We start from the raw sequence: 57,087 nt of genomic DNA, 5'->3' as shown, positions 1-57,087 counted from the left end.
GGAAATACACAAAATCAGTCTATCATCCAGCTTCCATCCGCGGCCACGGGCGGCCACCGTTGCGTATTCGGCTATACAGCCCCGAAAAGCGGCTTAACAACGCCCCAAACCCACCGCGCCGCGGGCGCCGATTGCATTAGCGGCAATCGGCGCCCGCGGCGCGGTGGGTTTCCAGTGAGGGGCCGCTATTGCCAGCGGCTGAAGCGGCGCTCCGGCCGCCGGTTAGTTGCTGAACAGGCCGCCTTTGCGCGGCTCGGCTTTGGTTTTCTGCTTGCTTTTGCGGCGTTCCTTGTCCTGGTCGCCGCCGAACAGGCCGCCCATGAAGGGCTTTTTCTTTTCCTTGATCAGCACGTAGCGCACCGACACGGCCGTCGGAAAGCGAAACCAGTCCTCGTTGTTCAGCTCCACGCTGGGCTTGAAGTCGACACTGAGCTGCAGCGGCACAATGGGCAGCTTCCACTCGGCGCCCACCATGGCGTCGAAGCCGCCGACGGTGCCGTAGTTTTTGTGGCCGCCGGCGTGGGCCCCGGCACCGAAGTAGTAGTTGAGGGCCGGGCCGAGAATGTGGAAGTGCCGCTCGATGAGCAGGGTGCCCATCACCTCCTGGCTGCGAAAGGTAGCCAGACCTTCTAGGGTGGTTTTTTCGAAGATGCGCTGCTGGGCCGTGAAGCCGTAGTTGCCGCTGCCCAGGCGCAGGCCCACGGCCGTGCGGTATTTCTGGGCCGGGGCGGCGTGGGCGAGCAGGCTGGCGGCAGTGAAGAGTAGCAGCGGACGGAGGCGGAAAGCGGGCATGCGGCGGAAAGGGTGAAGCACGACTCTAACGAGCCAGCCGCTGGCAAAGTACGGGCCAGCTTGGCGGAGTCGCGGCCTTGCCGGTACGGGCCGGGGCCGCCCGCCGTTACTCCACCCGCACGAAGGGCACCGCCCCGTGGGCGCTGCCGTCGTCCCAGCGCAGCACGTACCAGCCGGCCCGCAGCGGGGGCAGGCCGATGCTCAGCGCATTGACGCCGGCCTGCGGCACCACCAGGCGCTGCCCGCCGTAGTAGCGCCCCACGGCGTCGAAGATGCGCACTTCCAGCGCGTTGGAGGGCGCCGGGGCGTTGTACTCCAGGCTCAGCAGCGGGCCGGTGGCGGGGTTGGGGTACAGCAGCAGCGGGGGGCCGCTTTCGCGCACGCCCACCGGCGCGGCGGGCAGGCGCAGGCCGTTGGCCAGCTGCACCTGCAGGCGGTAAAAGCTGGTGCCGCCGAGCGGCTGGCCATCGGTGTAGGCGTAGGTGGCGGCGCCGGCGGCCGGCACCTGCCCGAGGCGCGTCCAGGTGCGCGCATCGGGACTGCGCTCCACGTCGAAGCTCATGCCGCCGCACTCGTTGCGGGCGCCCCAGCTCAGCAGCACCCGGCCGCCCTGCACCTGCGCGCCCAGCGGCGCCGTGAGCGGGGCAGGCTGCTCGGCGGCGGGGCCGCAGGCGCCCGGCGCGAGGCTGCGCAGCTGCGCGGCGTAGCCCCCCAGCACGTCGCGGCCGAAGTTGAGCTGGCGCGTCTGCTGGCCGCGGCCGATGGCATAGTGCATCACCAGCTGCGGCACACCCCCAATCAGGGGCGCAATGACGTGGTTGAGCTGCTGCCCGTGGCCCAGTTCGTGGAGCACCACGGTTTCGAAATCAAACTGCGCGCTGCTGGGTGCGCCGGGCCCGAACTGCCAGCTCACCCCGTCGTCGAACTGCATGTCGATTTCCTTGGCCCAGAAGCGGATGGTGCCGTTGGCCTCGCGGCAGCCCGCGTAGGTGCTGGTGGTGCGCCCCAGCACGGCTGTCGGCAGCTCGGCGCCTTGGTCGAATTCCAGGGCGTTGACGCCGTCGTTGCCGATGCCGCGGGCGGTGCGGGCGCCGCCCAGGTCCCAGTTGATGGCCGTCTGGCAGCGCCAGCTGCTCAAGGCCCGGCCGAAAGCGGCCAGCGCCGCCGCGTTCGAAGCCAGGGCCGGATCGGGCTGGAAGGTGTAGCCGCCGGCGCCATTCTGGTTGATATGGCCGGGGCGGTAGGTTACGCCCGAGGTGGTTTCCTGCACGTTGGTCAGCGCGTAGCGCACTGTGAAAGGCAGCAGCGGCGGGCTGCCGGCCGCCTGCTGATCGGCCGTTACCACCCGGAAGGGGCCGCTGCCGGCCGGGTCGGCGGTGCTGCTGTAGGAAGGCACGCGCACCTGAATGCGCGCATCGGACCAGCTCAGCACGTCGCGGGCGCTGACGCGGGTAAAGGAAACGCCCCCGTCGTCGGCGTTGCGAAACTCCACGCTGCCGGTGGCCGCCCCGAAGCCGGCTCCGCTGATGGTCAGCACCGAATCGGCCCCGGCCACGAGGGCGCGCGGGCTGAAATCGGTGATGAGCGGCGCGTTGATGCCACGGGCTTCGGCCGGGTGCTGGCGGCGGCGCAGCGCGGCCGCCAGCGCGGGATTGGGGACCAGCTCGCGCAGGGCCTGACCGGTCAGGGCCGTCTGGGCGCGGTAGAAGTTTTCGTCGAGCAGCGGGTACTGCCGAAACGGCTCGTGGGCCGTGGCCGTCACCACGTCGTAGCGCACGAAGCCCTGCCGGCTGGCGTAGGCGGTCCAGGCCCCGGCCGGCGCCGCGCCGGCAAAGCCGGCGGGCGTCAGAAACAGCAGGCCCTGCTGGCCGGGGCTGAGGCGCAGCGTGTTGGTCAGCGTCTGGAGCGTGTCGCCCACGGCGCCGCCTTCGGTCACGACGGTGAGCGGCGCGGCGGCGGGCCACTGGCCTTTCAGCAGCTTGTACACGCGCAGGGTGTTGGCCGTGTAAATGCGGCGGTGCGCGTTGTCCCAGTAGCTGCGTTGGCTCAGCACTTCGGCCTCCACCACTAGCGCGGCGGCCTGGGCGCGCCGGGCCGGGTCGAGGGGCAGCAGCAGGCAGCGGGTTTCATCGGCGGGGCCGATAGCCTGAGCCGAGGCGGGCAGCTGGCTCAGGCTGAACAGGCAAGCAAGCGCGCTGACGAGCAGCCGCGGGAATACAGGTGCGGGCATAGGAGCGGAACGACGAAGGCCGGAGCAACATACGAGATTTGGCGCGCCGCCGGCTGGCCCGGGCGTGGTTTGCCGCGGCCCTCACATGATCGGGTGAGCGGTGCAACACCGGCGGCAGGCGGCGCACTCTTAGCCACAACTCCCCTTTTGTATGGCTACTCTTGCTCGCTTCTGCGGCAGTGCGCTGCTCCCGACGTTGCTCGGCGCCGCCTCTTCTCCTTCGTTGTACGCCCAAACCGCCCCGCTCGGCAGCAGTGAGCTGCTGCGCGGCCTGCCCCCGGCCTCGCTCGCCCCGGCGGCGGCTCCCGCCGCCTGCCCTTTGCGGCCCGCGCGGGTGGGCGTGCTCAAGGTGGGGCTGGCCGCCAGCCAGGCCTGGACGCGGCCAACCGGCCTGACGCTGCCCGTGAGCCTGGGCTACGAGCGGCGGCTATTTTTCGGCCTGAGCGTGCTGGCCACTTTCACCTCCGTCTACGACCCGGTGCGCCCGCCGCAGCCGGGCCAGCCCGAGGTGCCCGGCCTCGCGCAGTTCGACGTCACCTCGGGCCTGCGCTACTACCTGCCCATCCGGAGCCTGCGCGACGAAACCCGCGAAGAGTTCAGCGGCCCTTACGTCAGCCTGCTGGCCAGCCGCACCTTCCAGCACACCCTGCAGCCCGAAGCCGCGGGCGGTGCGGCCTACAGCTACCAGCTCCGGCGGGCCAACCAGCTGGTGGCCGGCTACCAGCTGCCGCTGGGCCAGCGCGGCTTCCTCGACGCCTCGGCGGGCCTGAAAGTAGCGCGCGGCGGCCCGGCCGGGCGCAAGCTGGCACCGGCGGCCGGGCTCACCGTGGGACTGTTTTTTTAAATCACTACCCCAACAACGATTTAGGCTGTGTGGCCAGCAAGCAACAAGAACGTCCTGCGGAGCCCCGCGAACCGCAGGCCGGCGCTGCGCCCGGCATGACCGCTCAACGGGCTAACGGCTTACCCAAGCTGCTACTGTCCACAGACCCTAGAACAGCCGGCCCTGCACCGGCTGCACCACCAGCTGCGGCTGGGGCAGCTCGCGCCCGGTGAGCTTGCCGAGGCGCTGCAGGAAGTACCGGGCCCAGGTGGGAGCGTCGTTCACGTCGCGCTGGTGGATGAAGAAGTAGGCCTCGTGCAGACCGGTGGCCAGCCAGTCGGCCAGGCGCTCGGCCCAGGCGTCGGCGCGCAGGTAGTCGCTGCGGTGCAGGGCGTGGCCGTTGAAGCGGATAAAGGCCCGGGGCGTGGTCAGGCGCTGGTGCAGCACGTCGCGGCGGCCGGCCACGTCGCTGATGACCCAGGTTTTGCCCAGGGCTTCGAGCAGGGCGCCGGTTTCGGCCAGCACGCCCGGGTCGTGGTACCAGGCGGGGTGGCGCAGCTCCACGGCCAGCGGCAGGTGGGCGGGCCAGTCGAGCAGGTAGCGCTCCAGGCGCGGCAGCTGGGGCGGGGCGAAGTTGGGCCCCATTTGCAAAAAGGCCATGCCGAGCTGCTCACCCAGGTTTTCGAGGGCCCGGCAGAAGCTGTTGGTCAGGTCGTCGGCGCGGTACAGCTCCCGGTCGTGGCTGATGCTCTGGGGCACTTTGGGGCAGAAGCGGAAGTGCGCAGGCACGGCGGCCCGCCAGCGGCGCACCATCTCGGCATCGGGAATGCGGTAGTGCGTCACGTTGACTTCCAGCGAGTTGAACTGCCGGCCGTAGTATGCCAGCTGCTGGTCGTCGCGCAGGCCCAGTGGGTACCAGGTGCCCAGCCAGGCTTTGTTGGTCCAGGTAGGGCAGCCGACCCAGAGGGGCGCCGGCTCGGCCGGTGGGGCGAGGCGGGCCAGCAGGGCGGCGGTGTCGGGGTGGTCGGGCGGCAGGCGAAAGTCGATGCCGCGCACGTCCGGAAGTCGGCCAAAATCCATGGGTAAACTTACGACAAGGCGCCGGCGGGGCTACTAGTTCCTTAAGCATTATTTTTTACTTCTGCAACCAGCACTTGGACAAAAGACGGAGGCCGGCGGGCATTTTTTTTCAGCGGCGGATAATCTTATTTCTGCCGGTCACCCGGCTTCGTCTATATAGAATCCAAACCTACCCTTCAGGAAACACAATCAGGGATTTTGCATCCCTGGCCGAGTTAGGGCTAATGCAAATTTTACAGGAAAAGGACAATTTTTAATCTATATTGACCGCGAGCTGGGCTTTCGGTTTGGATTGTATTTCGGATAGGCTAATAGATTTGGCCTGTTCACCATAGCAGAGAATGAATGAAGTTTAAACAACGACAGAACCTCTCGGGCTTGCTGATGACGTGGCTAACGGCCCTGCTGCTGGTAGTCACCTCGCTGTCCTCCTTCGCCGACGATACGCCCAATGCCACGGCCAGTAAAAGCGCCGTGCTCCGGGGCCGCGCCTCCTGGTACGGCCGCGAGCATCAGGGCCACCGCACCAGCAACGGCACGCGCTTCGACCGCAACAAGTACACCTGCGCGCACAAGACCCTGCCCTTCGGCACCAAGCTGCGCGTGACCAACCCCGAGAGCGGCAAAGCCGTGGTGGTGCAGGTCACCGACCGCGGCCCGTACCGCCACCAGCGCATCCTGGATCTGTCGGAAATTGCCGCCCGCCCGCTCGACATCGTGCGCATGGGCGCCTTGGGCGTCGTGGCCGAAATCGTGCCCGACGATACGCCCCTCGGCCCGGTGGCCGGGACCGTGAAGGTGCCCGAGCCCGAAGCCACCGACGTGGCCGTGACCGACACCACGCCCGAGCCCGAAGCCACCTACGTGGTGCAGGCCGGCACGTTCGGTGAGCTGCGCAACGCCGAGGCCCTGATGGCCCAGATCAAGTCGCTCGACGCGCAGCTGCCCGTGGCCGTGCGCCAGGACAACGTAAACGGCCGCCCGCTCAACCGCGTCATCGTGGGCCAGCGCATGCCCCGCAGCGTGGCCGACGACCTGTGGCAGCGCCTGCAGAACCGCGGCATCAGCGGGCTGGTGCGCCAGGCGGAGAACTTATAGCGCCGCCCGACCGGCGCCTTATTCCTGACCGCCCCGGCTGCTCGGCAGCCGGGGCGGTTTTCGTTGCAACCTATATTTTCGTGGCCGGCTCTATGCAATAGCGGCGGCCTCCCGGCAGTTATGGAGCTGCTTTTTCTATCCTTTTTCTCATCCGGTATGCAAAAACCATTATTAGCGCTGGCTGCCTGCGGCCTGTTACTACCTGCTGCCCAGGCTCAGACCGAGCGCGGGGCCAAGCTGCTGGGCGTCTCAGTGGGCAACTTGAGCTACAGTCGAACCAAATACTCCGGTTCGGCCTTTTCGGCGGCGCTGCATCCCACGGCGGCTTATTTTCTGGCCGATAACCTGGCGCTGGGGGCTGGCCTGAACCTGAGCTACGGCCGGCAGCGCTCAAACGGGGCTCAATACTACCGTGAGTTTGGCTACGGCCTGGCGCCTTTTGTCCGTTACTACCTGCCGGGCAGCAGCCGGCACCGCGTGTTCGGGGAGGTCGGCGCTGACGTGGGCCGCACTCACTACCGGGGCTTGGATTACCGCCCGGTCATCGGGCCGGGGACGTGGGATTATTATACGCGCAGCGCGGGCACCTTCGGCTACCACGGCACCCTGGGCTACAACTTCTTCCTGACGCCCAACGCGGCGCTGGAGGCCTCGGCAGGCTACTACCGCGTGGCGCACGACCCGATTTTCAATCCGCGCCACGTGGTCGATGTGCGCCTTGGCTTCAGCGTACTCTTGCCCGCGAGCGGCAGCAATTAACCCTTGTATTTCAGCACGATGCACAAATACCTTTTGTTGCTGGCCGCAGCGGCCCTGGCGCTGCCGGCCCAGGCCCAGACCGAGCGCGGCGCCAAGCTGCTGGGCGTGTCGGTGGGCAACCTGACCTACACCCGCTACGCCGATACAGACAACTCGTTCACGGCCGCCGTGTACCCCAGCGTCGGCTGGTTCGTGGTTGACCGGCTGGCGGTGGGCACCGGCCTCCCGTTCAGCTACAGCCGCGCCCGAACCACCTACTCGGGGGCCGACGGCCCGGTTGTCAGCATCGCACGCAGCTGGAGCTACGGTCTGGCGCCCTTTGCGCGCTATTACTTCGTCGATGCCAGCAAGCACAAACTGTTTGCTCACCTCAGCGGGGAAATAACGCGCTACAACAACAGCGGCGCGCGGCGCGAAAACGGCCGCACCATCAATGAAACCCGCTACAACGAAACCATCAAAGGCTGGTTTGCCGGGGCTGGCTACAACTACTTTCTAACGCCCAGCGTGGCGCTGGAAGCCACGCTGGGCTACCGGCGCAACAACCAATTCTCCTACCTCAGTAACCACAGCCGGGGCTCGGTGGACGTGCGCCTGGGCCTGAGCGTGTTCCTGCCGTCGGGTGTCACCGGTACGCCATAAAGCACGCCTGGCCAGCCTATGCGCCGCGCTACCCCTGCTAAACCGGGGTAGCGCGGCGTTTTTTGGTATCAGGGCCCGGCTGACACCAAGTGCCCGACCGGGCCCCGAACCACCAGTTTTCGGGCATCACGGTGCGGGCTTGCAACTGTAGCCGCCCCTTATGCCTCCGGTATACAGCGGCGCAGCCGTTGCTACTTCCCTCCCTTTCTTATGACTAAGCACTTGTTACTCCTGGCTGGCCTGATTGGGCTGGCCGGCGGCTCGGCGCATGCCCAAACCGAGCGTGGCACCACCCTCATCGGCCTCTCGGCCGGCAACCTGAGCTACGGCCGCGCCACCGACGGCTTTCGGCAGCTCTCGGGCACGCTCACGCCCACGGTGGGCCGCTTCGTGGCCGATAACCTGCTGGTGGGCGTGGGCGTGCAGCTCGGCCACAGCCGCTCCGAATCCACCTACACCGGCTACTACTATGAGCCCTGGACGTCGACGAGCGGGTACGGCACCATCGGGTATTCGCGCCGCAACTGGTCGGCGGGCCTGACGCCGTTTGCCCGCTATTATTTCCTGGGCCGGGGCCGGCACCGCCTGTTTGCCGAAGCCAGCGTGCATGCCCAGCACAACTGGACGCTGGAGCGGTACGAAACCGAGCAGGGCCGCCTCAGCAACCCGCAACGCTTCGTTTCGCTCGGGGCCCGGGCGGCGGTGGGCTACAGCTACTTTATCAGCCCGCGCACGGCCCTGGAGGTCAGCGCGGGGTACCAGCGCACCTACGCGCCGAGTGGTGCTACGGGCAAGCTCGACGGCCGCATCGGCATCAACTTCCTGCTGCCCGCGGGCAAGCGCTAACGCGGCGCCCCGGCCGGGACGCGGCGCGCAAACCCCGGCCGGGGTTTGCGCGCCGCGTTTTTTTGTCGGATGTTGTAGCGGCTGATTTCCCTCCGTTCTATGCTGCGTTACGTCCGGGCCGTGCTGGCTCTGCTCACCACCGGGGCCCTGGTGTGGGTGCTCGATACCAACCACGGCGAAATTCCGGCCTTCGGGCGCTTTCTGAGCCCGTTTCAGGGCTTCTGGCGCAACGGCGAGGCCCCCGGCTACTTCGCCCGCGAGCAGACGCTCACGCTGCCCGGCCTGCAGCAGCCCGTGCAGGTGCGCTTCGACGACCACCGCGTGCCGCACATCTTCGCCCAAAACGACCACGACCTGTACTACGCCCAGGGCTACCTCACGGCGCGGGACCGGCTCTGGCAGATGGAGTTTCAGACCCACGTGGCCGCCGGGCGCATTTCCGAAATCGTAGGGGCGCGGGCCCTGGAGTACGACCGGTTTCAGCGCCGCATGGGCTTGCCGCACGGGGCCGAAAAGTCCTTGGCCGTGATGATGGCCGACCCAACCACGCGCACCGTGCTGACGGCGTACTCGGCCGGCGTCAATGCCTACATCGGCGCGCTCAGTCCGCGCGACTACCCGCTGGAGTACAAGCTGCTGAACTACGCCCCCGAGCCGTGGAAGCCGCTGAAGTGCGCCCTGCTGCTGCAGCTCATGGCCTGGGACCTGAGCGGCCGCTCCGACGATTTGCGCCTCTCCAACGCCCTGGGCAAGTACGGCCCGGCGGTGGTGCGCGACCTGTTTCCGGACTACCCCACCCGCGAGGATCCGATAGTGCCCGCGGGCACCCAGCTGGATTACGCGCCGCTAAAAGTGCCGCCGGTACCCACGGTGTTTGCCGCCGCGGCCTCGGACCAGGTGCCGCAGAACGAGCCCGCCGCGGACCTGGGTTCCAACAACTTCGCCCTGAGCGGCAGCCGCACGGCCTCGGGCCTGCCCATCCTGGCCAACGACCCGCACCTGCAGCTGAACTTGCCCAGCATCTGGTACCAGGTGCAGCTGGTGGCGCCGGGCGTGAACGTGTACGGCGTGACCATCCCCGGGGCGCCCACCATCATCATCGGCTTCAACCAGGAGGTGGCCTGGGGCGTGACCAACGTGGGCGGCGACGTGCTCGACTGGTACCAGCTGAAATTCAAGGACAACCGCCGGCAGCAGTACTGGCACGACGGGCAGTGGAAGCCGGTGCGCCGGGTGGTGGAGCGCATCCGGGTGCGCGGGCAGGCCGAGCGCCTCGATACGGTGCTCTACACCCACCACGGCCCGGTGGTGTACGACCACGACGAGAAGCCCTTCAACGCCCAGACGCCGGTGCGCCACGCCATGCGCTGGACGGCCCACGAGGGCGGCAACGAGGTGCTGACCTTCTACCGCCTCAACCGCGCCCACCACTACCAGGACTACGCCGCCGCGCTGAGCACCTACGCCGCCCCGGCCCAGAACTTCATCTTCGCCTCCCGGCACAACGACGTGGCCATCTGGCCCAACGGCAAGTTCCCCTTGAAGTGGCCGGCCCAGGGCAAGTTCATCCTCGACGGCTCCGACCCGCGGCACGACTGGCAGGGCTGGATTCCGCAGGCGCAGAACCCGCACGTGCGGAACCCCGCGCGCGGCTTCGTGTCGTCGGCCAACCAGTTTCCGGCCGGGCCCGACTACCCGTATTACCTGGGCTGGAATTTCGCCAGCTACGAGCGGGGCCACCGCATCAACCAGCGCCTCGCGCAGATGACGCGCGCCACCCCCGACTCCCTGCGCCTGCTGCAGACCGACAACCTGAACCTGAACGCCCAGCTGATGCTGCCGCGCCTGCTGCAACTGGTGCGCTCCGAGCAGCTCACGCCCGCCCAGCGCCCGGCCTACGAGGAGCTGCGCCGCTGGAACTACTTCCACGACGCCGCCGCCGTGGGGGCCAGCATCTTCGACCTGTGGTACGGGCAGCTGGTCGAGGCCATCTGGCAGGACGACTTCGGCCCGAAAGCCACCGGCCTGGAAATGCGCTACCCGCCCCGCGACCGGACCAACAACCTGATTCTGCGGGAAGACACCTCGCGCTGGATCGACGACCACCGCACCCCGGCCCGCGAGACGCTGCCGCAGCTGGCGCTGAAAACCCTGCAGCTCACCACCGACTCGCTGACCCGCAAATTCGGGCCGCTGGGGCCGAAGTGGGCCTGGAGCAACCAGAAGAGCACCGACATCCTGCACCTGGCGCGCTTGCCCGGCTTCGGCCACCTGGACGTGGACTGCGGCGGCGGGGCGGCCATCGTGAATGCCACCACCGAGCGCAACGGGCCCTCCTGGCGCATGGTGGTGGCGCTGGGCCCCGCGCCCAAGGCCTACGGCGTGTTTCCCGGCGGGCAGAGCGGCAACCCCGGCTCCCAGTACTACGACGACCTGCTGGAAACCTGGCGCGTGGGCCAGCTCAACGAGTTGATTTACCTGACTTCGCCCACGCAGCCGCACCCGCGGGTGGCGGCCGCGTGGCAGCTTAAGCCCTGATCCGCCATGCCTCCGCTCCCCCCACGCCGCAACGGCCTCTCGACGCGCCAGTTCGCCTGGATTTTCGGCGGACTGCTCGCGCTGCTGACCCTTTTTCAACTGGCCCAGCACCGCCCCCAGCGCTTCGAGCCGCCGCCCAGCGGCACCGTTGCTGAAATCGGGGGCGATGAGACAACAGCGCATGGCCAAGCACGCAGGCAAGACCGTTCGTTTGCGCCTGAGCCCGATTCCAACGTCCCGGCATCAGTGGCCGACACGTCGGCGGCCAAGGTCTATGCCTACGTGGATCAGATGCCCCAGCCGCCCGGCGGCATGGATGGCCTGCTGCAATACATTGGCAAGAATGTTCACTACCCGGCCGAAGCCCTGGACAGCCATGTTGAGGGCAAAGTCTATGTCAACTTTACTGTTGGGCCCGATGGGCGGGTGCGCGACGTACGGGTAGCGAAAGGCATCGGGGCAGGCTGCGACGAAGAAGCGGCCCGGGTTATTCGCCAGATGCCGCGCTGGCAGCCAGGCCGGCACAACGGACAGCTGGTCAGCGTTTCCTATACTATCCCCGTGACATTCACTATCACCACCCCTTCATTCCTGCGCTTCCTTGACAAGTTTTTTCATGCGTAGCTCCTCCTGGCTTCTATTTCTGCTGATTTTCGGGCTGGCCGCCGCGGCCCAATGGCTACTGCCCTGGTGGAGCGCCGCCGTGGTGGCCCTGCTGCTGGCCTTTCTATTGCCCCAACGCGGCGGCCGGACCTTCCTGGCGGGCTTCGGCGGCGTGGGCCTGGGCTGGCTGCTGCTGGCCGCGTGGCTGCATGTGCAGGCCGACGGCCGCCTGAGCCACCGCGTGGCCGAGCTGCTGCCGCTGGGCGGCCGCGGCTGGCTGCTGGTGCTGGTAACGGCCGTGCTCGGCGGCCTGGTGGGCGGGCTGGCGGCCCTCAGCGGGGCCTGGCTGCGGCAGGCCTTCGGCTCAACGGAGCCGGCCCCGCAGCGGGCCTAAACAAACCGACCGAACCTTGCGGTCCGGTCGGCGGGCATGCGGTAATCGAGAAGAGCGGCGGGAGCCTCATGCTTTGCGGGGCTCAGCCTGCTGGGCTTTTTCTGCCGCTCCCAGCTGCTTAGTTGTACTGCGAGATGAACGCAAAGGCTTGCAGCGTATAGGTAGGAGCCGCGGTGAAGTGGTTGCCCCCTTGAATCGGGCGCAGCTCCACCTGGGTGGCGCCGCGGGCGCGCATGGCGTTGTAGGCGTCCTGCGAGTTGAAGAAGGGCACGTAGTCGTCGGCAGTGCCGTGGAAGAGAGCCAGCGGGGCGCGGGGCTTCCAGTCGTGGATGTCGTTGGCTACGAAGGTGCGGGTCAGCGGCTGATCAGTGCCGGCCAGCACGGCCGCGCGCAGGGCCGGCGTGAAGAGGGTGGCCGGCAGCGCGGGCACCGGACTGAGCGGATTGCTCGCCAGCTGGGTGGCGTAGGGCTCGTTGTAATAAAAGGAGGCGGGGCGGTTCAGGCCGTAGATGCGGTTATAGGTATCGAGCACCCACACGTAGCTGCTCAGGAAGTTCAGCGGCTGCGTCGCATTCATAATATAGGTGGCAAAGGCCGACTTGTGGTAGGCCCCGGCGCCCGGGGCGCTGGCCGTCACCGTAAACTCGCCGGTGGCCTCGGCCTCCATCAGCCGGTGCAGGGCCAGGGTGGCAAAACCGCCTTCGGAGTAGCCCAGCAGAAAGGTTTTGGCGTTGAGGCCCGCCTGCTGCTGCTGGCAGAATTCCTTGGCTGCCCGCAGCATGTCCAGCGAGGTCAGGGCCAGCGACTCGGCGTGCTCGTAGGGGTGCGGCTGGGTTTTGGAAGCGCCGTAGCCGATGTAGTCGGGCGCCGACACGACGTAGCCGGTGGAAGCCAGCACCGACACGGCCGAATAGATTTCGCTGCCGGAGCTGTAGTAGGACGGCGCCTTGCCCTCGTCCAAGGGGCTGATGGTGCCGTGCTGGTAGCTGAGCAACGGCAGCTGCTGGCCGGCCGGCACGGTGGGTACCAGCAGGGCGCCCGAGGCCGTCACCGGCTGCCCGGCGGGCGTCTTGGTGGCGTAGGTGAGCCGGTACACGCGAATGGGGTAGCGGATGAGGGCGGCGGCAAACGGGATGCTGCTCACGTGCGTGGCCAGCTGCTGCGGGGTGTACTCGCCCACGAGCGTGCTGCCCAGCAGGCGGGTGGTGGCGGTGGTGCCGGGCTCCTCGGTGGCGGGCGCGGCGGCCGGGCCGGCCACGTCCTTCTGGCAGCCCAGGCCGGGGCCCACCAGCAGAATGGTACTAAAAAGCCAGGTCAGGCGCGCCAGGCGCGCGGAAAGTTTATTGAATAGCACGATGGTCAGGAAGTTAAGGCTGGAATCTGCTTAACACCGGCCGGCGCAAAAGATTTCGTCTGGCCAGGTAAAATCCGGCGGTGCGCTCCGCTGCCCCGCTCCCAGGTCCGGAATTTCCCAATCCTCGGCGCCAAGCGTCCAACCTTCGGCCACGGTCAGGAAATGCCCCGTTCCGAGTCGCCACTGCCTGGCCTGGTCGTCCAAAGCCCGGACGCCATCAGCCAACGCCAAGATTCGAGCCGCCAACCCTTCGCCGCAACCGGCCAATGCCAAGACGCAACCTGCCAAAGCTTAGCTCCGGTCGTCCAAAGCCCGGGTTCGATGACCCAACGCCCGGATCCAGTCGTCCAGCGGTTAATCGTAGTCATTCAGCGCCCGGCAACGCATCCGGAGTCCCTACCCTTATTCAGTTATGTAGGCTACCTGATTCAGTAAAAAGAAGTTCTTAGTTGTATAACTAATAATTTAGTTATACGTTTAACCAGCAAACAATCAGCTATGCAGCAACTCCCCGAACTCACCCGCGCCGAAGAACAGGTGATGCAGGTGCTCTGGCGCCGCGGGCCGTCCTTCGTGAAGGACATGCTCCCGGACATGCCCGCGCCCCCGCCCGCCTACAACACCGTGTCGACCATCGTGCGCATTCTGGAGCAGAAGGGCTACGTGGGCCACGAGGCCTTCGGGCGCACCCACCGCTACCACGCCCTGGTGGCCCAGGATGAGTACCGCCGCTTTTCGCTCGGCAAGCTGCTCGGCGGCTACTTCGGTGGCTCCTTCACGCGCCTGGTGTCCTTTTTCGCGAAGGAAGAAAACCTCGACGCCCGGCAGCTCGACGAGCTGCTGCGCCACGCGCAGCAAAACCTGGACAAGCCGACCGATGACGACGCCGACCCTGCTTAGCTGGATGTGGCAGAGCACTTTGTGCCTGGCCGTGAGCTGGTTGTTTTACCAGCTGCTGCTCCGGCGCGAAGCCTGCTTCGGCTACAACCGCGCCTTCCTGCTGCTGGCCCCGGTGCTGGCGGCCGTGGCCCCGCTGCTGCCCTGGGCGCAGTGGTGGCCGGTGGCCGCCGCGGTGCGCGTGGTGGGCGTGCCGCACGTGGTGCTGCCGGTGCTGCACGTGGGCGCCGAAGCCCCCACGGCCACCACGCAGCACTGGCTGCCGGCCCTGTACGCGGCCGGCGTAGTGCTGAGCGTGGCGGGGCTGCTGTGGCGGCTCGGGCGGCTGGCGCGGCTGGCCCGCCGCCTGCCGGGCACCCGGCACCCGGGCTACACCCTGCGCCCCACCGGCGGACAGCTGCCCACCAGCTCTTTCGGCCGCACCGTGTTTTGGGACGACACCCAGGCCCTGGCCCCCGCCGAAGCCGCGCAGGTGCTGGCCCACGAGCTGGCCCACGTGCGCCAGGGCCACTCGGCCGATCAGCTGTGGCTGCGTCTCTGGTGCGCCGCGCTGTGGTTCAACCCGCTGGCGTACCTGCTGCTGCGCGAGCTGGCCCTGACGCACGAGTACCTCGCCGACGCCGACGCCCTGCGCCACTCGGCCACCACTTCGGCCGCGCAGTATGCCCGCCTGCTGGCCCGCCAGGCCACCCAGGCCTGGCAGACCCCGGCCCTGACGCACGCTTTTACCACTTCCCAAACCCTTAACCGCATTGCCATGCTTCACCGCCTGCCCCTTACCCGCGCCTGGCGCAAATGGGCCGCGCTGCCCGTCGCCACGCTGCTGCTCGGCCTGGTGGCCTGCGAGCAGCTGGAGTCGTTCGGCCCGCCGCCTCCCCCGCCGCCGCCGCCCGCTCCGGTAGCCCCGCCCCCGCCGCCGCCCCTCGCCCCGCCCGCCGCCCCGGGCCGCGTACTCGAGGTGGCCGACGAAATGCCCGAATACCAGGGCGGCATGGACCAGCTGATGCAGGACCTCGGGGCCCTGGTGCAGTACCCGGACGCCGCCCGCGAAGCCCAGCTGGAGGGCAAGGCCTTTATCGGCTTCGTGGTGGACACCGACGGCAGCATCCGCGACGTGAAGCTGCAGCGGGCCATCAGCACCAGCCCCGCCAAGCAGGCCCTGGCCGACGAGCTGAACGACGCGGCGCTGCGCGCCGTGCGGGCCCTGCCCGGCCGCTGGACGCCGGGCCGGCAGGCTGGGCAGCCGGTGGCCGTGGCCTACACCATTCCCATCACCTTCGCGCTGAAGTAGCACCCGCCGGCGGTGAACCATCCGCCCGAATCGTAGTTTATAGACAGACCACCGGCCCCGCGTCGGTGGTCTTTTTTGTGGGCTGCCGCGGCCCGCGCGTATTTCATACCATCACTGACCACCCTATTATGCCGCATTGCCGCCAGCGGCTGGGGCGCCTCAGGGCGCTGGAGTTGCCATTTCTTTTGCTGCCAACGCTGCTCGTCGGGGCCTGCCAGGGGCGCCGCGAAAACCACTTGGCGACCCTGCCCGCCCGCCAGGAGCTGCTGCGTCAGGATTCCCTGCTGGTCGACTCGGTGGCGCGCACCGGCGGGCAGCTGCCGGGCGCCATTCTGCCTGAGCAGCGCATCGTGGCCTTTTATGGCAGCGCCACCCACAAGACCATGGGCGTGCTCGGCCAGTATCCCAAGGACGAGATGCTGCGCCGCCTCGACCGGCAGGTGCAGGCCTGGCGCCGCGCCGACCCGGCCCAGCCCATCCGGCCGGCGCTGCACATGGTGGCCGTCATTGCCCAGCGCGACGCCGGGCCCGACGGCAAGTACCGCGAGCTGCAGCCCGACAGCGTCATTCGCCGCGTGATTCGCTGGGGCCACGCCCACGGCTGCCTGGTGTTTCTCGACGTGCAGGTGGGCCTGAGCACCCTGCCGGCCGAGCTGCCCCGCCTGGCCCCCTACCTGCGCGACTCCATCGTGCACCTGGGCATCGACCCGGAATTCTCGATGAAGAACGGCCGGCGCCCGGGCACCGAAGTCGGGGAGTTCGACGCGGCCGACATCAACTACGCCCGGCAGTTTCTGGCCCGCCTCGTGTCGGCCAACCGGCTGCCGCCCAAGGTGCTGGTGGTTCACCGCTTCCGCCAGGACATGGTTACCAACTACCAGCGCATCCGGCTCGACCCGCGCGTGCAGATCGTGATGCACATGGACGGCTGGGGCACGCCCGGTATCAAGCGCAGTTCCTACCGCAAGTTTATCCGGGCCGAGCCGGTGCAGTACGCGGGCTTCAAGATCTTCTTCCGGCAGGACCGCAAGATGGACAACTCCCGCCTGATGACACCCCAGGAAGTGGCTGCCCTGCGCCCTGATCCGCTTTATATCCAGTACCAGTAACGGCCCGAACCGGTGGCCATGCCGGGCACGGCGCAGAACCTGGCCAGGTCCGGGCGGGTCGTGGTCCGGCAGCCGTGGGGAGGTTCTGCGTGGCGCTCCGGACGGTGGCCGACGGACCCGCCTCTTTGCCATCGGCTGGAAAACAAGTAGAACTACGCGGGCGCCGCGGGTGGGAAATCGGCAGCTTTGCCCGCTACTACCGATGCGCTTTTTCCCGTTCAAGCCCGCGTTATGTCCCACCACGAACAACTGTTTTTTAATGCCCCGGCGTCACGGCTGATTGCCCCGCCGCCCCAGGCCGCCCGCCGCCTGCTGAAAAGCGCGCCCGCCGATAAGCCCGGCACCGAGCGCCTCATCGTGGTCGGGCAGGGCGTGCTGGCCGTGACGCTGAACCGGCAGGCTGCCTTCAGCCTTACCCTGCAGGACCCCGAGCGCCGCCACGGCTTCCGCCTCGAAGTGACCGAGAAGCAGGCCCGCTTCGCGCATCTGCACGACGGCCAGTGGCGGACCTACGAGCCCCAGCCGGCCACCGCCGGCCACCCGCAGGCCCTGCCCTACGGCGACCAGCAGCCCACCTTCTTTTACAAGGAAGGCGGCGGCCTGGACAAGTCCGACCAGTGCCCCTACTGGCTCAGCCTCGACTCCAACAACGGCCTGCTGCGCTACGGCAAAGGCGAAGTGCGGCGCAACACGCTGCTGGCCGAGCTGAGCTTCCCCATTCAGCCGCCCGTGCCCGAAAAGCAGGCTGCCGACCCCTACGCCTGGGTGCGCACCGTGGCCACCGTCAGCTTCGAGGCGGAGGTGGTGCAGCCCTTCAAAGTGTACCGCGACCCGGTTATCGTGGACCCGGCCATGGTGGTGGTCGACCGCAACCAGCTGACGATGGACGACATTGCCCGCAACCGCGCCACCGTGGCGGCCAACCTCACCCCCACCTGCCAGCTGCTCTACGACAACGTGTCGGGGGCGCAGTTCACGCTGAACACGCCCGACTTCCCGGACTTCGCCCAGGCCATCGAAGCCAGCATTGCCAGCCCCGACGGCTGGTGCTACCAGACCCTGCTGGAAAAGGCCGGGGAGTTTGGCGGCTCCAACCCCGACGAAACCTACCTGCGCATCACCTTGGGCCTGAACCAGGGCGACTCGCCCGGCATTCCATACGTGATGGAAATCTGGCCGCCCGGCCACTACTCGCCCCTGCACAACCACGGCGGGGCCAACGCCGTCATCCGGGTGCTGCACGGCGAAATCACGGTGAGCTTGTTTCCGATGCTCTCGGAGTATCACCAGCAGCCCTTCATGATTGCCAAGTTCGGCCCCGGCGACGTGACCTGGATCAGCCCGGAGCTGAACCAGAACCACCAGCTGCACAATACCAACGTGACCGGCCCGACCTGCATCACCATTCAGTGCTACCTCTACGGCGAGGGCAACACCACGCACTACAAGTACTTCGATTACCTCAACGAGCACGGGCAGATCAAGCAGTTCACGCCCAACTCCGACATGAGCTTCCTGGAATTCAAGGCCCTGATGAAGCGCGAGTGGCTGAGCCGCTACCGCCCGGGCTAACGGGATGTAGCGTGAGCTTTTAGTTCGCGTTTGTCAGGACGTTATCGTGCAGAGCTACGCGAACTAACAGTTCGCGCTACCCGCAGAACAACCCCAGCAGCCGCTCACAGCTGCCCCCGAAGCCGGCCCCGCGCAGCGGGTGGCCGGCTTTTTTTCGTCGGCCCCCGGCCGGCACAAATGCCGGTGGTGGTCGGGCGAAAAGGCGTACCTTCGCGGCGTTTCCGACCTCACTGCCCCCTTTTTCTAGTGCCTCATTTTCAGCCCCTCACCCGCCTGACGGCGCCCGCCCTGGCCGCTCTGGGCCTCGCTCTCACCCTGACCACGCTGCCCGGCTGCGGCAGCCGCTCCGACAACGAAGCTTCCGGCACCGATACCGCCACGGCTGATTCGGCCCGCCCCGCCGTCGTCGACACGGTGAAGCTGAAGCTGGAAGCCATGCGCCGCGACTCGCTCAAGGCCGACTCCATTGCCAAGAAAACCGGGCAGCTGCCGGGCGCCATCCTGCCGGGCCACCGCATCATTGCTTTCTATGGCAACATCCGCTCGAAGGGCATGGGCATTCTGGGCCGGGAGCCGAAGGAGCAGATGTTCCGCAAGTTTGCGGGCGTGCTGAAGGAGTGGCAGGCCGCCGACCCGAGCATCCCGGTGCAGCCGGCCCTGCACAACGTGACCATCACCGCCCAGGGTACGCCCGGCAAGGACGGCAAGTGGCGCCTGATGAACTCCAAGGCCACCATCGAGGAGGTTATCAGCTGGGCACGGGAGCATAAGTGCATCCTGTTCCTCGACGTGCAGCCGGGCCACAGCACCCTGCAGGTGGAGTTGCCCAAGCTGGAGCAGTACCTGAAGCAGCCCGATATCCACCTCGGCATCGACCCGGAATTCTCGCTGGCCACCATGCCGGGCATCCGCCCCAACCAGCGCATCGGCACCCTCGACGCGAAGGATATCAACTTCACCATCAATTACCTGGCGCGCATCGTATCGGAAAACAAGCTGCCGCCGAAGGTGCTGACGGTGCACCGCTTCACCCGGAAAATGGTGACCAACTACAAGAACATCAAGCTGGACCCGCGGGTGCAGGTGGTGATGCACATGGACGGCCACGGCGAGCCGACGCTGAAAAAGGACTCGTACCACGACTACATCCAGACGGAACCGGTGCAGTACACGGGCTTCAAGCTCTTCTACGAGTATGACGCCCGCCCCAAGCCCCACCACATCATGACGCCCACCGAGGTGCTGCAGCTCACGCCCAAGCCGCTGTACATTCAGTACCAATAGGTGGTGAAATAGTGAGATGGTGAACTGGTGAGTTTGACGTTCGGACGGCACCATACCCACATTCAAATACGCAAACGGCCCCGGCAACTTCTGTTGTCGGGGCCGTTTAGCTTTGGGACCAGGAGCCGCATGAACATCAACTCACCAGTTCACCATCTCACTATTTCACCGCTTAGTGCGCCGCGTTCAGGTCGACTTTCACGCCGGGCTTGGGGCGCTTGATGAGCAGGATGAGCGGGATGCAGAGCAGGAAGAACGAGCCGATCATCAGGAAGGTCTGGGCGTAGGTGACCAGGGCCGTCTGCTTCATCACCATGCCTTCGAGGGCGGCGTAGGCCTGGCGCTGGGCCTGCACCACGTCGGCACCCTTGGCCATAAAGCTGGCCACCAGGCCCTGCACCCGCTGCTGGGTTTCGGGGTCGTAGAGGGAAATGTGCGACACCTGGCCGATGCGGTTCTGGGCCATGCTCCGCTCGATGTAGGTGCCGACCAAGGCCACCCCGAACGAACCGCCGAGCTGGCGAATCATGCCGGTGAGGCCAGCGGCCTGACCCGCATCCTTGCCGCTCAGGCCCGCCAACGACATGGTGGTGATGGGCAGGAAGAGCAGCGCCAGCCCGAAGCCGCGCAGCATCAGCGGCCAGAAAAAGTCACTCTCGCCGGCCGTGGGCGAAATCTGGGTGCTCATCCAGTACGAGAAGACGAAGAACACCACGAAGCCCACCGGCAGCATCACCTTCTGCGACACCCCGCCCTGAATCATCTTGCCCACGATGGGCATCATGAAGCCGGTGAGCAGGGCGCCGGGCAACAGCAGATAGCCGGTTTGGGCCGCGGTGAAGCCCAGGATGCGCTGGCAGAAAATCGGGAAGACGAACACCGAGGCGAACAGCCCGAAGCCGAGGATAAACGAGAGGAAGGCGCCCACCGAGAGGTTGCGGCTTTTGCCGAGCACCCGCAGGTCCACCACCGGCTGCTTGGCCGTCAGCTCCCGCCACACGAAGCCCACCATGCCGATAACCGTCAGCAGCGTGAAGACCAGGATCAGCGGGCTTTCAAACCAGTCTTCCGACTCGCCCTGCTCCAGCACGTACTGCAACGAGCCCACGCCCATAATCAGCAGGCCGATGCCCAGCCAGTCGATCTGACCGATGGGCCGTCGGACGGCGTTTTTGATGCGCTCCGGGTCGCGGATAAACGCGGCCGTGCAAATGGTGGCCAGGATGCCCACCGGCACGTTGACGTAGAAAATCCAGGGCCAGCTGGCGTTGTCGACAATGTAGCCGCCGAGCGTGGGGCCGATGGTGGGGCCGATGATGACGCCCATGCCAAACAAAGCCTGGCCCAGCGGCAGCTGCTCGGGCGGAAAGGTGTCGATGAGGATGGCCTGGGAGGTGGCCATGAGGGCCCCGCCGCCCACGCCCTGCACGAAGCGGAAGAACACCAGCTCCCAGATGTTGGTGCTCTGCCCGCAGGCCATGGAGGCCAGCGTGAACAGAATCACCGAGAACAGGTAGTAGTTCTTACGGCCGAACTGCTCGGCCAGAAAGCCCGTCATCGGAATCACGATAACGTTGGCAATGGCGTAGGACGCAATAACCCAGCTGACTTCCTGCTGCGTGGCCGACAAAGTGCCCATCATCTTGGGCAGGGCCACGTTCACGATGCTGGTATCAATGAGCTCCAGCAAGCAGCACATCACCACCGTAATGACGATGATCCACTTGGTAAATCCGGTTTCCACTCTTGGTTAGGGTAAGAGGGTGGGAGGGTATGGGGGTAGGAGTTGCTTTCTTTGGGTTATCCAAGTGAAGCATCCCGTTCCCATGCCAAACAGTGTGTCCAATTTTGATTTCGCCGAAGAGTTTCGGCAACGCACCAAGGCGTTTGCCCTGCGCATCATGAAGCTGGTTGACCGGCTGCCGAGTGCCCCTTCGTGCCGGGCCGCCGGCTTACAGCTGGTTCGGGCAGGCACTTCAATAGCCGCCAATTACCGGGCCGCCTGCCGGGCACGCTCCGAGCGGGAGTTCAACGCCAAGCTGCACATTGCTCTGGAAGAAGCCGATGAGACGGTGCTGTGGCTGGAGTTGCTGAGTGAAGGCGGCCATTTGCCCGCGGGCAGGATTGATGACCTTTTAACCGAAGCCAAGGCCATCATGTCCGTTCTTGGCAAAGCCGAAAAAACAGCCCGCGACAAAGTGAGAAGGGCAAGCAACACGGGCAATTGAGGTAGAAAGACATTGCAGCGAGAATCTGGCACACCATAGCACACGACTCCTACCCCCATACCCTCCTACCCTCTTACCCTACTTCACCGCTACCGTAGCGGTGACGCTCATGCCGGCGCGCAGCGGGTGCTCGGGGTCGGTTTTGTCGAGCACGATTTTCACCGGCACGCGCTGGGTTACTTTCACGAAGTTGCCCGAGGCGTTGTCGGGGGGCAGCAGGGCGAAGCGGGCCCCGGTAGCGGCGGAGAGGGACTCGATGTGGCCCGAAAACTCCTCGTGCGGGTAGGCGTCGACTTCCAGTTTCACCGGCTGGCCCACTTTCATGTCCTCCAGCTGGGTTTCCTTGAAGTTGGCAATAACCCAGGTCTGCTCACTGGCCACGATGCCGAACAGCTGCTGGCCGGGGCCCACTACCTGGCCGGGCTGCACGCCCTTGCGGCTCACCGTGCCGTTGGCCGGGGCCTTGATGGTGGTATAGCTCAGCTGCAATTGGGCATTGTCGAGGTCGGCTTGGCGCTGCTTCACCACGGCCTCGGCCACGGCTACCTGCTGCTGGGCCGCCGCCACCTGCTGGCGGGCCACCGATACCTGCTCCTGGGCCGTGGCGCGCTGGGCCGTGGTCGACTTCAGGTTGGCCTGCACCGCGTCGTACTCGCTCTGCGGGATGATGTCCTCCTTGCGCAGAAACTCGCTGCGCTTCAGGTCTTTCTCCAGGCGGGAGCGGTTGGCGTCGCTCACGCCGATGCTGGCCTGGGCAGTACGCACGTTGGCCGAAGCCGTACCCACGGCGGCGCGGGCGGCCACCACGTTGGCTTGCGCGGCGGCCAGGGCGGCCTGGGCGGCATTCACGCGCTGCTGGTAGTCGGCCGGGTCGAGCACGACGAGCACGTCGCCCTTCTTCACCGGCATGTTGTCTTCGACTTTCACTTCGAGCACCGGCCCGCCCACGCGGGGCAGTACCGGGTACACGTCGCCCTCCACCTGGGCGTCATCGGTTTCTTCGTGGGTCTGGCCGAACTGGTAGCGCTGATAGCCGAAGTAGCCGCCCACGAGCAGCACCAGGGCCAGGATAACCATGATAATCGGCCGCTTCGAGCGGCCCGCGGGCTCCTCGTAAGCGGGTTCAACGGCGGGCTGGGCCGGGCCGCCAGGCTGCGAAATTTGGCGTTCTACCACCGGTTCTTGCGTTGCCATCTGTGATATGGTGAGTTTGTGAAATGGTGAGTTTGGGAGTGGTGAACTGGTGAGGTGGTGAACTGGTGAGTTTGACGGTCGGAAGGCGCACACCGCGCAGCCAGAACGGCACTCACCATTTCACCACTTCACCATCTCACCGCTAGGCCGATTGCCGGTACTTGGCGTCGGCCTGGGGTTTGACGAGCAGGGTGGCGCAGGGGGCGGTGCGCACCACGTGCTCGGCGGTGTTGCCCATCAGGAAGCGCGTGAGGCCCGTCTGGCCGTGCGAACCGATGACAATCAGGTCGGTAGCGGCCTCCTGCGCCTCCCGCACGATTTCGCAGGACGCTTCGCCGCTGCGGAGTCGGGTGGTTACGCGGGCCGCGCCGGCTTGTTCGGCCAGCAGCTGATAACGAGCCAGTTCCACCGCCCCGTCCGATACCTCCGCCTCGCTCAGCGCCGGCTGCAGCTCCTGCACGTGCAGCAGGCACAGCTCGGCCCCGGTAGCCCCGGCCAGCGCCGTGGCATACGCCAGCAGCGGCCCCGAAGCAACCGAGAAGTCCAGCGGACAGAGAATCTTGGAGAGGTGCATGAGTAAAGGGTGGGAGGGTATGAGGGTAAGAGTTTAGGAGGGAAAAGGCTGGTAGTTTTCCGGCGGTTCAGAGGCTGAAGTCGGCTGCACATTTTGAGTGGCTGGCTCTAACAACTCCTACCCTCACACCCCCATACCCTCCTACCCTACCAAATCTGCTCCCCGGTGGCGCGGCGGAGCTGGTACTGGCCGAGGGTGTAGTTGTAGATGGCCTGCAGGCGGGCCAGGCGGGCCTGGGCCAGCTGGGTTTCGGCGTCGAGCACGTCGAGGTTGTTGCCCACGCCGTAGCGGTAGCGGCTCTTGGCGCGGGTCAGCGCGTCGGCGGCCTGGGTGATTTGCACCTCGGAGTTGTCGTAGCGGGCGGCGCTGGACTGCATGTTGTTGACGGCCTGCAGCACGTCGGCGCGCACCAGCTCCTGGGTGTCCTGGATGCGGGCCTGCGCGCCCTTCACGGCCGACTCGGCGCCCACGCGCTGCACTTTGTTGCGGTTGCCGTCGTAGATGGGCACGTTCAGCTGCGCCCCGAGCACCGTGTTGAAGCGCATCCGCTCGATGTTGGGCAGGATGTAGCCGTTTTTGGCGCCGGCCTGGCCCAGCACGTTCAGCGAAGGGCGGTTGTTGGTTTCCACCACGCGCTGCTGAGCAATGGCCGTCTGCTCGGCGTCCTTGGCCAGCTTCACCTCGGGGCGGCTTTCGGCGCCCTTGGCCAGGGCAGCCTGCACGTCCACGGCCTGCGGGTTGTACTCAAAGCGGCCGCGCACCGGCGTCACCTCGTTTTCGGAGCGGTGCAGCAGGCGGGCCAGCTGCACTTCCTGGTTGCGCAGCTGATTCTGCAGGTCAATCTTGCTGTTCTGGGCCTGGGCGATGCGCACCTTGGTGGTCGTCACGTCGAAGTTGGTCGACACGCCGCCCTCCACGCGCTTCTCCATCTCGCGCTGGTGCTGCTGCAGGGAGGCAATCTGCGCGTCCTGCACCCGGATGGCTTCGCGGGCAAACAGGATGCTGTAGTAACTCTGCGCGGCCGCGAAGGCCAGGTCGCGGCGGGTCACGTTGATCTGGTCGGTGGCCGAGGTGATGCGGCTCTGCGAGAGGTCGATGTTGGCCTTGGTGCGGCCCAGATCGAGCACCGTGTACTGGGCGGCCACGTGCAGGTCGTAGTTGTTGTTGGGCGCGAACTGCAGCACCTCGCCGTTGAAGGGAAGCTTCACCACCGGGTCGATGCGGGTGTAGGTGCCGGTGCCGTTCACGACGGGGCGCAGATACGTGCGGGTTTCGGCCAGGCGGGCCTGGGCCTGGTTTACCTCTTCCTGCAGGGCGTTGATGCTGGGGTTGGCATCCAGCACTGTGCGGACGGTAGCCTCCAGCGTCAGCGAGTCGCCCACCGTGGCGGTGGTCAGCGGCGCCTGGGCCTGGGCCGCGCCGGCCGTCAGCAACCCGAGAGTTAGCAGGAACGGCGCGGCGAGTTTGGGTTGAAAAAACATAGCGGATGACTGATGAAGGTCGAGCCGCTATTACCCAATGGTGTGCCAAGGGGTTTCGCAGATTAAAATTTTCTTTAAAAAGCGGCTTTAAAGACCTAAAACCCGCGTTTATTTTTTAATCAGCCGCCGTAAAATCTACAGCTCGACCATAACTTTTTTCCTCATATTTCAGAATTTCCTCGTTTATTAGTCCTCATATTTCAGGAAACCCGCGCATGCCCGATCAGGACGACTCCCTGCTGCTCTACCTCAACGACGCCATTGCGACGACCCGCAACAAGGAGGCGCTGTTTCGCACCGTCACGGAAAAGCTGCGGCTGATTTTTCCCTTCGATGCCATTACCATCCTCACCCTCGACGCCGAGCAGCAGTACCGCCGCGTGTTTCTGCGCGACTACCTGGGCGAGCTGCTGCTGCCCGAAAAAGGCGCCCCCAGCAGCCACAAAACCGGCCCCAGCCGCATCAGCGGCACGCCGGTGGAGCAGTTTGCCCGCCAGCAGCACCTGCAGCAGTACGAGCTGGACGAGCTGATCCGGCAGTACCCCGACTACCAGCCCATCTGCCTGCTGCGCGACAAGGGCATGCGCTACTTCGTGGTGGTGCCGCTGCGCACCGGCGGGCACCGCATCGGGCTGCTGTCGTTGGTGGCGCGGCGCCGGCCGGAGTTTTCGGAGTCCGACGTGGATTTGCTGGAGAAAATCGGCAGCCTGGTGGCCGTGGCCGTGACCAACACCCTGGCGTTCGAGGACATAGCCCGCCGGGAGCAGGAAAAAACCATGCAGCTGGCCCTCAACAACGCCCTGCTCAGCATCAAGGAGCGGGGGGAGCTGTTTCGCACCATTGCCACCGAAATCAACCGGGTGGCGCCCTGCAACTATTTCGGGGTGCGCACCCGGGCGCCCGGCTCCTCGGTGCGGGCCTTCGTGGAGTTCAACAAGGAGCCCGACGGCAGCTTCGCCCTGCTCGACGAAAACCGCTTCGAGGACATGCCCGAGGCCCTGCGCAGCATGCACGACTCGGCGCACGTGTTCGAAAGCCCGGCCGTGTACGTGGGCGCGGCCTTCGAGGAGCTGACGGAGCGCTTTGCCCTGCTGCGCTACATGCGGGAGCAGCGCGGCACGCAGTCGGTGCTCTACGCCCCGCTCTCGGCCGGCGACGAGCCCACCACGGCCCTGATCCTGGCCAGCGCCCAGCCTTACGCCTACTCCGAAGCCACTTTGCAGCTGATTATGAGCCTGGTGCCGCAGATCCGGCTGGCCATGCAGAACGTGTTTGCCTTCGAGCAGATCGAGGCCCTGCGCAGCCAGCTGGAGCGGGAGCGGACCTACCTCATCGACGAAATCAACACCACGGCGGCGGCCCGCTTCGGCGACTTCGTGGGCGGCAGCCAGGTGATGCAGCAGGTGTTCGTGCGGGTGGAGCAGGTAGCCCCCACCGATTCCACCGTGCTCATCACCGGCGAGACGGGCACCGGCAAGGAGCTGGTGGCCCGGGCCCTGCACAACTTCTCCCCGCGCAAGGAGCGGGCCCTCATCAAAATCAACTGCGCCGCCCTGCCGGCCCAGCTGATCGAGTCGGAGCTGTTCGGGCACGAGAAGGGGGCGTTTACGGGGGCACATGACCGGCGCATCGGCAAGTTTGAGCTGGCCGACGGGGGCACCATCTTCCTGGACGAAATCGGGGAGCTGCCGCTGGATTTGCAGGCCAAGCTGCTGCGGGTGCTGCAGGAAAAGGAGTTTGAGCGCATCGGCGGGCGGCGGGTTATCCGCACCGACGTGCGCGTCATTGCGGCCACCAACCGGGTGCTGGAGGAGGAAGTAGCCGCCGGCCGCTTCCGCGCCGACCTTTACTACCGCCTCGACGTATTTCCCATTCACCTGCCGGCCCTGCGGGAGCGGCCCGAGGACATCGAGCCCCTGGTGCGCCACTTCCTGGAGCGGTTCACCAAGAAGCTGGGCAAGCCCGTGCGCGGCCTGCGCAGCCGCGACCTGAAGGGCCTGCAGCGCTACCCCTGGCCGGGCAACATCCGGGAGCTGGAGCACGTGGTGGAGCGGGCCGTCATTGCCAGCAGCGGCCCATTCCTGGAATTCGCGGGCTTCACCGCCGCCCCAGCCCCGGCTACCACCGCGGCGGCACCAACCGGCGGCCCGCTCAAAACCCTGCGCGACCAGGAGCGCGACCATATTCTGCACGCCCTGCAGCACACCGGCGGCCGGGTGAGCGGCCCCCAGGGCGCGGCCGTGCTGCTCGACATCAACGCCAAGACCCTGGAGGCCCGCATGAAGAAGCTGGGCATCCGGCGGGAGCATCGGGTGGATTGAGCACCAACTTGTTTTTCAAGCAGCCTCGCTTGTACAAGTCATTCACTATCAGCCGGAACATCGAAAAACGCCGATGGCTTACCGGCGCTGAGCCACCGCGTGAGCCAACCTTTTATTCGCGAAATGGCCCCTGACCAAACAACGGCGGCTGTCATGCCGCGCTTACCTTATTCCATCTTCATGAAGTCATTCTTACTCGCTCTTCTCGGGCTGGGCGGCGCCAGCCTGACCGCCCAGGCCCAATGGGTAAACCAGCCCCTCAGCTTTGCCGATCCGGCCTCCCTGGCCGTGCACGTGCAGCCCGTCAGTGCCGGGACCGTGTGGATTGTCAGCGACAACTTCGACGTGTATGCGCCGCCGCAGCTGGCCCGCACCACCGACGGCGGCCAGACCTGGGCTATCAGCAACCTGCCGGTGCGCACTTCCCAGAAGGAGTACGCCACCGGCCTGAGCGCCGTGAGCCCCAGCCTGGCGTGGGTAGTCACTGTGCCGGCCGACAGCACCGGCAGCCGCATTTTCCGCACCACCAACGGGGGCCAGAACTGGACGGTGCAGGGCCGCGGCACCACTTTTACCAACCCGGCCAGCTACGCGACGTTCGTGCATTTCTTTTCCGCCACCGAGGGCGTGGTGGCCGGACAGCCGTTGCCGGGCAGCACCAGCATCGAGCTGTACCGCACCGCCGATGGCGGCCAGAGCTGGGCCGCCGTGGCCCTGCCCCCGATAGTGCCCACCGAGAACATAGTGGGCCAGCCGACTACCTACGCCAACTGCATCTGGTTTATGACCGATGAAGGACGGGTGTACCGTTCCGCCGACCGCGGCCAGACCTGGGCCGTCAGCGCGCTGCCCGTCAACGTAGAAGGCACCGGCCTGGCGTTCAGCGACGTTCAGCACGGGCTACTCTCGGTGCTCAACGAAGGCTCGACGGCCCACGCGCTGTTTCGCACCAGCGACGGCGGCCAGACCTGGGCGCAGGTGCCCTACAGCGGCCCGCTGCACGGCCTCGGCCTGGCCGCCCTGCCCGGTAGCGGCATGTACGTATCGACGGGCGGCGACCTGGGCAACGGGGACCAGGGCTCCTCCTACTCCAACGACCAGGGCCGGACCTGGGTGGCCATAGAAAGCACCATCAATCACCTGTTTCCCCGCTTCCTCAGCGCCTCGATCGGGTGGTCGGGCAGCTTCCGGGTGGCCGGAACGCGCCTGGCCGGCAACGGCGTGTACAACATTGCCAGCAACATCATCCTGGGTAGCCGCGCCGAAACGGCAACCCGGGCCGGCTGGCAAGTGGCGCCCAACCCCGCCGCCGGTGGCCGCACCACCCTGCAGGCCCCGCAGGCATTTGGGGCGGCCGCGCAGGTGCGCGTGCGCGACGCGGTGGGCCGCGTGGTGCAGCAACACCGCTGGAACGGCGGCGCCCCGCTGGCGCTGGACCTGAGCCGGCAGGGCGCCGGCCTCTACGTGGTGGAGGTGGCCGGCCCGGCCGGCAGTACCTACCAGAAAGTGCAGGTGCGCTGATCCAGGCAGCGCGCCGGCGCCCAAACGCTCCCCGCCAAGCTCGACGGTAACGACTGATGCTCAGCACCCAGGCAAAACACCCTTCGCGCTGGTGCGTACAGGCAGGCATGGTTTCACCCTAAACCAACCACGACCATGTCTGCTACCAACACGCCCAAAACGCCGCAGCACGACGATCCGGCCCGCAAAAAGCAGGAGGACCAGCGCCCGAATACCATTGAAGAAAGCCCCCAAGGCAAGAAAGTAACGCCCGATAAGGCCTACGACCCGCAGCGCCGCGCCAAGTAGCCGTGCGCCGGGCCGCTATTCCGCCCCGCTTCCTGGCAGCTGCCAGGAAGCGGGGCGGCTTTTTTGCCCCCGGCCCCGCGGGCGCGCGGGGCCGGGTCTGCGGCGGCTGCGCCCTCACGCAAGGCCCGCCTGCAAGCTGCGCAACAACGCCGCAATTGCGTCGCCCAACCTCCCGAAAACCGAACTACCAGCGCTTGGTTGGCGTTTTGCTCCTACCTTACCGCTGCATGTCCCCCACTCCCCCCGCGCCGTCCGCCGACCTTTCCGCCCTCACCCGGGAGCACGTGCTGCGCGCCCTGCGCCACATCGACCGCGCCGGGCTGGAGCTGCCGCCGAGCACGGTGTATGAGCTGGTGTACAAGGGCCGCCGCTACCCGCCGCGCCCGGTGGCCGAGCTGGCCTTGCGCCTGGCGTTAAAGCAGCCCGCGGCGCTGTTCCCACTGCCCGCCGGGGCGCCCACCAACCGCCTGCTGGAGCGCCTGAGCTTCACCGTCACCACCAAGCGCCCGGTGCTGGCCGGCTCGCCCCACGACGGCGACGTGGCCGCCCAGCAGGACATGCAGCAGCTTTACACCGGCGCCGAAGAAGAAGAACCCGGTGAGGCCGCGCCCTCGCCGAAGAAAGCGGCCAGGAAGGCAGCGGCGGTCGAACCGGGGCCGGCGCCCCAACCGGTAGTGGCCGAGCCGGAACCGGGCTACACGCCACCGGCCGCCCCGTACAGCCGCGCTGATGCCTTGAACGAGCTGTTCATCGGGGAAACCCGGCTGGATGATGCGCTGGCGGGGCTGGAGCGCAAGAAGAATCTGATTCTGCAGGGGCCGCCCGGCACCGGCAAAACCTTTCTGGCCCGGCGGCTGGCCTGGCTGCTGCTCGGCGCTCAGGACGAAAGCCGCATCGAGCTGGTGCAGTTTCACCCCAGCTACAGCTACGAGGACTTCGTGCAGGGCTTTCGGCCCGACGGCCAGGGCGGCTTCCGCCTTACCGATGGCGTGCTGCCCGAGGTGTGCCGCCGCGCCGCCCGGCAGCCGGAGCGCCCCTTCGTGCTGCTCATCGACGAAATCAACCGGGGGCACCTGAACCGCATCTTCGGGGAGCTACTGGTGCTGCTGGAGCCCGACAAGCGCGGCCCCCAGCACGCCCTGCGCCTGCCCTACGCCCCGGCCGCGGCCCCGCGCTTCTTCGTGCCCGACAACCTCTACCTCATCGGCACGATGAACACGGCCGACCGCAGCCTGGCCCCGCTCGACTACGCCCTGCGCCGCCGCTTCGCCTTCGTGCCGATGCAGCCGGAGTTCGGGGAGCCGCTGCGCCAGCTACTCACCCGGCAGGGCGTGCCCAAGGTGGTTGTGGCCCGCTTGCTGCTGCGCCTCAACGAGCTGAACCAGGTCATTGCCGACGACCCGGAGCTGGGGCCCGACTTCCAGCTCGGCCACAGCTACTTCTGCCAGCCGCCCCAGCACCCGGCCCAGGCCCCCAGCTGGCTGAACCTGATTCTGGAGCAGGAAATAGCGCCCCTGCTCGATGATTACTGGTTCGACCAGCCCAGCCAGGCGGCCGCGCATCGGAAGCGGCTGCTGTCGGCATAATTCGTTCTGACGGGTTTTAGCCCGCAGAGGGCGCGCAGGATTACGCTGAAGGCGCAGAGGCTGTCATCCTGCAAGCGAGAATGAAGGACCTTACCACTCCTGAACGGATAGCTCTAACGTGAAAAGGCCCTGCGCTACCCTCAGGATGACAGCGCCTAAAAATGTACCGTCCGGGCCACTTGCTAATCGTCCACAAAATCCGTGAACCGGAGGAAGGCGCCAGCCAAATCCGGATGAATCCGTCAAAGCCGTGGTCCCGATCCAAAACCTTTACTACCTGCTCTGCTACGCCTGGAACCGCCTGCCGGAGCCGGACGAGTGGCGGCAGGTGGCCGAGCAGGAATTTCACCGGCCGCTGGAGCTGCTCACCCAGCTGCTGCTCGTGGGCACGCGCCGGCTGCTGCAGCAGGGGCTGCCCTTGGGCTACGCCGAGCGCGAAGAGGAGCTGACGGAGCTGCGCGGCCGGGTGCTGCTCACCCCTACCATCACCCGCGACCTGCTGCGCCGGGGCCGGGCCGTGTGCGCCTACGACGAGCTGGGCCCGAATACCCCGCTCAACCGGCTGCTGGCCGGCACCCTCGACGTGCTGGGCCGCACCCGCCGCCTGCCCGCCCCGCTGCGCCAGGAAGCGCGCCGGGTGCGCAGCCGCTTCCCCGAAGGCATCGAGCCGGCGCCGCTGACCCGGGCGGGGCTGCGGGCCCTGCGCCGGCTGCGGCTGCCCGGGCCGGAGGGCTTTCTGCTCAACGTCTGCGGCCTGATTTACCGCACGGCCCTGCCCGATACCGACGCCGAGGGCCGCACCCGTTTCCACGATTTCCGCCGCGACGAGGTGCTGATGGCCGGCATCTTCGAGCGGTTCGTGCGCAACTTCTACCGGCTGGAGCAGCGCCGCTACCGGGTGCTGAGCGAAACCATCAGCTGGCAGGCCGAAGCCGACCGCGCCGAGGACCTGGCCCTGCTGCCGAGCATGATTACCGACACTTCGCTGGAGTCGGCGGAGCGCAAAATTATCCTTGACACCAAGTACTACGCGGCCGCCTTCAAAGCCCACCACGACCGGCAGCGGCTGATTTCGCCCCACCTCTACCAGCTTTTTGCCTACCTGCAGAACCAGGCTGCCCAAACCACCGTGCCGCTGGAAGGCGTGCTGCTCTACCCCGCCGCCGCCCACGCGGCCGATCTGCGCTACGTGCTGGGCGGCTTCCCGGTGCGCGTCGTCACGCTGGATCTGAACCAGCCCTGGCCCGGCATTGCGACTGATTTGCTGCGGCTTATCGAGTAGCAACTGCCTGTCATGTCGAGCGGAGCGAGACATCTGGGTGAAGACGTTCAACGACGTTGACCCAGATGTCTCGCTCCGCTCGACATGACACCCCCTTTGGTGCAATACGCGGGCCGCGTTTTATCTTTCTCCGGCAAGCCGGCCGGTGAATTGTGCAGCCCTGCCCGGGCGCCCGCGTCCCTTCCGCTCTCTTCCACTCCATCTCCCCTCTTCTCACCAAACTCCTACTCCTTTGAAAAGACGTGATTTTGTCGGGCTGACCGGCCTGGGGGTCGGCGCCCTGTTTCTGCCCGGCCTCAGCTTCGGCGGCACCACCGTAAATGCGGCCGAGCTGCTGAGCCCGCTCGACGCGGCCTTGAACAAGCGCCTGGCCGACGCGGCGCTGAACGCGGCCAAGGCTGCCGGCGCCAGCTACGCCGACGTGCGCATCGGCCGCTACCTGAACCAGAGCATCTTCGCCCGCGAAAAGCAGGTGCAGAACATCGTCAACGGCGAGAGTTTCGGGGCGGGCGTGCGCGTCATTGCCAACGGCACCTGGGGCTTCGCGGCCACCAACCAGGTGACCGAGGCTGGCCTGGCCAAAGCCGCCCAGACGGCCGTGCAGATTGCCAAGGCCAACGCCAAGGTGCAGAAGGAGCCGGTAAAGCTGGCCCCGCAGCAGGGCTACGGCGAGGTGTCGTGGAAGACGCCCATTCAGCAGAACGCCTTCGAGGTGCCGGTGAAGGACAAGGTGGACCTGCTACTGGCCGCCAACGCCGCCGCCCTCGACAACGGCGCCAACTTCGTCAACTCGTCCCTGTTTCAGGTCAACGAGCAGAAGTACTTCGCCAGCACCGACGGCAGCTACATCGACCAGGACGTGCACCGCATCTGGCCCACGTTCGGCGTGACGGCCATCGACCGGGCCTCGGGCAAGTTCCGCACCCGCGAGGCGCTGAGCGCCCCGATGGGCCTGGGCTACGAATACCTGGTGCCCAAGGCGGCCGATAAGATTGCCGGCCCCGGCGGCACCGGCCTCATCGGCTACAAGAACAGCTACGACATCCTGGAAGACGCCGCCCTGGCCGCCAAGCAGGCCAAGGCCAAGCTCACGGCCACTTCCGTCACGCCCGGCAAGTACGATTTGGTGCTCGACCCTAACCACCTGGGCCTGACTATTCACGAAAGCATCGGCCACGCCACCGAGCTGGACCGCGTGCTCGGCTACGAGGCCAACTACGCCGGCACCAGCTTCGCCACGCTGGACTGGAAAAAGCAGAACAAGCCCTACGGCTCCAAAATCGTGAACATCGTGGCCGATAAGACCCAGCCCGGCAGCCTGGGCGCGGTGGGCTACGACGACGAAGGCGTGAAAACCAAGCAGTGGGACATCATTCGGGACGGGATGCTGGTGGACTACCAGAAAATCCGCGACCAGGCCGCCATCGTGGGCCAGACGGAGTCGGACGGGTGCTGCTACTCGCAGTCGTGGCAGGACGTGCAGTTTCAGCGCATGGCCAACATCAGCCTCAAGCCGGGCCAGCAGAAAATGTCGGTCGACGACATGATCCGGGGCGTCGACAAGGGCATCTACATTGCCGGCCGCGGCTCGTTCAGCATCGACCAGCAGCGCTACAACTTCCAGTTCGGCGGCACGGTGTTCTACGCCATCGAGAAGGGCAAGATTGCCGGGCAGATCGAGGACGTGGCCTACCAGGCCAACACTCAGGAGTTCTGGAACAGCTGCGCGGCCATCTGCGACCAGTCGGACTACCGCCTGTTCGGCTCGTTCTTCGACGGCAAGGGCCAGCCCAGTCAGGTGTCGGCCGTGTCGCACGGCTCGGCCACCACGCGCTTCAACGGCGTGAACGTGATTAACACGGCCCGCAAAGTTTAATGTGGTTGAATGCCTCCCATTCCCGCACTATCCCCACATTCAGCACATTAACAGCATGATATTAAGCAAAGACGAAGCCCAGAGCATCTTGCAGAAGGTCTTGGGCTTCAGCACCGCCGATGAGTGCGAAGCCACGCTCAGCGGCACCACCGGCGGCAACATCCGCACGGCGCGCAACACGGTGAGCACCGCCGGCGCCATCGACAACGTGGCGCTGACGGTGGAAGCCCGCTTCGGCAAACGCGCGGGCATTGCCACCTGCAACCAGTTCGACGAGGCCACGCTGCGCCGCTGCGTGCAGCGGGCCGAGGAAATTGCCCGCCTCGCCCCCGAAAGCCCGGAATACGTGCCCATGCTCGGGGCCCAGCAGTACCTGAGCACGCCCGCTTTTGCCGCCAGCACCGCCGGCATCACGCCCGACTTCCGCGCCACCCAGGCCGGCAAGGGCATGGCCCTGTGCGAGCAGCGCAAGGTCAGCTCGGCGGCGTTCCTGGAAGACGAGGCCGGTTTCGTGGCCAAGCGCAACAAGAAGGGCCTGGAAGCTTACCAGCAGTTTACCAACCTGGATTACTCGGTGACGGTGCGTACGCCCGACGGTACCGGCTCGGGCTACGCCACGGCCGATTTCACCGACATCAGCAAGTTCGACGCGGGCCGGCTCACGCAGATTGCGGCCGACAAGGCCACCTCCTCGGTGGGGGCCAAGGCCATCGAGCCGGGCAAGTACACCGTGATTCTGGAGCCCGCCGCGCTGGTGGCCAACTCCGACGCTTCCCTGCTCGGGGCGCTGATGAACGCCTTCGACGCCCGCTCGGCCGACGAGGGGCGCAGCTTCCTCAGCAAGAAGGGCGGCGGCAACCGCAAGGGCGAAAAGCTCTTCGATGAGCGCGTGACCATCTACTCCGACCCGGCCAGCGCCGACATTCCCACCCTGGCCTTTGCCGGCGACGGGCGCCCGCGCCAGAAGGTGACCTGGATTGAGAAGGGCGTGGTGAAAAACCTGTTCAGCTCGCGCTTCTGGGCCCAGAAGCAGGGCATTCCGGATGTGCCCCCGCCCGGCGGCTTCATCATGACCGGCGGCACCCAGAGCACCGCCGATCTGATCAAGAGTACCCAAAAGGGCATCCTGGTGACGCGCCTGTGGTACATCCGCCCCGTCGACCCGCAGACGCTGCTCTACACCGGCCTGACGCGCGACGGGACGTTCTACATCGAGAACGGCAAGATCAAGCACCCGATCAAGAACTTCCGCTTCAACGAGTCGCCCATCATCATGCTCAACAACCTGGAGGCCATTGGGCGGCCCCAGCGCATCGGCGGCAACCTGGTGCCCCCGCTGAAAATCCGCGACTTCACCTTCACCTCGCTTTCGGACGCGGTGTAGGTTGCCGGCCTCCTTATTTCAAACTGCGCAACGTCCCCGTGGCCCCTGGCTGCGGGGACTTTTTTTGTGCGCGGCGGCCGAAATCCGCGCATAGAAGGGTACAGATCATACATTTAATGACTCCCTGACAACCCTCGACCGCATTTGAGTCTCGTACACCTACCGGTTCTTATATACCCGTGGCTATACTCCCCGTTACTCCTTACCGCCTGCTGGCCGGGTTGCTGATGGCGGCTCTGCCCTGCCTGGCCGTTACCTGCGAATTGGATGACATTCCGCCGCTCTGCCGGCCGCAGCGCTTGGGACGGCTAAAGCTACCGGCCCTTTCCCGCGCCTGGCTGCCCGCTGCCCCACCCGATTCGGTGCGGTTCGTCAACTCGCGGGGCTTCCGCCTGAGCCTGTACCGCGTGCCCGGCGTGGAAGCACCGGGCGACTCCGTACCGCTGCCGCCCTACAGCTTCCCCGATTACACGTCTGATTTGCTCCGCCCTGAGCCTGCGCCGGCCTGCGGGGAGTTTTTTCAGGCCGAGCGGCGGCGCCTGCGCTACGTGGGGCGCTACCTGCCCGTAGCCCTAGACTACGCCCTGGTACGCGACCTGAGCGGTTCGTATCCCGGCGGGCCCCTCAATGCCAATTCGGCCTACTTCCCGCTGCTGGCCGTAGCCGATACCCTGCCCGATGTGGTGGTAGTCAGCTTCAACGAACATGCCTTTGCCCGCTTTCCGGTGGTGCGTCGCCCGCTGCGGCTGCCCTTCGGCCCGGTGCGCTACGCCGATACGGTGCGGGTGGCGGGGCAATTGCTGCGCGGCGTGTACCAGTACGAACTGTCCACCTTCGGACTGAGCGCCGGCGCGGTGGCCCCGAGCCGGCTGTACTTCCAGCCCGGCCAGGGCGTGGTGGGTTTCACGTACACCAACGACGAGGAATGGGCGCGCTATTAACCGGCCTGCGCCGCGGCAGTCTGGGCCTGCTGCTGACGCTGAGCCTGAGCGCCCTGCGTTGCGGCCGCGACGACTGCAACGATGTGCAGATCCTGCAATTAGCGGCGCCCTACACCTCGTACTTCGGCCGTTTCCAGAGCGCACGCGTGGTGCCCGCCAGCAGTAGCAGCGGCCTGACCGACAGCTATACGGATGTGTACGTAGCCACCTACGGCGCGGCTTTTCCAATGCCGGAGCCCCGGGGCTGCACCAGCTACCAGAGCCTGGGGCGCAGCCTACGCTACCGCCCTAGCCTGTACCACCGCAGCTTCGTGGTATCGGTGGCGCAGTACCCCAATGGCCCGATGCTCATCGTGGAAGAACAGCTCAGCCCAGGCGCGAATAGCACCTCGGAGCTGTATTACCGGCTCGCCGAACAACGCCCCGACCCGGTGCAGTACTACGACCCCGCCACCCAGCGCACCGAGCAGTATGCCGACTTGCCCGATGCCCAAACCCTACTCAGCCTCACCGTGGCCGGCCGCAGCTATCAGCAGGTGCTGCGGCTGACCAACCCCTACGCCGCCCGCAACGGTGCCGCTTCGGCTGCTGTGGTCTATTACGTATCCCCCGAGTACGGCCTCCTCCGCTTCGAGCAGCGCGACGGCACCGTGTGGGACCTAACGCCCTGACGTGGCCCGGCTGTCCACTAACTTGATTTTTAGCCCGTCGGCCCGGCCGGTCGGGCTTTTACTTTATATTTCACCAACGCTATTTTTTTGCCGGCGCCCACCAGCCGGTGCAGCCCCGGCCGCGGCGCTGCCGCCCTTGCCTTTACGCTTCCTCTCTCCAACCAAAACCCTGCTCTATCGTGCAACGACGACACTTCGTGGGCCTGACCGGCCTTGCGGCCGGCGCCCTGTTTCTGCCGCGCTTCCCCGCCCTCAGCGGCACGCCCGTGGATGTGGCCGAGCTGCTGCGCCCCTTCGACGCGGCCCTGAACAAGCGCCTGGCCGACGCGGCCCTGAACGCGGCCAAGGCCGCCGGCGCCAGCTACGCCGACGTGCGCATCGGCCGCTACCTGAACCAGTACCTCTTCACGCGTGAGCGGCAGGTGCAGAACATCGTCAGCACCGAAAGCCAGGGCATCGGGGTGCGCGTCATCGTGAACGGGGCCTGGGGTTTCTGGGCCACCAACCAGCTGACGGAAGCCGACGTGGCCAAGGCGGCCACCACGGCGGCGCAGATTGCCAAGGCCAACGCCAGGATTCAGAAGGAGCCGGTGCAGCTGGCCCCGCAGCAGGGCTACGGCGAGGTGTCGTGGAAAACGCCCATTCAGCGCAACGCGCTGGAAGTGCCGGTGAAGGAGAAAGTGGACCTGCTGCTGGCCGCCAACGCCAAGGCCCTCGACGCGGGAGCCTCGTTTATCAACTCGGCCCTGTTTCAGGTCAACGAGCAGAAGTATTTCGCCAGCACCGACGGCAGCTACATCGACCAGGACGTGCACCGCATCTGGCCCACGTTTACGGTGACGGTGGTCGACAAAGCCTCGGGCAAATTCCGCTCCCGCGAGGCGCTCAGCTCGCCCATGGGCCTGGGCTACGAGTACCTGGTGCCCAAGGCGCAGGACAAAATCAAGGGCCCGGCCGGCACCGACGTCATCGGCTACCGGAACAGCTACGACCTGCTGGAAGACGCCGCGCTGGCGGCCCGGCAGGCCAAGGCCAAGCTGACGGCCCCGAGCGTAGTGCCCGGCAAATACGATTTGGTGCTCGACCCGGCCCACCTCGGCCTGACCATTCACGAATCAGTAGGGCACCCGCTGGAGCTGGACCGCGTGCTGGGCTACGAGGCCAACTTCGCCGGCACTTCCTTCGCGACCCTGGACTGGAAAAAGCAGGGCAAGCCCTACGGCTCCAAGCTCGTCAACATCGTGGCCGACAAGCTGCAGCCGGGCTCGGTGGGCGCCGTGGGCTACGACGACGAGGGCGTGAAAACCCGGGAGTGGGACCTGATACGGGACGGGCAGCTGGTGGACTACCAGAAAATCCGCGACCAGGCGCACATCGTGGGCCAGGACCACTCGGATGGGTGCTGCTACTCGCAGTCGTGGCAGGACGTGCAGTTTCAGCGCATGCCCAACGTGAGCCTGCGCCCGGGCAAGCAGAAATTGTCGGTCGACGACATGATCCGGGGCGTCGACAAGGGCATCTACATTGCCGGGGCCGGCTCCTACAGCATCGACCAGCAGCGCTACAACTTCCAGTTCGGCGGGCAGACGTTTTACGCCATCGAGAAGGGCAAAATCACCGGGCAGATCGAGGACGTGGCCTACCAGTCGAACACCCAGGAATTCTGGAACAGCTGCGCGGCCATCTGCGACCAGTCGGACTACCGCCTGTTCGGCACCTTCTTCGACGGCAAGGGCCAACCCTCGCAAAGCTCGGCCGTGGCCCACGGCAGCAGCACCACGCGCTTCAACGGCGTGAACGTGATTAACACGGCCCGGAAAGTCTGATTTAATGTGACAATGTGAGCAATGTGTAGGATGTGGAAAATGAGTTGCGCTACCGATGATGAATAAGACGCACTGCGTTGCATTCTGATTATACAACTCATTTTCAACCACATGCTACCATTTCTGGCACATTATCCACATTCCCACATTTTGCACAGTAGATACCAATGCCCATTATTCCCAAAGACGAGGCCCAGGCCATTCTGAAGAAGGTTCTGAGCTTCAGCACGGCCGACGAAGCGGAGGCCAACCTCTACGGCGGCACCCGCGGCAACGTGCGCTACGCCCGCAACACCGTCACCACCGCCGGCGGCACCGACAACGTGTCCTTGGCCGTGCAGGTGTGGTTCGGCAAACGCTCGGGCGTGGCCACCTGCAACCAGTTCGACGACGCGACGCTGCGGCGCTGCGTGCAGCGGGCCGAGGAAATTGCCAAGCTCGCCCCCGAAGACCCCGAGTACATGCCCCGCCTCGGGCCGCAGCAGTACCTGACGGCGCCCTCCTTCGCGGCCAGCACGGCCGGCATCACGCCCGACTTCCGCGCCCAGGCCGCCGGCGACAGTATCGCGCTGTGCGCGGCCAAGCAGCTCACGGCGGCGGGCTTTCTGGAAGACGGCACCCGCTTCGAGGCCATCCGCAACTCCAAGGGCCTGGAGGCTTACCAGCAGTCCACCAACCTCGACTTTTCGGTAACGGTGCGCACGCCCGATGGCACCGGCTCGGGCTACGCCGTGGCCGACTTCACCGACGCCGGCAAGTTCGACGCCAAGGCCCTCACCCAGCGCGCCGCCACCAAGGCCAGCTCCTCGGTGGGCGCCAAGGCCATCGAGCCGGGCAAGTACACCGTGATTCTGGAACCCGCCGCCCTGGTGTCGGACGAGGGGCTGATCAACCGGCTGGTGTACGCCTTCGACGCGCGCGAAGCCGACGAGGGGCGCAGCTTCCTGAGCAAGAAGGGCGGCGGCACCCGCAAGGGCGAAAAGCTGTTCGACCCGCGCATCAGCATCAGCATCGACCCGACCAACGCGCTGGCCCCCGGCGGCACCTTCGACAACGAGGGGCTGCCGGTGAAGAAGCTGCCCATCATCGAGAAGGGCGTGGCCAAAAACCTCTATTACTCGCGCTACTGGGCCCAGAAAAACAAAACCGAACCGACGGGCTTCACCGGCAACTTCATCATGGAAGGCGGCACGCAGAGCCTGGAAGACCTGATCAAGAGCACCCAGAAGGGCATTCTGGTCACGCGCCTGTGGTACATCCGCGACGTGGACCCGCAGACGCTGCTGGTGACCGGCCTGACGCGCGACGGGACGTTCTACATCGAGAACGGCAAGATCAAGCACCCGATCAAGAACATGCGCTTCAACGAGTCGCCGGTTATCATGCTCAACAACGTGGAGGCCATCGGCCGGGCCCAGCGCCTGGGCGGCAACCTGGTGCCCCCGCTGAAAATCCGCGACTTCACCTTCACCAGCCTCTCGGACGCCATTTAGCCTCCCCGGGTGCCCCCAGCAACACGCCCCGCCCTGCCAGAGCAGCGCGGGGCGTGTTGCCTGATGGCCGGCAATGCGCTATTTGCCCCCGAAGGCGTAGCCCAGCGAGAATTCCAGGCTGCGGTTGTGCAGCCCGCCGATGATGGAGTCGGAGTCGCGGATGGCGCGGGTCACGGGGTTTTTGTCGATGTCGGTGAGCCCGTAGTTGATGCGGGCGGCCACGATCAGGCCAAACGGCAGGTCGGCGCCGAGGCCGCCGCACAGGGCCAGGTCGTTTTTGTAGTCGTCGCGCACGTCCACTTTCTCGCTTTTGTAGCCCGACACGGTGGAGTACATAACCTGCCCCTCGCGCTGCGCGCCGAGCAGAAACCCGATCTGCGGGCCGGCCTGCAGGTTGAAGACCTTGCCCAGGTAGACCTTGGCCAGAATCGGCACGTTCAGGTAGTTCAGCTTGATCTGGCCCTCGAAGGGCACTGTGTTGACCACCCGCGTGTCGCACCCCTGCTGCGCGTACACCAGCTCGGGCTGCAGGGCAAAGCGGGCGGAGGGCCGCCACCGCACAAAGCCGCCGAGGTGGAACCCGTTCTTGGGCTCGGCCCCGGTGTTGATGGTGCCATCGAGCACGGCATTGGTCAGCCCGGCTTTGAGGCCGAACTGCGTGCCGGTCGTCTGGGCCTGCGCGGCGCCGGCCGCCAGCAGCGCGCCGGCAAGTAGACTGGTAATTTTGAACATAAGGAAACGAGAAAAATGCATTTCCCGGCAAGATAAGGCCGCTAATGACCCGGCCTTTACTGTACGGGCCGGAAACCGAAAAAGTAGCCCACCCCCAGCTGCACCGAGCGGTTGTAGAGCCCGCCGATGCCGCTGGCGCGGCGGGCCAGCTGGTCGACCTCGTTGTTGTTGATATCGGTGAAGCCGTGGGTGTAGCGCGCCGTCAGGGTGAGGCCCCGGGGCAGGTCGGCCCCGATACCGGCGCAGAACGCCACGTCGTTGCGGTAGTCGTCGCGCACATTGGCGTCGACGGTGGTGTAGCCGCGCATCGGGGAGTAGCTCACCTGCCCGCGGCGGCGGGCCGTAAGCAGCACGCCCAGCTGCGGGCCGACGTGCAGGTGCAGCACCGGGCCCAGGTACACCTTGGCCAGCACCGGCACGTTCAGGTAGTTCAACCGCACGCGGTTGTCGAAGGGCGTGCCCGCTACTTCGTACTTGCTGCGGCAGCCCTGCTGCGCAAACAGCGCCTCGGCCTGCAGCGCGAAGGGCGCGCCGGGCCGCCACTGCATCAGCACGCCGGCCGCCGCGCCCGGCCGGTGGCGGGCGCCCTCGTTGATGGTGCCCTTGAGCGTGGCCAGGCTCAGGCCGGCCCGCACCCCGAAGCGCAGCCCGGTGGTGGGGGCCTGGGCCCGGGCGCCGCCGGCCAGCAGCGTGCCGCTGAGCAGCAGCGCGGCAGTTGCGTTGTTCATACGCCGAGGGGCCACTAGCGCCCGCCGAACTTAATGGCCAGGTAGCCCTGGATGACGCGGTTTTTCAGGCGGGCGTCGTTCACCGAGCGAAGGTCGCGGTAGTCGGCCACGTCGTTGAGGCCCGCGTTGAAGCGGCCGCCCACGGCGAAGGTTTTGCCCAGGTCGATTTCGGCGCCGGCGCAGAGGCTGAAGTCCTGGCGCTTGAACTGATCGGTGACCTGCTGCTGCACCGAGCCGTACTCGGGCGCGCCGTTGCTGACGCTGACAACCTTGGTGCCCTTCTGCTCGGCCTGCAGCAGCACGCCGAACTGCGGCCCGCCCTGCAGGTGCACGGGGCCCAGCTTCAGGTCGAGCAGCACGGGCACGCTCAGGTAGTAGAGCCGGGTAGTGTAGTCCTCGTCGCTGGATTTGAACTCGGAGCCCTGCACGGAGTACTGCGCCTCGGGCCGCAGCGAGAGCGGGCCCACCAGGTTGTAGTTGTAGAACGCGCCCGCGTGCCACGACGTGTTGTAGCGGGTATTCTGCTGAATCTGCTCCCCGTCGAGCACGGCGGCATTCACGCCGCCCTTGATACCGAAGTACTGCGCCTGGGCGGCCGAGGCGGCTAGGGCACTCACGAGAGCGGACAACAATAGGCGTTTCATACGAAGACGGAAAAGAGGAAAATCACGGCAAGTTCCGGCGCCGGGGCGGCTCCTGCAACCACATCATGCGGGGCCCGGTCACTTCGACCGAACGCCGGCCGGCGCTGCCTCCGTATACGGGCGCCCTCGGCGCGGGGCCCGGCCGGCCGGTTTTTTGCCAGCCCGCTGAAAGCCAGCCGCCTGCCGGCCGGCCGGCGCCCCGCCGGACCGCGTTGCGTATCTTTTGCCCCGCCGACCCGGGGCCGCCGGCCAACCACCGTCCCGCTTTTGCGTCCTTGGCCCCGCCGACTACCTTCCCCGCGCTGCCCTCTTCATGCCCACGCCTTTCACCTTCGTGCGCCTCAGCTACCGCTCCGGCGACTGGGACGCCGTGGACGAGCGGATGCCCGCCAACCTGCTGCACTCCCTCATCGAGTACACTACCGTCAAGGTCAACCTCAAGGAAAAGGTGGTGGCCCTGGACTCGGCGGAGCTGTTTCAGTACCCGTTCTGCTACCTCTCGGGCCACCGGCTGGTGCAGTTCACGGCGGCCGAGAAAAAAAACTTCGTGCAGTACGTGCGCGGCGGCGGCTTCGTGTTCGTCGACGACTGCAACCACGACATCGACGGGCTGTTTGCCCGCTCATTCGAGGAGCAGATGCGCCAGTGCTTCGGCACGGGGGCGCTCAAGAAACTGCCCAACACGCACCCCATCTACTCGCAGTTTTTCACCTTCCGGGAAGGCCCGCCCAACACCAGCTTCGAGCTCAACGGCTGGGGCGACGACCTGGTGCACGACTACCTGAAAGCCGTGGAAGTCCGGGGCCGCATCGGGGTGCTGTACTCCAACAAGGACTACGGCTGCGAGTGGGACTACGACTTTCGCAACAAGCGCTTTTTGGCCGAGGACAACACCAAGTTCGGGGTCAATATTCTGCTCTACGCCCTGACGGCGTGAAGCCGCCCCGCCCGACGCCGGCCTAGAAGCACAGGCCCAGGGCCAGCCGCGCATCGAGGTTGACGGGCGCCGCCGCCAGGGAGGACTTGCGGTCCAGGTGATACAGCTTGGTTTCGGCGAAAGCGCGGTTTTTCCACACAAAAAACTGGTAGGAAGTGCCCAGGCTCATATCCAGCGTAAGCTGCGGCCGGCGCTTGGTCAGGGCCACTTCCACGCCCCCCATGCCCCCGGCATTTACCCGGTCGGCGCGCGGGTGGCGGCCGTCGACGGTGGGGAGTTCGGTCGGCCAGCTCAAGCGCCGGTAGCCGAGCAGCGGCGCCCAGTACAAGGAGCCCGGGCGGCGGTTTTCCTCATCGAAAGCCAGTTCGTGAAACCGGTATTGCAGGGTGAAGCCTTCCACGAGCCGGGGCCACCGCCCCCCGCGGTGCAGCCAGTCGAGCTGCAGGCTGCGGCGCGCCGAGAAATAGTACTGCCCCGACACCAGCCAGTGCAGGCGTACGGGAAAGGCGCCGTGAAAAGCGTCTTCGGCCGACGCCAGCGCAATCAGTCCCGGCCGCAGCGCATCGGCCTTGACCAGGAACCGGCCCCGCATCGGGTCGGCGGCGGGCGGCTGCGCCGCGGTGCCCAGCGGCAGCACCAGCAGCCCGCCGCCGAGTAACGATATAATAAGCTGTTGCATCGGGAGGGTTGCGCGGGCGTCCGCGGGTAATTGTAAAGTGGCCCATCCGGCTCGTTTCGGCTCGTAACTTACCAAGGCGCGGGGTGCGGTCCGGCCCAATAGTAGGGAAATTTGGAGCTTTTATTTGCGCTGATCTGGCTTGAATATCGTTTGACGACGCAGCTTTCCCCCCGATTTTCTGACTTTGCAGCACCCGCTGGCCCTAACGCTCTGATCCGCTTGACCGAACCCGAACTCCACCGCCTGCTCGACAAACTGCCCCGCCTGCGCCAGGAAATCGGCAAGGTCATCGTGGGCCAGCACGAAGTACTGGACGAAGTGCTGGTGGCCCTGCTGGCCGGCGGCCACGCCCTGCTGGAGGGCGTGCCCGGCCTGGCCAAAACCCTGCTGGTGCGCACCCTGGCCGCTGCCACCGACCTTACGTTCCGCCGCATCCAGTTCACCCCCGACCTGATGCCCACCGACATTCTGGGCACCGAGGTGCTGGAGGAAGACCACGCTACCGGCCGCCGCTCCTTTCAGTTCATGCGCGGGCCGGTGTTTGCCAACCTCGTGCTGGCCGACGAAATCAACCGCACGCCGCCCAAGACCCAGGCCGCGCTGCTGGAGGTAATGCAGGAATTTGAGGTAACCTACGCCGGCCAGACGCACCCGCTCCCTGACCCGTTTTTCCTGCTGGCGACGCAGAACCCCATCGAGCAGGCCGGCACCTATCCGCTGCCCGAGGCCCAGCTCGACCGGTTCCTGCTCTACATCCGCATCGGCTACCCGACGGAGCAGGAGGAGCTGGCCATTCTGCAGGGCACCACCGGCACCGGCGGGCAGCAGCCCGAGCCGGTGGTGGGGGCCGCGGAGCTGAGCCAGCTGCGCCGCCTGGTGCGCGAAGTCAGCATCAGCCCCGAGCTGCTGCAGTACGTCACGCGCCTCGTGCGCGCCACCCGGCCCGATGGCTCCCCGGTCAAATTCATCCAGGACTACGGCCGCTGGGGCGCCGGCCCCCGCGCCGGGCAGGCGCTGGTGCTCTGCGCCAAAGCCCGCGCCCTGCTCCACGGCCGCTTCGCCGCCACGCTGGAAGACGTGCGCCAGCTGGCCGCCCCGGTCCTGCGCCACCGCCTGCTGCTGAACTTCCAGGCCGAGGCCGACCGCCTCACCCCCGACGACGCCGTGGCCGCGCTGCTGCAGGCAGTGAAATGGTGAGATGGTGAACTGGTGAGTGTCGTTCTGCTTGCGTAAGCCGCGTAGTCTGCGCCATCAGCTCATCAAACTCACCAGTTTACCAGCTCACCACCTCACAACTTCACCATCCCACCGTTTTGCTCGACGCTGCCGCCCTGCTCGCCCTTGGCAACCTGCCCCTGGTGGCCCGGCTCATGGCCGACGGCGCCCAGGCCGGGCTGCACCCCAGCCGGCGGCGCGGCGCGGGCCTGGAGTTCAGCCAGTACCGCCCCTACCAGCCCGGCGACGATTTGCGCCGCCTCGACTGGCGCCTGGCCGCCCGCTCCGACCGCTACTACCTGCGCGAATCGGACGTGGACACGCGCCTGACGGTGCGCTTGGTGCTCGACGCCAGCGCCTCGATGAACCACGTCGACGCCGCCGGCGTGAGCAAGCTGGCCTACGCCCGGCTGCTGCTGGCCGGCCTCGCCCACGTGGCCCAGCAGCAGGGCGACGCCCCCGGCCTCTACGTGCTCGGCCCGGCCGGGCTGCGCACCATTCCGCCGCGCGCCGACGCGGGCCAGCTGCCGCGGCTTTTTCACGCCCTGGCCACCACCACGGCCGCCGGCCTGCTGCCCGCCGACACCGCCACGGCCGGGCCGCTGCTCAGCCGCCAGGGCAACACGCTCACGGTCGTCGTGTCGGACTTCTACGACCTGGAGCCGACCGCCCCGCTCGACCGCCTGCTCACCCAGCTGCGCGCCGCCGGCGGCGACGTGCTGGCCCTGCACCTGCTGGCGCCCAATGAGTTGACCCTCGATTATCCGGCGGCGGCCACTCTCGAAGACCTCGAAACCGGCCAGCGCCTGCAGCTCGACCCGGGCCAGCGCCCCGCCTACCAGCAACAGCTGCAAGCCTGGCTGCGCCAGACCGAGCAGGCCATCCGCGGCCACGGCCTCGACTACCACCGCCTGCTGACCGACGAGCCGCCGGCCGTGGCCCTGCGCACGGTGCTGCGCCGCCGGCAGGGCGCGGCCCGCTGAGCGCCTCCCGGATGTAACGGCCGACGCCTATTTTGCGGCGGCCACTGCCCCAAGCAGCCCCGCCCGCCGCGCGGCCGTCTGTCCTCCCCCACTGTTCTTCACCGCCCCTTTGCTGTTCTTCGCCAATCCTGCCGCCGTGTGGGCCCTGCTGGGGCTGTTGGTCCCGCTGGCCATCCACCTCTGGAACCGGCGGCCGGGCCGCGTGGTCCCGGTGGGGGCGCTGCGCTGGCTCACGGCCGGGGCCAACCGCCGCATGCGCCGCCTGCACCTCACGCAGTGGCCCCTGCTGCTGTTGCGCCTGGCCGTGGTAGCGGTGCTGGCTGCGGCGCTGCTGGGGCCGCGCTGGCCGCGGCCGCTCCGCCGGGCCCGGCCGCAGGTGCTGGTCAGCCCCGAGGTGCTGGGCTCGGCGGCCTGGCCGCTGCTGCGCCCCCGGGTGGATTCGCTGCGCCGGGGCGGGGCCGCGCTGCGCCTGTTTGGCCCCGGCTTTCCGCCGCTCCCCGATTCGACGGCCGCCCGCCTGCAACGCCGGCCAGCCGCCTCCCCGGATTCCGCCGTTGCGGCCGACTGGTTCTGGCCCCGGGCTGCCGAAGCTGCCGACAGCTTCCCGGACCAGCCGCTGTACCTGTTCACCACGGCTTCGCTCGCGCATTTCAGCGGTTCGCGCCCGGCCCTGCCGGCCCGGTTGCGCTGGCAGCTGCTGCCGCCCGACGCGGCCCCGCGCCCGTGGCTGCAGGCCGCCGCCCGCCCCGCCGCCGATTCGCTGTGGCTGACCATCGGGCGGGGCGACGCCGCCGGCAGCAGCTTCCGCCGCCAGCGCCTGGCCTGGCCCGGACAGCTGCCGCAGCAGCTCCGCGCCCCGGGCTTGCTGCCGCACCAGCTGCGGCCCGACGGAGCGGGGTTTGTCATTCAGGTCATCGATTCCCCGGCGGCGGCCGTGCCGGTAGCGCGGCCGTTGCGCATCGGCCTCGGCTACGACCACTCCCGCCGCACCGACCTGCGCTACGTGCAGGCGGCGCTGCGGGCCGCGGCGCCGGCGCTGCCGGCCGGCCTGCGCCTGAGCACGCGACCAGCCGCGCAGGCCGCCGCCTTCGCGGCCGACTCGCTGGACTGGCTGCTGTGGCTCACCGATGCGCCGCTGCCCGCGGAGCTGCGCCGGCAGGTGCCGCGGGGCCTGCAAGTGCTGCACGACGCCCCGGGCCCGGGCCGCGCCGCGCCCGCCACCGTGGCGTTCGATGACCTTTCGGAGGCCACCACCCGCCTGCTGCGCCGCGGCGCGGCGCCGGCCGGCACCACGCCGCGCTGGCTCGACGCAACCAACCAGCCCGCGCTGAGCTGGCGACGCCGCGGCCGCGGGGCCGATTTCTACCTGCTCACCCGCTTTCACCCGCAGTGGAGCACCCTGCCCGACGACGGCCAGCTGCCGGCCCTGCTGCTCACCCTGCTCGACCCGCCAACGGGCCCGGCCCGGCCGGAGGCGCGCAGCCTCGATGCGCGGCAGCTCACGGCCGGCTCCGCCCCCACGACGGCCGCGCCCGCAGGAGCCGCACGGCCCGGCTTCCGCGACTTGCGCCCCTGGTTTGCCCTGGCGGCCGGGCTGCTGTTCGGCCTTGAACGCGTACTGGCTTCGCGCCGCCTTTCCCGCCCCGCCGCATGACGCCGACTCCCTCTACGCCGGTGGCGGCCCGCCTTGTCCTGCAGCGGGCCCGGGGCCGCTACCGCACCCAAACGCAGCTTTCCCTGTGCCTGCTGACCGCCGCCGCGGCCTGGGCCCTCACCGGCGCCTATCACCGCTGGCCGCCGCAGCTGCCGTTGCTGCTGGGCATTGGCACAGCCGGGCTCGCGCTGCTGGCCGCCGCGCTCTGGCCGCTGCGGCGCGTCGATGCGGCCTGGGCGGCCCGGCGCCTCGACCGGCATTTTCCGGAGCTGGAAGACAGCACCGGCCTGCTGCTGACCGAGCCGGCCACCCTGCTGGGGCAGCTGCAGCAGCAGCGCGTGGCCGAGCGGGTAGTGGCGTTGCCGCTGGCCGCCGCCCTGCCCGGGCCGTGGCGGTGGCGGTTGCTGCCGACGGCCCTGGTTGCCCTGCTGGGCGCGGCCTTGTGGCAGTGGCCGCCCGTCGCCGCACCGGCGGCCCCGAACTTGGCCCCCCACTTCCCGTCGGCGCCGCTGCCTCCTGCCGCAGCGGTGCCGGCCCCGCGTCTGCTCGGCACCGCGGTGCGCATCGTGCCGCCCGCCTACACCCGGCGGGCCGCCGCGGCTGCGCCGCAGCTGTCGTTTCGCTGCCCCTACGGCTCCTTGGTGCGCTGGACGCTGCGCCTGAGCGGCCCGGGGCCCGCGCCGCAGCTGCTGCTGGCGGGGCAGCGGCCGGTGTCGTTTCGGGCCGTGGCCGGCCAGGCGGCGACCTACGTGGCCGAGTACCGCTTCACCCGCTCGGCGCTGTACCGCCTGCAAGTGGCCGGCCGCCCGTCCGACGACTACGCGGTGGACGTGCAGCCCGACGCGGCCCCGACGCTGCGCCTGCTGGCCCCGCGGCCCTACACGCTGCTTGAGCGCCGCCAGCCGCCCGCGGTGACGGTGCGCACCGAGCTCCGCGACGACTACGGCCTGACCCGGGCCCGGCTGGTTGTCACCACCGCCCAGGGCACGGGCGAGGCGGTGAAGTTTCGCGAAGTGGTAATGGACCTCAGCCCCGGCCTGCGCAGCCAGCCCCGGCAGCACCGCACCGCCACCATTCTGCGCCTGCCCGCCCTCGGCCTCACCTACGGCGACGAGCTGTACGTGTACGCCGAGGCCTGGGACGCCGCCGGCCACCGCACCCGCACCGATGCCGCCCTGGTGCAGTGGCAGGACACCGCCGCCACGGCCGACGACGTGGCCGCCATTTCGCTCGGCGTCAACCAGATGCCGGCTTATTTCCGCAGCCAGCGCCAGATCATCATCGATACCGAGAAGCTGCTGGCCCAGCGCCGCACGCTGCCCCCGGCTGAGTTCCGCGCCCGCGCCAACAGCCTCGGCGACGACCAGAAAATCCTGCGCCTCCGCTACGGCAAGTTTCTCGGCGAGGAAGGCGACCATGCCATGACCGAAGCGGCCCAAACCCTGCCCATTGCCGAAGACGATTCCGCCGAGCCCGCCGCCCACACCGACGACGACGGGCACGACCATCACGCCGCCGCGCCCACGGCCGAAGGCGGTCTGCCCACCGCCGAAAGCCTGCTCACGCCCTACCAGCACCTGCACGACGACGCCGAAACCGCCGGTTTTCTTGAACCCCAGGTGAAAGCCAAGCTGCGCGCCGTGCTCAGCCAGATGTGGGACGCCGAGCTGCGCCTGCGCCTGGCCCAGCTGCCCGAGGCTCTGCCCTACGAAAACCGCGCCCTGCGCCTGCTCAAGCAGGTGCAGCAGCAGACGCGCCTGTACGTGCGCAAATCGGGCGTGGAGCTGCCCCCGCTGCCCGAAGCCGAAAAGCGCCTCACCGGCGACCTGAGCAAGGCCGCCGCCCCGCGCCGCCAGGGCCAGCAAACCGTGTCCGAAACCCACCTTGCCATCCGCCGCGCTCTGCCGCTGCTGGCCGCCTACCGCGCCGGGCGGCGCCCCGCCCCGGCCGACCTGGCCCGCCTGCGGCCCGCCGGCCAGGATCTGGGCAGCGCCGCCCTGCGGGAGCCCGGCCGTGCCCTGCCGGCGCTACGCGCCTGGCGCCGGCTGCTCGGCCAGGTGCAGGCCGCCCGGCCCGCAGCTCCCGCCGACCTCGATGCCGTGGAGCGGGCGCTGACGCAGCTGCTCCCGCCTCCTACGCCCGCCCCCCAGCGCGCCCCCGCCCCGCCGCTGGCCCGGCGGTATTTCCAGGAACTCAGCCGCTGATATGCTTTTTTCCACCTTTTCCGGCTCGTTGCTTTACCTGGCACACGCGGCTTTGTGCGTGCTGCTGGCCGCCGGTCTTGCCCGGCAGGCCTGGCGCAGCGCCCCCGGCCGGCGCCGGCTGGCCCGCCTGGTGGCCGGGCTGCTGGCAGCGGCGGCGCTATGGCTCAGCGCTTATCCGCCCCAGCGCCGCGCGGTTTCCGCCGGGGCCGGCTCGGCCATTGTGCTCACGCCCGGTTATTCTGCTGACTCCGTGCGCCGCCTCCGGCACCAGCTGGGCCCGGTGCCGCTGTTGCGCTACCGCCCCGCGGCCACGCCCGGTGGCGACACGCAAGCCCTAACCTCGTTGCCGGGCCTGCGCGCCCGCTACCCCGACCTGCACCGCCTCCACGTGCTGGGCACGGGCCTGCCCGTGGCCGATGTACCCGCCCTGCCCGGCGGCCTCGAGCTTGTGGCGCACCCAGCGGGGCGTAGCGCGCAGTTCACTGCCGCTGCCTGGCTGCCGCAGCTGCCGCTGGGCGAAACCCTGCGGCTCGAAGGCCATTTCCGCGGAGCGGGGCCGCAGCCGGTGTGGGTGCGCCTGAGCGTCGCCGGCCGCCCGCTCGACTCCGTGCAGCTGCCGGGGGCCGGGGGGCCGTTCACGCTGCGTTACCAGCCCCGCTACGTCGGGCGGCAGCTGGCCCGCCTCGAAGCCCGCCGGGGGCGCACCTTGCTGGCCACGGAACCGGTGCCGCTGCAGGTGCAGCCGGCCCGCCGCCTGCGCGTGCTGCTGCTGGCCGGCTCGCCGTCGTTCGAGCTGAATCTGCTGAAAAACCACTTGGCCCGGCGAGGACAGCAGGTGGCACTGCGCCTGCACCTCAGCCGTGGCCTGCTGCAATCCGAAACCCAGAACCAGGCCGGGGCCGCCCCGGCGACGCTCACCTCCGCCGTCCTGCGCCGCTTCGATGCCGTGGTGGCCGATGCCGACGGCCTCAGCACCCTGGCCGCGGCCGAGGCCCGGGCCCTGGCCGCCGCTACCGCCGACGGCCTGGGCGTGGTGCTCATCGGGGCCAACGAGCTGCCCCGCAGCCTGCCCGGCCGTGCCGATTTTGTGCTGCAGCCCCGCCCCGCCACCCAGGCCGAGCAGCTTCAACCCATCGGCTGGGAAGAGCACCGAGCCAGCGTAGTGCTGCCGGCCGTGCTACGCCCCACGCCCAACACCCGCCCGCTGGTGACCGGCCCCACGGCCGCCGCGGCGGCCGTGGTCAGCCGCCGTACGGGCTGGGGCATGGTGCTGGTGGCCACGCCGGCCAGCACTTACCCCTGGCTGCTCAGCGGCGCCACCACCCGCTACGATTCGTATTGGCGCACCCTGCTCGGCGCCGCGGCCCGCCCACTGGCGCCCGTTGCCCGCTGGCAAACCCCGCGCTGGCCCCGCCCCGACGAGCCCCAGCCGCTGCAGCTGACGACGGCGCAACGCCCGTCGCGCCCCGCGGCCGTCGTTACGGCGGGCAGCGGGGCGGCGTCAGTAGCCCTGCGCCAGCAGCCCGCGCAGCCCGAAGTGTGGCAGGGCACGTACTGGCCCGCCCGCCCCGGCTGGCACGCGGTGACGGCTCCCGGCCAGGACACGGCCGCTTTTTACGTATTCGGAGCTGCTGATTGGGCAGGCCCGCAGCAGGCCCGTTGGCTGGCGGCGGTGGCCGGCCGGAGCACTGCCGCCGCCGCCCCGCCGGCGGCGGCGCACCCCGAGCCCTGGCTGCCGGCCGGCTGGTATTTTGCCCTGTTCGTAGCCGCGGCCGGCTGGCTGTGGCTCGACGAAAAGCGCTGATTCCGGCAACCCCGGCTAATACCGGATGCCGGGGTGTCCGGTCAGGCGCGGATCGGGGGCCTCTCCCACCAGATATTCCCCCACCTGCATTACGCGGCCGCGGAGCGTGCCTTCGAAGTCAAGCGACACGGTTGGCGGCGGGGTACTGGGCTGGGGAGACGGAAGCGGTTGTTGGGTGAGCGGAGCGGTGGTAGCGGGAGCAGGCACGGGCACGGGGAAGTGAACGAGGCCGCAAAAATACGGGCGGTGACGCGTTTGGGAAAAGCCCGTAAACCAAACCGCCCGGACTTCTCCGAGGAGAAATCCGGGCGGTGGCCTAAAGCAACAGTGGCTGACGCGCGATCAGCCAGCGCAATTACTTGGCAGCTTCCGTGGTGGTAGCTTCCGTGGTGGTCGTGGTGGTAGCCGGAGCAGCAACCGTCGTGTCAACGGCAGCAGCAGCCGTCGTGTCTACAGCCGTCGTGGTAGCTTCGGTCGTAGTGGTTTCGGTGGTCGTAGCTTCGGTGGTTTCAGCAGCTTTGTCACCGCCGCACGAAGCGAGGCTAACTACGGCGAACAGGGCGGCTACTTTCAGCAGATTGGTCATCTGAGTGGTAAGTTTGAAAATGTTGGTCTGAAAAACGCCGTTCATACCAGAATCCAGGGGAGGTAACCCAGTGAAGAAAATATTTTTTCCACGGGTTACCGAACGAGCGTTAAGGCATTAAGAACGAGTAACTGCGCATGGGCAAGGGACAACCTTCCTACACCGACGAGGAGCTGCTGGCGGGTATCCGCCACGGCGACGACCGGGCATTGGCACACATGTACCGCCAGTATTTACCCACGGTCATTCACTTGGTCACGCAAAACAGCGGAACCGAGGACGAGGCCAAGGATATTTACCAGGAGGGCGTGATGGTGTTTTACGAGAAAGTCCGCGAGGGCACGCTCGAGCTGAGCTGCCAGATCAAGACCTACTTGTACGCCGTGTGCCGCCGGCTGTGGCTGAAGCGGTTGGCCGAGAAAGGCCGCTACGGCGGCCGCCTCGACGACTTCGAGCCCTACCTCGAAACCGGCGCCGAGGCCGACCTGGCCGACGCCGAGGAACGCGACCGGCAATTCGCTCTGATGAGCGAGGCGCTGGTCCGGCTCGGGGAACCGTGCCGGTCCTTGTTGGAGGGGTTTTACCTGCTCGACAAGTCCATGCAGCAGCTCACGGCGGAGCACGGCTACACCAACGCCGACAACGCCAAGAATCAGAAATACAAATGCTTGGTGCGTTTGAAGAAGTTGTTTTTCACCCAGTACAAGGAAGAGCCGCTTTCCTGACCGACGCCCCTCCCCTGGCGGGACTCACCCCCGCCCTACCGCTATGATGACCGAAGCAGATTACTACGCCTTCTTCGACGATTACCTGAATGATCGGCTCGACGCGCCGGTGCGCCAGAACCTGGAGCGCCGCCTCGCCGCCGACCCGGTATTGGCCGAGCGCCTGGCCGATTACCAGCGCCTGACCGGCACGCTAAACGCCTACGGTCAGCGCCTGCGCGTGAGCGAGAAGCTGCGCGCCATTCAGGCCGAAATCGACGCGGAGCAGGAGCAGGTGCTGGAAACGGGCCGTCCCGAGATGCCCGTCATGCGCATCTCGCGCACCGAGCAGTGGCTGCGCGAGTTCTGGCACGGGCACCGCGCCACCATGGGCGTGGCCGCTTCGGTGGCGGTGCTGGCCGTGTTTGCCACCTTGCTGGGCCTGCAGTGGTGGAACGCCCACACCCAGCCCACCACCCGCGCCGTGCAGTACCTCAGCAGCAAGGTGGACAAGCTGGCCAAGGCCCAGCAGAAGGACCGCCGCGTAATGAACCAGGTTATCAACCAGATCGGTAGCACGCCGGCTACGCCCGTAAACCCCGGCAAGTTCAGCGGCACCGGCTTCGCCCTGACGGCCGATGGCTACGTGGTGACCAGCTACCACGTCATCGACGGGGCCGACTCGGTCATCATCGAGGGCCGCGACAAGCAGCGCCTGCGCGTGGAGCCGGTTTTCTCCGATGCGGCCCACGACCTGACCATCATGCGCGTCATCGACCGCAATTTCCGCGGCTTCGGCCGCCTGCCTTATACGGTAAAGCGCCGGCAGGCCGAGCTGGGCGAGAAAATCTATACCCTGGGCTACCCGCGTGAAGACCAGGTATATAACGACGGCTCGCTGAGTGCCCGCTCCGGTTTCGAGGGCGACACGGGCTTCTACCAGATCAGCATCCCCGTGAACCCCGGCAACTCGGGCGGCCCGGTGCTGGATGATCGGGGTAACCTCATCGGCGTTATCAGCAGCCGGCAGATGGACGTGCTGAGCACGGCCTTCGCCACCAAGTCGTCGTACCTGGCCCGCCTGGTCGATTCGCTATCGGCCGCGCCGCACCCGCATACCTACAACCTGCCCAAACAGAACCAACTGGTAGGCCAGACACGCCCCCAGCAGATCCGCAAGCTCCAGGACTTTGTGTTCGTGGTGAAAGTATTTGACCGCGACTAAGCTTTCCGCCTCACATAAACAGCCGAGCGCCGTGGCCCCAAGCCACGGCGCTTTTCGTTTGAGCGCTGCGCCGGCGGCAGCGCCCTCGGTCATGCGAAGCGCGGCAATCTTTCCCTCGCGACACAACGCCACAAGCAGCACCGCCCGAAACCGTCGTTGAACAAGTGCGGGCGGTGTCGTTTTTCGGCTTCTGCCAGTGGTAGCGGCGGTGCTATTAGAGGAAGGATTGCCGCGCTTCGCTCGCAAGGACGGCTGGCGCTGCCGCCTGCCGTCCCTTCAAAACAAACAAGCCCCGACGAGACGCCGGGGCTTGAGGTAGTGGCAGCGGGTGGAGGACGCTGCTGGTAGTAAAAGGCGGCAGATTAGCGAATCCGGATGGTGCGGGTGCGGCCGTTCACCGTCACCGACACGAGGTTGTCGCAGGCTTCGGTGCCGGTGGGGTCGTAGTTCAGCAGCAGGGTTTTCTCCTTGGAGGTGGTGATTTCGACGGTGCCAGCCACGAACAGGCGGGCGCAGCCGCGCTGAAACACTTTCTTGAGCGGCTGCTGAATGGTGGCCGTGAACGAGACGCCCTTGCGGTTGGTGCCCGAGGCCAGGCCCGTCACGGAGTACTCGTCGTCGAGGATGGTGCGGGTAGCCTGGCCGGCCGTCTGGGTGTAGGTGCGCTGTGAGGCCCAGGTGAACGTGCCCTGCGCAGTGACCACGCTGGCGGCCTGCACATCAAGGGTATAGGTGCCGTTGCCGAGGTAGGTAATGGTGCGGGTGCCGGTGTGGGCGTTGCCGTTGACGGAGTAGCCAACCAGCGAAATCACCACCGACGAGCCCGCCTGCCGGTGCTGCCCGTTGAACACGGCCACGATTTGCCCGCGGCGCACGCGCCCGTCGCGGCCGGTGCAGCCGTTCGGATCGAAGGTGATGGTGAGCGTGCGGGTGGCCGCGTCGTAGGTGCGGGTGGCGCAGCCGCTGCCGATGGCGGCCAGGTCGGTGGCCGGGGCATAAGGCGCGGAGGTACCGCGGTTTACGTCTTCCGGGGCGTTGGCATCCACGTACTCGTAAGTGGCCGCGTCGGCCCCTTCGGCGTCGGAGTTGTCTTCGGCCGAATAGCTGCTGTCGGGGCCGAAATCCCGGTCTTTGTTGCAGCTGGCCAGCCCGGCCAACAGGCTGGTCCCCAGGGCCGAGAGGAGCAGGGAGCGGTAAAGGGAGCGTTTCATGGGAGAGGAGCGGTGTAGCGGTGAAGAAAGTGAGGTCCCGGGTTTCGTTGGCTTGGAAGCACACGGCCGGTCAGAGTTTAAGCGCCCGCGCAAAAAAATTTTCCGGGGCGGGAACTTCTTCTTCCAACCGCCGCCGCCGCCCGTCGTATAGCCTTGATTGTCGGTTCACTGCCGCGGCTCCGGGCCGCCTCTCTCCATGTCCATCCCCGTTCGTGCCCTGCTATTCGCTCCTCTTGCCCTGCTGCTGGCATGCGGCCAGGGCGAGCGGGACCCCGTGGCCGATGCCAAGTTTGCCAACGAGCAGCGCATCGGGCGCGAAGACATTACCAAGCGCCAGCAACGCGACGCCGACTTTATGGTGGAAGCTGCCACCGGCAGCCGCCTCGGGGTCGAGCTGGGTCAGCTGGCCCAACGCCGTGGTAGCAGCCCGGCCCTGCGCGCCTGGGCCCCGCAGCTCACGCGCGACGCCGCAGCCCTCGGCGCCGCGCTGCGCACCGTGGCCGAGCAGAAGGCCCTCACCCTGCCCGAAGGCCTGAGCACCGAGCAGCAGGACGTCATCAGCAAGCTCACTACCCTGAACGGGCCGGAGTTTGACCGCCGCCTGCTGGAGGCTGCCACCGACTACCTCGACGACGCCCGCGACGATTTCGACGACATGGGCGACGATGCCTACGACGGCGACATCCGGGCAGTGGCGGCCAAGTACGCCCCCATTCTCAAACAGCACTACGAGCAGGCCGATGAGCTGCACGACCAGCTCAAGCCTTGAAGCCGGCTCCTTTTCTTACTTCAACCAAGACACCTTTCCTATGAAACGCTCTGCTTTGCTGTTGGCCCTGCCGATGGCCGCCCTGCTGACCTTCAGCGCCTGCTCCGACGGCGCCAAGCGCGACGACGCCACCGCCGGCGACGCCGTCACCGACATCGACAAGGCCCGCGAAGAAGGCGGCGTGCAATCCGATGCGGTGGTTATCGACAACGACGCCGGCCCGACCGTGACGGCCAATTCCGACTCGGCCGCCGCCACGCCCGCCGATTCGGCCCGCTAACCCGATTTGCCAGTTCCTATTGTTGCCGCGCCATTCCTAACCATTCCCAAACACCCATGAAAAAGACCCTCTTGCCCCTGCTGTGTTGTGCGTTGCTGCTAGCCGGCACCAGCGCCTGCACCGACAACAAAACCACGGCAGACAACACGGAAACGGCTAATAACGAGGCCAACGACAACTACATGCGCAACGCCACCAGCGGCGAAGCCACTGCCACCAACGACGGCGACACCACCGGTTCGACTTCGGCCATGCCACCCGCCGATGCTACCGCCACCGCGCCGCACGCCACCGACCAGGAGTTCATGGAGTCGGCAGCCCACAGCGACCAGAACGAAATTCAGCTCAGCAAGCTGGTGCTCGACAAGGGCGCCACGGGCATGGCAAAGGACCACGCCAACATGATGGTGAAGGACCACACCAAGTCCACGGCTGACCTCATGCCCATTGCCAAGAAAAAAGGCGTGACGCTGCCCACCGACATGGACGCCGAGCACAAGGCTATTGCGGAGCAGATGAAAACCCTTGCGGGCAAAGAGCTGGAGCAGCGCTACATGCAGCAGATGGTGCTGGACCACCAGAAGACGCTGAACACCATGAAGGCGCACAGCACCATGACCCAGGACGCGGACCTGCGGGGCTTCATCGGCAAGGTGACCCCGGTGGTGCAGGGCCACCTGGATATGTTTCAGAAAATGAAGATGTAGTGCCGGACCGGCCCCGCCGCAGGGCCAGTCTTTCTGCGCGGCCGCCC

At 67.2% G+C, this 57,087-nt stretch carries 50 protein-coding genes; 36 read left to right on the top strand and 14 right to left on the bottom strand.

The window, feature by feature from the left end:
• Positions 1-222: 222 nt before the first annotated feature.
• Together DLM85_RS18705 and DLM85_RS18700 are read right to left on the bottom strand one after the other, a co-directional pair.
• Positions 223-792, bottom strand: a complete 570-nt coding sequence (locus DLM85_RS18705) for a hypothetical protein (RefSeq protein ID WP_111479686.1) — start codon at positions 790-792, stop codon at positions 223-225.
• Positions 793-898: 106 nt separating this feature from the next.
• Positions 899-3,022 carry an IPT/TIG domain-containing protein gene (locus DLM85_RS18700; protein WP_111479685.1) on the bottom strand — a complete coding sequence of 708 codons (2,124 nt, stop codon included), beginning with the start codon at positions 3,020-3,022 and terminating at the stop codon, positions 899-901.
• Between the two features lie 151 nt (positions 3,023-3,173).
• Here DLM85_RS18700 and DLM85_RS18695 point away from each other — a divergent pair, with 151 nt between their 5' ends.
• Entirely contained in the window at positions 3,174-3,866 is a 693-nt protein-coding gene (locus DLM85_RS18695; RefSeq protein ID WP_133257144.1) for a hypothetical protein, read from the top strand.
• Between the two features lie 147 nt (positions 3,867-4,013).
• On the opposite strand, the gene DLM85_RS18690 is transcribed toward DLM85_RS18695, so the two are convergent.
• Positions 4,014-4,925, bottom strand: coding sequence for a DUF72 domain-containing protein (locus DLM85_RS18690; RefSeq protein ID WP_111479683.1), 912 nt, complete (start codon positions 4,923-4,925; stop codon positions 4,014-4,016).
• A 345-nt stretch (positions 4,926-5,270) separates the two neighbouring features.
• Here DLM85_RS18690 and DLM85_RS18685 point away from each other — a divergent pair, with 345 nt between their 5' ends.
• From DLM85_RS18685 to DLM85_RS25575, 7 genes are all read left to right on the top strand, one after another.
• Positions 5,271-6,023 carry a septal ring lytic transglycosylase RlpA family protein gene (locus tag DLM85_RS18685; protein ID WP_111479682.1) on the top strand — a complete coding sequence of 251 codons (753 nt, stop codon included), beginning with the start codon at positions 5,271-5,273 and terminating at the stop codon, positions 6,021-6,023.
• Positions 6,024-6,179: 156 nt separating this feature from the next.
• Positions 6,180-6,782: an outer membrane beta-barrel protein gene (locus tag DLM85_RS18680; RefSeq protein ID WP_165822202.1), complete on the top strand. Its 603-nt coding sequence runs from the start codon at positions 6,180-6,182 to the stop codon at positions 6,780-6,782.
• 18 nt (positions 6,783-6,800) lie between these two features.
• On the top strand, positions 6,801-7,424 hold the full coding sequence (locus tag DLM85_RS18675) for an outer membrane beta-barrel protein (RefSeq protein WP_111479680.1): 624 nt from the start codon (positions 6,801-6,803) through the stop codon (positions 7,422-7,424).
• Between the two features lie 210 nt (positions 7,425-7,634).
• Complete coding sequence (locus tag DLM85_RS18670) at positions 7,635-8,270, top strand: hypothetical protein (protein WP_111479679.1); 636 nt, start codon at positions 7,635-7,637, stop codon at positions 8,268-8,270.
• Positions 8,271-8,369: 99 nt separating this feature from the next.
• A complete protein-coding gene (locus tag DLM85_RS18665) occupies positions 8,370-10,808 on the top strand; it encodes a penicillin acylase family protein (protein WP_111479678.1) in 2,439 nt (812 codons plus the stop codon).
• Between the two features lie 6 nt (positions 10,809-10,814).
• Complete coding sequence (locus DLM85_RS18660; RefSeq protein WP_111479677.1) at positions 10,815-11,432, top strand: energy transducer TonB; 618 nt, start codon at positions 10,815-10,817, stop codon at positions 11,430-11,432.
• Complete coding sequence (locus DLM85_RS25575; protein ID WP_165822201.1) at positions 11,425-11,805, top strand: hypothetical protein; 381 nt, start codon at positions 11,425-11,427, stop codon at positions 11,803-11,805. Before DLM85_RS18660 ends, DLM85_RS25575 begins: the two co-directional genes overlap by 8 nt.
• A 118-nt stretch (positions 11,806-11,923) precedes the next feature.
• On the opposite strand, the gene DLM85_RS18650 is transcribed toward DLM85_RS25575, so the two are convergent.
• Positions 11,924-13,159: an alpha/beta hydrolase family protein gene (locus tag DLM85_RS18650; RefSeq protein WP_243636036.1), complete on the bottom strand. Its 1,236-nt coding sequence runs from the start codon at positions 13,157-13,159 to the stop codon at positions 11,924-11,926.
• Positions 13,160-13,657: 498 nt separating this feature from the next.
• Here DLM85_RS18650 and DLM85_RS18645 point away from each other — a divergent pair, with 498 nt between their 5' ends.
• From DLM85_RS18645 to DLM85_RS18625, 5 genes are all read left to right on the top strand, one after another.
• The gene (locus tag DLM85_RS18645; RefSeq protein WP_111479675.1) at positions 13,658-14,059 is read left to right on the top strand and encodes a BlaI/MecI/CopY family transcriptional regulator; all 402 of its coding nucleotides are present in this window, start codon (positions 13,658-13,660) and stop codon (positions 14,057-14,059) included.
• Positions 14,037-15,347: a M56 family metallopeptidase gene (locus tag DLM85_RS18640; protein WP_111479674.1), complete on the top strand. Its 1,311-nt coding sequence runs from the start codon at positions 14,037-14,039 to the stop codon at positions 15,345-15,347. Before DLM85_RS18645 ends, DLM85_RS18640 begins: the two co-directional genes overlap by 23 nt.
• A 185-nt stretch (positions 15,348-15,532) precedes the next feature.
• On the top strand, positions 15,533-16,456 hold the full coding sequence (locus tag DLM85_RS18635) for a hypothetical protein (protein WP_111479673.1): 924 nt from the start codon (positions 15,533-15,535) through the stop codon (positions 16,454-16,456).
• A 231-nt stretch (positions 16,457-16,687) separates the two neighbouring features.
• Entirely contained in the window at positions 16,688-18,028 is a 1,341-nt protein-coding gene (locus DLM85_RS18630; protein ID WP_111479672.1) for a cysteine dioxygenase, read from the top strand.
• Between the two features lie 246 nt (positions 18,029-18,274).
• Positions 18,275-19,312, top strand: a complete 1,038-nt coding sequence (locus tag DLM85_RS18625; RefSeq protein ID WP_111479671.1) for a hypothetical protein — start codon at positions 18,275-18,277, stop codon at positions 19,310-19,312.
• A gap of 172 nt (positions 19,313-19,484) precedes the next feature.
• On the opposite strand, the gene DLM85_RS18620 is transcribed toward DLM85_RS18625, so the two are convergent.
• Positions 19,485-21,056: a DHA2 family efflux MFS transporter permease subunit gene (locus DLM85_RS18620; RefSeq protein ID WP_111479670.1), complete on the bottom strand. Its 1,572-nt coding sequence runs from the start codon at positions 21,054-21,056 to the stop codon at positions 19,485-19,487.
• A 64-nt stretch (positions 21,057-21,120) separates the two neighbouring features.
• Between DLM85_RS18620 and DLM85_RS18615 the strand changes: the two genes are divergently transcribed.
• On the top strand, positions 21,121-21,540 hold the full coding sequence (locus DLM85_RS18615) for a four helix bundle protein (protein WP_243636035.1): 420 nt from the start codon (positions 21,121-21,123) through the stop codon (positions 21,538-21,540).
• 78 nt (positions 21,541-21,618) lie between these two features.
• Here DLM85_RS18615 and DLM85_RS18610 read toward each other — a convergent pair whose 3' ends face one another.
• The 3 genes from DLM85_RS18610 to DLM85_RS18600 form a co-directional block, all read right to left on the bottom strand.
• Entirely contained in the window at positions 21,619-22,734 is a 1,116-nt protein-coding gene (locus DLM85_RS18610; RefSeq protein ID WP_243636034.1) for an HlyD family secretion protein, read from the bottom strand.
• A 142-nt stretch (positions 22,735-22,876) separates the two neighbouring features.
• Complete coding sequence (locus DLM85_RS18605) at positions 22,877-23,308, bottom strand: universal stress protein (RefSeq protein WP_111479668.1); 432 nt, start codon at positions 23,306-23,308, stop codon at positions 22,877-22,879.
• A 146-nt stretch (positions 23,309-23,454) separates the two neighbouring features.
• On the bottom strand, positions 23,455-24,789 hold the full coding sequence (locus tag DLM85_RS18600) for a TolC family protein (RefSeq protein ID WP_111479667.1): 1,335 nt from the start codon (positions 24,787-24,789) through the stop codon (positions 23,455-23,457).
• Positions 24,790-25,004: 215 nt separating this feature from the next.
• Between DLM85_RS18600 and DLM85_RS18595 the strand changes: the two genes are divergently transcribed.
• From DLM85_RS18595 to DLM85_RS18550, 11 genes are all read left to right on the top strand, one after another.
• Positions 25,005-27,110, top strand: coding sequence for a sigma-54-dependent Fis family transcriptional regulator (locus DLM85_RS18595; protein WP_111479666.1), 2,106 nt, complete (start codon positions 25,005-25,007; stop codon positions 27,108-27,110).
• A 180-nt stretch (positions 27,111-27,290) separates the two neighbouring features.
• Positions 27,291-28,631, top strand: coding sequence for a YCF48-related protein (locus DLM85_RS18590; protein WP_165822200.1), 1,341 nt, complete (start codon positions 27,291-27,293; stop codon positions 28,629-28,631).
• Positions 28,632-28,766: 135 nt separating this feature from the next.
• On the top strand, positions 28,767-28,919 hold the full coding sequence (locus DLM85_RS25570; protein WP_165822199.1) for a hypothetical protein: 153 nt from the start codon (positions 28,767-28,769) through the stop codon (positions 28,917-28,919).
• A gap of 227 nt (positions 28,920-29,146) precedes the next feature.
• Entirely contained in the window at positions 29,147-30,505 is a 1,359-nt protein-coding gene (locus DLM85_RS25565; RefSeq protein WP_165822198.1) for an AAA family ATPase, read from the top strand.
• Positions 30,506-30,755: 250 nt separating this feature from the next.
• Entirely contained in the window at positions 30,756-31,787 is a 1,032-nt protein-coding gene (locus tag DLM85_RS18580) for a 5-methylcytosine restriction system specificity protein McrC (protein WP_111479664.1), read from the top strand.
• A 232-nt stretch (positions 31,788-32,019) separates the two neighbouring features.
• Entirely contained in the window at positions 32,020-33,663 is a 1,644-nt protein-coding gene (locus DLM85_RS18575) for a TldD/PmbA family protein (RefSeq protein WP_111479663.1), read from the top strand.
• Between the two features lie 55 nt (positions 33,664-33,718).
• The gene (locus tag DLM85_RS18570; RefSeq protein ID WP_111479662.1) at positions 33,719-35,047 is read left to right on the top strand and encodes a TldD/PmbA family protein; all 1,329 of its coding nucleotides are present in this window, start codon (positions 33,719-33,721) and stop codon (positions 35,045-35,047) included.
• Positions 35,048-35,226: 179 nt separating this feature from the next.
• Positions 35,227-35,988, top strand: coding sequence for a hypothetical protein (locus DLM85_RS18565; RefSeq protein WP_133257142.1), 762 nt, complete (start codon positions 35,227-35,229; stop codon positions 35,986-35,988).
• A complete protein-coding gene (locus DLM85_RS18560) occupies positions 35,973-36,659 on the top strand; it encodes a hypothetical protein (protein WP_111479660.1) in 687 nt (228 codons plus the stop codon). Before DLM85_RS18565 ends, DLM85_RS18560 begins: the two co-directional genes overlap by 16 nt.
• Before the next feature lie 179 nt (positions 36,660-36,838).
• Positions 36,839-38,485, top strand: a complete 1,647-nt coding sequence (locus DLM85_RS18555) for a TldD/PmbA family protein (protein ID WP_111479659.1) — start codon at positions 36,839-36,841, stop codon at positions 38,483-38,485.
• Positions 38,486-38,652: 167 nt separating this feature from the next.
• Positions 38,653-39,978, top strand: coding sequence for a TldD/PmbA family protein (locus DLM85_RS18550; RefSeq protein ID WP_111479658.1), 1,326 nt, complete (start codon positions 38,653-38,655; stop codon positions 39,976-39,978).
• A 78-nt stretch (positions 39,979-40,056) separates the two neighbouring features.
• Here DLM85_RS18550 and DLM85_RS18545 read toward each other — a convergent pair whose 3' ends face one another.
• Genes DLM85_RS18545 through DLM85_RS18535 form a run of 3 tightly spaced genes read right to left on the bottom strand, consistent with a single transcriptional unit; the run spans position 40,057 to position 42,082 of the window.
• Positions 40,057-40,710, bottom strand: a complete 654-nt coding sequence (locus DLM85_RS18545) for a porin family protein (RefSeq protein ID WP_165822197.1) — start codon at positions 40,708-40,710, stop codon at positions 40,057-40,059.
• Positions 40,711-40,766: 56 nt separating this feature from the next.
• Positions 40,767-41,438 (bottom strand): porin family protein, encoded by a 672-nt coding sequence (locus DLM85_RS18540; RefSeq protein ID WP_111479656.1) that lies wholly within the window; start codon positions 41,436-41,438, stop codon positions 40,767-40,769.
• A 14-nt stretch (positions 41,439-41,452) separates the two neighbouring features.
• Positions 41,453-42,082, bottom strand: coding sequence for a porin family protein (locus tag DLM85_RS18535; RefSeq protein WP_111479655.1), 630 nt, complete (start codon positions 42,080-42,082; stop codon positions 41,453-41,455).
• Positions 42,083-42,395: 313 nt separating this feature from the next.
• Between DLM85_RS18535 and DLM85_RS18530 the strand changes: the two genes are divergently transcribed.
• On the top strand, positions 42,396-43,019 hold the full coding sequence (locus DLM85_RS18530; protein WP_111479654.1) for a DUF4159 domain-containing protein: 624 nt from the start codon (positions 42,396-42,398) through the stop codon (positions 43,017-43,019).
• Between the two features lie 22 nt (positions 43,020-43,041).
• On the opposite strand, the gene DLM85_RS18525 is transcribed toward DLM85_RS18530, so the two are convergent.
• The gene (locus DLM85_RS18525; RefSeq protein WP_111479653.1) at positions 43,042-43,698 is read right to left on the bottom strand and encodes a hypothetical protein; all 657 of its coding nucleotides are present in this window, start codon (positions 43,696-43,698) and stop codon (positions 43,042-43,044) included.
• Positions 43,699-43,911: 213 nt separating this feature from the next.
• Between DLM85_RS18525 and DLM85_RS18520 the strand changes: the two genes are divergently transcribed.
• The 5 genes from DLM85_RS18520 (at position 43,912) to DLM85_RS18500 (ending at position 51,558) form a co-directional block, all read left to right on the top strand.
• Positions 43,912-44,895: an AAA family ATPase gene (locus tag DLM85_RS18520; protein WP_424321699.1), complete on the top strand. Its 984-nt coding sequence runs from the start codon at positions 43,912-43,914 to the stop codon at positions 44,893-44,895.
• A 116-nt stretch (positions 44,896-45,011) separates the two neighbouring features.
• Positions 45,012-45,896 carry a DUF58 domain-containing protein gene (locus DLM85_RS18515; RefSeq protein WP_111479651.1) on the top strand — a complete coding sequence of 295 codons (885 nt, stop codon included), beginning with the start codon at positions 45,012-45,014 and terminating at the stop codon, positions 45,894-45,896.
• Positions 45,897-46,005: 109 nt separating this feature from the next.
• Positions 46,006-47,550 (top strand): BatA domain-containing protein, encoded by a 1,545-nt coding sequence (locus DLM85_RS18510; RefSeq protein ID WP_111479650.1) that lies wholly within the window; start codon positions 46,006-46,008, stop codon positions 47,548-47,550.
• Complete coding sequence (locus DLM85_RS18505) at positions 47,547-49,754, top strand: hypothetical protein (protein WP_111479649.1); 2,208 nt, start codon at positions 47,547-47,549, stop codon at positions 49,752-49,754. The genes DLM85_RS18510 and DLM85_RS18505 overlap by 4 nt, the downstream gene beginning before the upstream one ends.
• A gap of 1 nt (position 49,755) precedes the next feature.
• Positions 49,756-51,558: a hypothetical protein gene (locus tag DLM85_RS18500; RefSeq protein WP_111479648.1), complete on the top strand. Its 1,803-nt coding sequence runs from the start codon at positions 49,756-49,758 to the stop codon at positions 51,556-51,558.
• A gap of 355 nt (positions 51,559-51,913) precedes the next feature.
• Here DLM85_RS18500 and DLM85_RS18495 read toward each other — a convergent pair whose 3' ends face one another.
• A complete protein-coding gene (locus DLM85_RS18495) occupies positions 51,914-52,189 on the bottom strand; it encodes a hypothetical protein (RefSeq protein WP_111479647.1) in 276 nt (91 codons plus the stop codon).
• 92 nt (positions 52,190-52,281) lie between these two features.
• Between DLM85_RS18495 and DLM85_RS18490 the strand changes: the two genes are divergently transcribed.
• Together DLM85_RS18490 and DLM85_RS18485 are read left to right on the top strand one after the other, a co-directional pair.
• The gene (locus DLM85_RS18490) at positions 52,282-52,869 is read left to right on the top strand and encodes an RNA polymerase sigma factor (protein ID WP_111479646.1); all 588 of its coding nucleotides are present in this window, start codon (positions 52,282-52,284) and stop codon (positions 52,867-52,869) included.
• Between the two features lie 43 nt (positions 52,870-52,912).
• The gene (locus DLM85_RS18485) at positions 52,913-54,073 is read left to right on the top strand and encodes a trypsin-like peptidase domain-containing protein (protein ID WP_111479645.1); all 1,161 of its coding nucleotides are present in this window, start codon (positions 52,913-52,915) and stop codon (positions 54,071-54,073) included.
• A 362-nt stretch (positions 54,074-54,435) separates the two neighbouring features.
• On the opposite strand, the gene DLM85_RS18480 is transcribed toward DLM85_RS18485, so the two are convergent.
• On the bottom strand, positions 54,436-55,284 hold the full coding sequence (locus tag DLM85_RS18480) for a hypothetical protein (RefSeq protein ID WP_111479644.1): 849 nt from the start codon (positions 55,282-55,284) through the stop codon (positions 54,436-54,438).
• Positions 55,285-55,480: 196 nt separating this feature from the next.
• Here DLM85_RS18480 and DLM85_RS18475 point away from each other — a divergent pair, with 196 nt between their 5' ends.
• From DLM85_RS18475 to DLM85_RS18465, 3 genes are read left to right on the top strand one after another with little or no spacing between them, the layout of a single operon-like run.
• Positions 55,481-56,053, top strand: a complete 573-nt coding sequence (locus tag DLM85_RS18475; protein WP_111479643.1) for a DUF4142 domain-containing protein — start codon at positions 55,481-55,483, stop codon at positions 56,051-56,053.
• A gap of 40 nt (positions 56,054-56,093) precedes the next feature.
• Complete coding sequence (locus DLM85_RS18470) at positions 56,094-56,333, top strand: hypothetical protein (protein ID WP_111479642.1); 240 nt, start codon at positions 56,094-56,096, stop codon at positions 56,331-56,333.
• A 56-nt stretch (positions 56,334-56,389) separates the two neighbouring features.
• Positions 56,390-57,040 carry a DUF4142 domain-containing protein gene (locus DLM85_RS18465; protein WP_111479641.1) on the top strand — a complete coding sequence of 217 codons (651 nt, stop codon included), beginning with the start codon at positions 56,390-56,392 and terminating at the stop codon, positions 57,038-57,040.
• The last annotated feature ends 47 nt before the right edge of the window (positions 57,041-57,087 follow it).

The organism is Hymenobacter edaphi, from assembly GCF_003258365.1.
Classification (GTDB): domain Bacteria; phylum Bacteroidota; class Bacteroidia; order Cytophagales; family Hymenobacteraceae; genus Solirubrum; species Solirubrum edaphi.
This window is presented reverse-complemented; position numbering and strand designations above follow the sequence as displayed.

Coding starts and splice junctions, on each gene's coding strand:
- DLM85_RS18705 (WP_111479686.1), bottom strand. CDS start 792: ATGCCCGCTTTCCGCCTCCGTCCGCTGCTACTCTTCACTGCCGCCAGC.
- DLM85_RS18700 (WP_111479685.1), bottom strand. CDS start 3,022: ATGCCCGCACCTGTATTCCCGCGGCTGCTCGTCAGCGCGCTTGCTTGC.
- DLM85_RS18695 (WP_133257144.1), top strand. CDS start 3,174: ATGGCTACTCTTGCTCGCTTCTGCGGCAGTGCGCTGCTCCCGACGTTG.
- DLM85_RS18690 (WP_111479683.1), bottom strand. CDS start 4,925: ATGGATTTTGGCCGACTTCCGGACGTGCGCGGCATCGACTTTCGCCTG.
- DLM85_RS18685 (WP_111479682.1), top strand. CDS start 5,271: ATGAAGTTTAAACAACGACAGAACCTCTCGGGCTTGCTGATGACGTGG.
- DLM85_RS18680 (WP_165822202.1), top strand. CDS start 6,180: ATGCAAAAACCATTATTAGCGCTGGCTGCCTGCGGCCTGTTACTACCT.
- DLM85_RS18675 (WP_111479680.1), top strand. CDS start 6,801: ATGCACAAATACCTTTTGTTGCTGGCCGCAGCGGCCCTGGCGCTGCCG.
- DLM85_RS18670 (WP_111479679.1), top strand. CDS start 7,635: ATGACTAAGCACTTGTTACTCCTGGCTGGCCTGATTGGGCTGGCCGGC.
- DLM85_RS18665 (WP_111479678.1), top strand. CDS start 8,370: ATGCTGCGTTACGTCCGGGCCGTGCTGGCTCTGCTCACCACCGGGGCC.
- DLM85_RS18660 (WP_111479677.1), top strand. CDS start 10,815: ATGCCTCCGCTCCCCCCACGCCGCAACGGCCTCTCGACGCGCCAGTTC.
- DLM85_RS25575 (WP_165822201.1), top strand. CDS start 11,425: ATGCGTAGCTCCTCCTGGCTTCTATTTCTGCTGATTTTCGGGCTGGCC.
- DLM85_RS18645 (WP_111479675.1), top strand. CDS start 13,658: ATGCAGCAACTCCCCGAACTCACCCGCGCCGAAGAACAGGTGATGCAG.
- DLM85_RS18640 (WP_111479674.1), top strand. CDS start 14,037: ATGACGACGCCGACCCTGCTTAGCTGGATGTGGCAGAGCACTTTGTGC.
- DLM85_RS18630 (WP_111479672.1), top strand. CDS start 16,688: ATGTCCCACCACGAACAACTGTTTTTTAATGCCCCGGCGTCACGGCTG.
- DLM85_RS18610 (WP_243636034.1), bottom strand. CDS start 22,734: ATGGCAACGCAAGAACCGGTGGTAGAACGCCAAATTTCGCAGCCTGGC.
- DLM85_RS18605 (WP_111479668.1), bottom strand. CDS start 23,308: ATGCACCTCTCCAAGATTCTCTGTCCGCTGGACTTCTCGGTTGCTTCG.
- DLM85_RS18600 (WP_111479667.1), bottom strand. CDS start 24,789: ATGTTTTTTCAACCCAAACTCGCCGCGCCGTTCCTGCTAACTCTCGGG.
- DLM85_RS18595 (WP_111479666.1), top strand. CDS start 25,005: ATGCCCGATCAGGACGACTCCCTGCTGCTCTACCTCAACGACGCCATT.
- DLM85_RS18590 (WP_165822200.1), top strand. CDS start 27,291: ATGAAGTCATTCTTACTCGCTCTTCTCGGGCTGGGCGGCGCCAGCCTG.
- DLM85_RS25570 (WP_165822199.1), top strand. CDS start 28,767: ATGTCTGCTACCAACACGCCCAAAACGCCGCAGCACGACGATCCGGCC.
- DLM85_RS25565 (WP_165822198.1), top strand. CDS start 29,147: ATGTCCCCCACTCCCCCCGCGCCGTCCGCCGACCTTTCCGCCCTCACC.
- DLM85_RS18570 (WP_111479662.1), top strand. CDS start 33,719: ATGATATTAAGCAAAGACGAAGCCCAGAGCATCTTGCAGAAGGTCTTG.
- DLM85_RS18560 (WP_111479660.1), top strand. CDS start 35,973: ATGGGCGCGCTATTAACCGGCCTGCGCCGCGGCAGTCTGGGCCTGCTG.
- DLM85_RS18550 (WP_111479658.1), top strand. CDS start 38,653: ATGCCCATTATTCCCAAAGACGAGGCCCAGGCCATTCTGAAGAAGGTT.
- DLM85_RS18545 (WP_165822197.1), bottom strand. CDS start 40,710: ATGTTCAAAATTACCAGTCTACTTGCCGGCGCGCTGCTGGCGGCCGGC.
- DLM85_RS18540 (WP_111479656.1), bottom strand. CDS start 41,438: ATGAACAACGCAACTGCCGCGCTGCTGCTCAGCGGCACGCTGCTGGCC.
- DLM85_RS18535 (WP_111479655.1), bottom strand. CDS start 42,082: ATGAAACGCCTATTGTTGTCCGCTCTCGTGAGTGCCCTAGCCGCCTCG.
- DLM85_RS18530 (WP_111479654.1), top strand. CDS start 42,396: ATGCCCACGCCTTTCACCTTCGTGCGCCTCAGCTACCGCTCCGGCGAC.
- DLM85_RS18525 (WP_111479653.1), bottom strand. CDS start 43,698: ATGCAACAGCTTATTATATCGTTACTCGGCGGCGGGCTGCTGGTGCTG.
- DLM85_RS18505 (WP_111479649.1), top strand. CDS start 47,547: ATGACGCCGACTCCCTCTACGCCGGTGGCGGCCCGCCTTGTCCTGCAG.
- DLM85_RS18500 (WP_111479648.1), top strand. CDS start 49,756: ATGCTTTTTTCCACCTTTTCCGGCTCGTTGCTTTACCTGGCACACGCG.
- DLM85_RS18495 (WP_111479647.1), bottom strand. CDS start 52,189: ATGAACGGCGTTTTTCAGACCAACATTTTCAAACTTACCACTCAGATG.
- DLM85_RS18490 (WP_111479646.1), top strand. CDS start 52,282: ATGGGCAAGGGACAACCTTCCTACACCGACGAGGAGCTGCTGGCGGGT.
- DLM85_RS18485 (WP_111479645.1), top strand. CDS start 52,913: ATGATGACCGAAGCAGATTACTACGCCTTCTTCGACGATTACCTGAAT.
- DLM85_RS18480 (WP_111479644.1), bottom strand. CDS start 55,284: ATGAAACGCTCCCTTTACCGCTCCCTGCTCCTCTCGGCCCTGGGGACC.
- DLM85_RS18475 (WP_111479643.1), top strand. CDS start 55,481: ATGTCCATCCCCGTTCGTGCCCTGCTATTCGCTCCTCTTGCCCTGCTG.
- DLM85_RS18470 (WP_111479642.1), top strand. CDS start 56,094: ATGAAACGCTCTGCTTTGCTGTTGGCCCTGCCGATGGCCGCCCTGCTG.
- DLM85_RS18465 (WP_111479641.1), top strand. CDS start 56,390: ATGAAAAAGACCCTCTTGCCCCTGCTGTGTTGTGCGTTGCTGCTAGCC.